This is a genomic window from Nonomuraea polychroma, from assembly GCF_004011505.1.
GTDB classification, from domain to species: Bacteria; Actinomycetota; Actinomycetes; order Streptosporangiales; family Streptosporangiaceae; genus Nonomuraea; species Nonomuraea polychroma.
This window is the reverse complement of sequence record NZ_SAUN01000001.1, coordinates 5228303-5284848: the sequence shown is the minus strand read 5'-3', so window position 1 is coordinate 5284848 and position 56546 is coordinate 5228303. Positions and strand designations below refer to the sequence as shown.

General features: G+C 70.1%; 55 protein-coding genes (1 of these 55 cut by a window edge). 37 read left to right on the top strand and 18 right to left on the bottom strand.

Going from position 1 to position 56546, the window contains the following annotated elements; genetic code table 11:
* Nucleotides 1–129: 129 nt before the first annotated feature.
* Nucleotides 130–1056, bottom strand: coding sequence for an MBL fold metallo-hydrolase (locus tag EDD27_RS24120; RefSeq protein ID WP_127934399.1), 927 nt, complete (start codon nucleotides 1054–1056; stop codon nucleotides 130–132).
* 110 nt (nucleotides 1057–1166) lie between these two features.
* Here EDD27_RS24120 and EDD27_RS24115 point away from each other — a divergent pair, with 110 nt between their 5' ends.
* Nucleotides 1167–1607: a single-stranded DNA-binding protein gene (locus EDD27_RS24115; protein WP_164903769.1), complete on the top strand. Its 441-nt coding sequence runs from the start codon at nucleotides 1167–1169 to the stop codon at nucleotides 1605–1607.
* Nucleotides 1608–1953: 346 nt separating this feature from the next.
* On the opposite strand, the gene EDD27_RS24110 is transcribed toward EDD27_RS24115, so the two are convergent.
* A complete protein-coding gene (locus tag EDD27_RS24110) occupies nucleotides 1954–3468 on the bottom strand; it encodes a DUF1015 family protein (protein ID WP_127934397.1) in 1515 nt (504 codons plus the stop codon).
* A 109-nt stretch (nucleotides 3469–3577) separates the two neighbouring features.
* Here EDD27_RS24110 and EDD27_RS24105 point away from each other — a divergent pair, with 109 nt between their 5' ends.
* Nucleotides 3578–4000, top strand: coding sequence for a tetratricopeptide repeat protein (locus EDD27_RS24105; RefSeq protein ID WP_127934396.1), 423 nt, complete (start codon nucleotides 3578–3580; stop codon nucleotides 3998–4000).
* Nucleotides 4001–4561: 561 nt separating this feature from the next.
* A complete protein-coding gene (locus EDD27_RS24100; protein ID WP_127934395.1) occupies nucleotides 4562–5536 on the top strand; it encodes an HAD-IIA family hydrolase in 975 nt (324 codons plus the stop codon).
* A 296-nt stretch (nucleotides 5537–5832) separates the two neighbouring features.
* Here EDD27_RS24100 and EDD27_RS24095 read toward each other — a convergent pair whose 3' ends face one another.
* The 3 genes from EDD27_RS24095 to EDD27_RS24085 all read right to left on the bottom strand — a co-directional run bounded on the left by EDD27_RS24095 (nucleotide 5833) and on the right by EDD27_RS24085 (nucleotide 8012).
* Entirely contained in the window at nucleotides 5833–6606 is a 774-nt protein-coding gene (locus EDD27_RS24095) for an ABC transporter permease (protein ID WP_127934394.1), read from the bottom strand.
* Nucleotides 6607–6838: 232 nt separating this feature from the next.
* Entirely contained in the window at nucleotides 6839–7591 is a 753-nt protein-coding gene (locus EDD27_RS24090) for an ABC transporter ATP-binding protein (RefSeq protein WP_164903768.1), read from the bottom strand.
* Nucleotides 7592–7664: 73 nt separating this feature from the next.
* Nucleotides 7665–8012 (bottom strand): SCP2 sterol-binding domain-containing protein, encoded by a 348-nt coding sequence (locus EDD27_RS24085; protein WP_127934392.1) that lies wholly within the window; start codon nucleotides 8010–8012, stop codon nucleotides 7665–7667.
* 127 nt (nucleotides 8013–8139) lie between these two features.
* Between EDD27_RS24085 and EDD27_RS24080 the strand changes: the two genes are divergently transcribed.
* The 13 genes from EDD27_RS24080 (at nucleotide 8140) to EDD27_RS24020 (ending at nucleotide 20906) form a co-directional block, all read left to right on the top strand.
* The gene (locus EDD27_RS24080) at nucleotides 8140–8349 is read left to right on the top strand and encodes a hypothetical protein (protein ID WP_127934391.1); all 210 of its coding nucleotides are present in this window, start codon (nucleotides 8140–8142) and stop codon (nucleotides 8347–8349) included.
* Complete coding sequence (locus EDD27_RS24075) at nucleotides 8346–9158, top strand: TlyA family RNA methyltransferase (RefSeq protein ID WP_127934390.1); 813 nt, start codon at nucleotides 8346–8348, stop codon at nucleotides 9156–9158. Before EDD27_RS24080 ends, EDD27_RS24075 begins: the two co-directional genes overlap by 4 nt.
* Entirely contained in the window at nucleotides 9155–10054 is a 900-nt protein-coding gene (locus EDD27_RS24070) for an NAD kinase (RefSeq protein ID WP_127934389.1), read from the top strand. The genes EDD27_RS24075 and EDD27_RS24070 overlap by 4 nt, the downstream gene beginning before the upstream one ends.
* 119 nt (nucleotides 10055–10173) lie before the next feature.
* Complete coding sequence (gene recN, locus EDD27_RS24065) at nucleotides 10174–11883, top strand: DNA repair protein RecN (RefSeq protein ID WP_127934388.1); 1710 nt, start codon at nucleotides 10174–10176, stop codon at nucleotides 11881–11883.
* Between the two features lie 73 nt (nucleotides 11884–11956).
* Nucleotides 11957–13153, top strand: a complete 1197-nt coding sequence (steA, locus tag EDD27_RS24060; protein ID WP_127934387.1) for a putative cytokinetic ring protein SteA — start codon at nucleotides 11957–11959, stop codon at nucleotides 13151–13153.
* On the top strand, nucleotides 13150–14130 hold the full coding sequence (locus EDD27_RS24055; RefSeq protein ID WP_127934386.1) for a copper transporter: 981 nt from the start codon (nucleotides 13150–13152) through the stop codon (nucleotides 14128–14130). The genes steA and EDD27_RS24055 overlap by 4 nt, the downstream gene beginning before the upstream one ends.
* Before the next feature lies 1 nt (nucleotide 14131).
* Nucleotides 14132–14995, top strand: coding sequence for a hypothetical protein (locus tag EDD27_RS24050; protein ID WP_127934385.1), 864 nt, complete (start codon nucleotides 14132–14134; stop codon nucleotides 14993–14995).
* 72 nt (nucleotides 14996–15067) lie between these two features.
* Nucleotides 15068–16744 carry a murein biosynthesis integral membrane protein MurJ gene (gene murJ, locus EDD27_RS24045; RefSeq protein ID WP_127934384.1) on the top strand — a complete coding sequence of 559 codons (1677 nt, stop codon included), beginning with the start codon at nucleotides 15068–15070 and terminating at the stop codon, nucleotides 16742–16744.
* A gap of 3 nt (nucleotides 16745–16747) precedes the next feature.
* A complete protein-coding gene (locus EDD27_RS24040; RefSeq protein WP_127934383.1) occupies nucleotides 16748–17857 on the top strand; it encodes a glycosyltransferase family 4 protein in 1110 nt (369 codons plus the stop codon).
* 183 nt (nucleotides 17858–18040) lie between these two features.
* A complete protein-coding gene (locus tag EDD27_RS24035; protein ID WP_127934382.1) occupies nucleotides 18041–19024 on the top strand; it encodes a TerC family protein in 984 nt (327 codons plus the stop codon).
* Nucleotides 19025–19132: 108 nt separating this feature from the next.
* The gene (locus EDD27_RS24030; RefSeq protein WP_127934381.1) at nucleotides 19133–19783 is read left to right on the top strand and encodes a phosphatidylserine decarboxylase; all 651 of its coding nucleotides are present in this window, start codon (nucleotides 19133–19135) and stop codon (nucleotides 19781–19783) included.
* Complete coding sequence (gene pssA, locus EDD27_RS24025; protein WP_127934380.1) at nucleotides 19770–20594, top strand: CDP-diacylglycerol--serine O-phosphatidyltransferase; 825 nt, start codon at nucleotides 19770–19772, stop codon at nucleotides 20592–20594. The genes EDD27_RS24030 and pssA overlap by 14 nt, the downstream gene beginning before the upstream one ends.
* Before the next feature lie 36 nt (nucleotides 20595–20630).
* Nucleotides 20631–20906, top strand: a complete 276-nt coding sequence (locus EDD27_RS24020; protein WP_127934379.1) for a hypothetical protein — start codon at nucleotides 20631–20633, stop codon at nucleotides 20904–20906.
* A gap of 111 nt (nucleotides 20907–21017) precedes the next feature.
* Here EDD27_RS24020 and EDD27_RS24015 read toward each other — a convergent pair whose 3' ends face one another.
* Both EDD27_RS24015 and EDD27_RS24010 read right to left on the bottom strand, forming a co-directional pair.
* Complete coding sequence (locus tag EDD27_RS24015; protein WP_127934378.1) at nucleotides 21018–21677, bottom strand: MBL fold metallo-hydrolase; 660 nt, start codon at nucleotides 21675–21677, stop codon at nucleotides 21018–21020.
* Nucleotides 21678–21726: 49 nt separating this feature from the next.
* Nucleotides 21727–22545: a maleylpyruvate isomerase family mycothiol-dependent enzyme gene (locus tag EDD27_RS24010; protein ID WP_127934377.1), complete on the bottom strand. Its 819-nt coding sequence runs from the start codon at nucleotides 22543–22545 to the stop codon at nucleotides 21727–21729.
* 216 nt (nucleotides 22546–22761) lie between these two features.
* On the opposite strand from EDD27_RS24010, the gene uvrA reads away from it, so the two are divergent.
* Nucleotides 22762–25602, top strand: a complete 2841-nt coding sequence (uvrA, locus tag EDD27_RS24005; RefSeq protein WP_127934376.1) for an excinuclease ABC subunit UvrA — start codon at nucleotides 22762–22764, stop codon at nucleotides 25600–25602.
* A 24-nt stretch (nucleotides 25603–25626) separates the two neighbouring features.
* Here the strand turns inward: uvrA and EDD27_RS24000 are convergent, their stop codons facing one another.
* The gene (locus EDD27_RS24000) at nucleotides 25627–26355 is read right to left on the bottom strand and encodes a DUF2306 domain-containing protein (RefSeq protein ID WP_127934375.1); all 729 of its coding nucleotides are present in this window, start codon (nucleotides 26353–26355) and stop codon (nucleotides 25627–25629) included.
* A gap of 290 nt (nucleotides 26356–26645) precedes the next feature.
* On the opposite strand from EDD27_RS24000, the gene EDD27_RS23995 reads away from it, so the two are divergent.
* From EDD27_RS23995 to whiA, 7 genes are all read left to right on the top strand, one after another.
* Complete coding sequence (locus tag EDD27_RS23995) at nucleotides 26646–27074, top strand: Rieske (2Fe-2S) protein (RefSeq protein WP_241564219.1); 429 nt, start codon at nucleotides 26646–26648, stop codon at nucleotides 27072–27074.
* Nucleotides 27075–27179: 105 nt separating this feature from the next.
* The gene (locus EDD27_RS23990; RefSeq protein WP_241564218.1) at nucleotides 27180–27647 is read left to right on the top strand and encodes a Rieske (2Fe-2S) protein; all 468 of its coding nucleotides are present in this window, start codon (nucleotides 27180–27182) and stop codon (nucleotides 27645–27647) included.
* A gap of 75 nt (nucleotides 27648–27722) precedes the next feature.
* Nucleotides 27723–28139 (top strand): Rieske (2Fe-2S) protein, encoded by a 417-nt coding sequence (locus EDD27_RS23985; RefSeq protein WP_241564217.1) that lies wholly within the window; start codon nucleotides 27723–27725, stop codon nucleotides 28137–28139.
* A gap of 241 nt (nucleotides 28140–28380) precedes the next feature.
* A complete protein-coding gene (gene uvrC, locus EDD27_RS23980) occupies nucleotides 28381–30309 on the top strand; it encodes an excinuclease ABC subunit UvrC (protein WP_164903767.1) in 1929 nt (642 codons plus the stop codon).
* 378 nt (nucleotides 30310–30687) lie between these two features.
* Nucleotides 30688–31578 (top strand): RNase adapter RapZ, encoded by an 891-nt coding sequence (rapZ, locus tag EDD27_RS23975; RefSeq protein ID WP_206641627.1) that lies wholly within the window; start codon nucleotides 30688–30690, stop codon nucleotides 31576–31578.
* A gap of 173 nt (nucleotides 31579–31751) precedes the next feature.
* Nucleotides 31752–32723, top strand: coding sequence for a gluconeogenesis factor YvcK family protein (locus EDD27_RS23970; RefSeq protein WP_206641626.1), 972 nt, complete (start codon nucleotides 31752–31754; stop codon nucleotides 32721–32723).
* A gap of 73 nt (nucleotides 32724–32796) precedes the next feature.
* Nucleotides 32797–33777, top strand: coding sequence for a DNA-binding protein WhiA (gene whiA / locus EDD27_RS23965; protein WP_026214667.1), 981 nt, complete (start codon nucleotides 32797–32799; stop codon nucleotides 33775–33777).
* Between the two features lie 213 nt (nucleotides 33778–33990).
* Here the strand turns inward: whiA and EDD27_RS23960 are convergent, their stop codons facing one another.
* Entirely contained in the window at nucleotides 33991–34617 is a 627-nt protein-coding gene (locus tag EDD27_RS23960; RefSeq protein WP_127934372.1) for a hypothetical protein, read from the bottom strand.
* Nucleotides 34618–34800: 183 nt separating this feature from the next.
* Here EDD27_RS23960 and gap point away from each other — a divergent pair, with 183 nt between their 5' ends.
* From gap to EDD27_RS23935, 5 genes are all read left to right on the top strand, one after another.
* Nucleotides 34801–35805 (top strand): type I glyceraldehyde-3-phosphate dehydrogenase, encoded by a 1005-nt coding sequence (gene gap / locus EDD27_RS23955; RefSeq protein WP_127934371.1) that lies wholly within the window; start codon nucleotides 34801–34803, stop codon nucleotides 35803–35805.
* A gap of 241 nt (nucleotides 35806–36046) precedes the next feature.
* Complete coding sequence (locus EDD27_RS23950) at nucleotides 36047–37234, top strand: phosphoglycerate kinase (RefSeq protein WP_164904226.1); 1188 nt, start codon at nucleotides 36047–36049, stop codon at nucleotides 37232–37234.
* Between the two features lie 117 nt (nucleotides 37235–37351).
* Nucleotides 37352–38134 carry a triose-phosphate isomerase gene (tpiA, locus tag EDD27_RS23945; RefSeq protein ID WP_127934369.1) on the top strand — a complete coding sequence of 261 codons (783 nt, stop codon included), beginning with the start codon at nucleotides 37352–37354 and terminating at the stop codon, nucleotides 38132–38134.
* A gap of 99 nt (nucleotides 38135–38233) precedes the next feature.
* On the top strand, nucleotides 38234–38464 hold the full coding sequence (secG, locus tag EDD27_RS23940) for a preprotein translocase subunit SecG (protein WP_127934368.1): 231 nt from the start codon (nucleotides 38234–38236) through the stop codon (nucleotides 38462–38464).
* Nucleotides 38465–38538: 74 nt separating this feature from the next.
* Nucleotides 38539–38883 carry an RNA polymerase-binding protein RbpA gene (locus EDD27_RS23935; protein ID WP_127934367.1) on the top strand — a complete coding sequence of 115 codons (345 nt, stop codon included), beginning with the start codon at nucleotides 38539–38541 and terminating at the stop codon, nucleotides 38881–38883.
* Between the two features lie 53 nt (nucleotides 38884–38936).
* On the opposite strand, the gene EDD27_RS23930 is transcribed toward EDD27_RS23935, so the two are convergent.
* Both EDD27_RS23930 and EDD27_RS23925 read right to left on the bottom strand, forming a co-directional pair.
* The gene (locus EDD27_RS23930) at nucleotides 38937–40541 is read right to left on the bottom strand and encodes an amidohydrolase (protein ID WP_127934366.1); all 1605 of its coding nucleotides are present in this window, start codon (nucleotides 40539–40541) and stop codon (nucleotides 38937–38939) included.
* A gap of 20 nt (nucleotides 40542–40561) precedes the next feature.
* Nucleotides 40562–41938 (bottom strand): NAD(P)/FAD-dependent oxidoreductase, encoded by a 1377-nt coding sequence (locus EDD27_RS23925; RefSeq protein WP_127934365.1) that lies wholly within the window; start codon nucleotides 41936–41938, stop codon nucleotides 40562–40564.
* Nucleotides 41939–42180: 242 nt separating this feature from the next.
* Here EDD27_RS23925 and EDD27_RS23920 point away from each other — a divergent pair, with 242 nt between their 5' ends.
* Entirely contained in the window at nucleotides 42181–43203 is a 1023-nt protein-coding gene (locus EDD27_RS23920; protein ID WP_127934364.1) for a GNAT family N-acetyltransferase, read from the top strand.
* Here EDD27_RS23920 and EDD27_RS23915 read toward each other — a convergent pair.
* On the bottom strand, nucleotides 43195–43794 hold the full coding sequence (locus tag EDD27_RS23915) for a Clp protease N-terminal domain-containing protein (protein WP_127934363.1): 600 nt from the start codon (nucleotides 43792–43794) through the stop codon (nucleotides 43195–43197). The genes EDD27_RS23920 and EDD27_RS23915 overlap by 9 nt on opposite strands.
* A gap of 87 nt (nucleotides 43795–43881) precedes the next feature.
* Here EDD27_RS23915 and EDD27_RS23910 point away from each other — a divergent pair, with 87 nt between their 5' ends.
* The 3 genes from EDD27_RS23910 to EDD27_RS23900 are packed head-to-tail and all read left to right on the top strand — an operon-like array spanning nucleotide 43882 to nucleotide 46136.
* Nucleotides 43882–44631, top strand: coding sequence for a hypothetical protein (locus tag EDD27_RS23910; RefSeq protein ID WP_164903766.1), 750 nt, complete (start codon nucleotides 43882–43884; stop codon nucleotides 44629–44631).
* A 47-nt stretch (nucleotides 44632–44678) separates the two neighbouring features.
* Nucleotides 44679–45548, top strand: coding sequence for an oxidoreductase (locus tag EDD27_RS23905; RefSeq protein WP_127934361.1), 870 nt, complete (start codon nucleotides 44679–44681; stop codon nucleotides 45546–45548).
* Between the two features lie 12 nt (nucleotides 45549–45560).
* Nucleotides 45561–46136 carry a TetR/AcrR family transcriptional regulator gene (locus EDD27_RS23900; RefSeq protein WP_127934360.1) on the top strand — a complete coding sequence of 192 codons (576 nt, stop codon included), beginning with the start codon at nucleotides 45561–45563 and terminating at the stop codon, nucleotides 46134–46136.
* A gap of 180 nt (nucleotides 46137–46316) precedes the next feature.
* On the opposite strand, the gene EDD27_RS23895 is transcribed toward EDD27_RS23900, so the two are convergent.
* Nucleotides 46317–47063 carry a class I SAM-dependent methyltransferase gene (locus EDD27_RS23895; protein ID WP_127934359.1) on the bottom strand — a complete coding sequence of 249 codons (747 nt, stop codon included), beginning with the start codon at nucleotides 47061–47063 and terminating at the stop codon, nucleotides 46317–46319.
* A gap of 98 nt (nucleotides 47064–47161) precedes the next feature.
* On the opposite strand from EDD27_RS23895, the gene add reads away from it, so the two are divergent.
* The 4 genes from add (at nucleotide 47162) to EDD27_RS23875 (ending at nucleotide 51370) form a co-directional block, all read left to right on the top strand.
* Nucleotides 47162–48199, top strand: coding sequence for an adenosine deaminase (gene add, locus EDD27_RS23890; protein ID WP_127934358.1), 1038 nt, complete (start codon nucleotides 47162–47164; stop codon nucleotides 48197–48199).
* A 234-nt stretch (nucleotides 48200–48433) separates the two neighbouring features.
* The gene (locus EDD27_RS23885) at nucleotides 48434–48682 is read left to right on the top strand and encodes a hypothetical protein (RefSeq protein ID WP_127934357.1); all 249 of its coding nucleotides are present in this window, start codon (nucleotides 48434–48436) and stop codon (nucleotides 48680–48682) included.
* Nucleotides 48682–50787, top strand: a complete 2106-nt coding sequence (locus EDD27_RS23880; RefSeq protein WP_164903765.1) for a DUF6571 family protein — start codon at nucleotides 48682–48684, stop codon at nucleotides 50785–50787. Before EDD27_RS23885 ends, EDD27_RS23880 begins: the two co-directional genes overlap by 1 nt.
* A gap of 37 nt (nucleotides 50788–50824) precedes the next feature.
* Entirely contained in the window at nucleotides 50825–51370 is a 546-nt protein-coding gene (locus EDD27_RS23875; protein ID WP_127934355.1) for a hypothetical protein, read from the top strand.
* 10 nt (nucleotides 51371–51380) lie between these two features.
* On the opposite strand, the gene pgl is transcribed toward EDD27_RS23875, so the two are convergent.
* The 5 genes in view from pgl to tal are tightly spaced (at most 32 nt apart) and all read right to left on the bottom strand, a layout consistent with a single transcriptional unit that may run on beyond the window.
* Complete coding sequence (pgl, locus tag EDD27_RS23870) at nucleotides 51381–52154, bottom strand: 6-phosphogluconolactonase (protein ID WP_127934354.1); 774 nt, start codon at nucleotides 52152–52154, stop codon at nucleotides 51381–51383.
* A 32-nt stretch (nucleotides 52155–52186) separates the two neighbouring features.
* Nucleotides 52187–53101 (bottom strand): glucose-6-phosphate dehydrogenase assembly protein OpcA, encoded by a 915-nt coding sequence (locus EDD27_RS23865; protein WP_127934353.1) that lies wholly within the window; start codon nucleotides 53099–53101, stop codon nucleotides 52187–52189.
* A complete protein-coding gene (zwf, locus tag EDD27_RS23860) occupies nucleotides 53101–54702 on the bottom strand; it encodes a glucose-6-phosphate dehydrogenase (RefSeq protein WP_127934352.1) in 1602 nt (533 codons plus the stop codon). Before zwf ends, EDD27_RS23865 begins: the two co-directional genes overlap by 1 nt.
* Before the next feature lies 1 nt (nucleotide 54703).
* On the bottom strand, nucleotides 54704–56395 hold the full coding sequence (locus tag EDD27_RS23855) for a glucose-6-phosphate isomerase (protein ID WP_127940907.1): 1692 nt from the start codon (nucleotides 56393–56395) through the stop codon (nucleotides 54704–54706).
* Nucleotides 56395–56546, bottom strand: the 3' end of a protein-coding gene (gene tal / locus EDD27_RS23850) for a transaldolase (protein ID WP_127934351.1). The gene runs 940 nt beyond the window's last position; the window shows 152 of its 1092 coding nt (coding positions 941–1092); its start codon lies off the right edge, out of view; its stop codon occupies nucleotides 56395–56397. Before tal ends, EDD27_RS23855 begins: the two co-directional genes overlap by 1 nt.

The following is a 56546-nucleotide window of genomic DNA, read 5'->3' as shown; positions in this document are numbered from 1 at the left end:
GGGCGAGATCATCGGAGCGGTGAGCGCCGTTGCCGACGGGTGCCGGCCGGCTCCGGGAAATGGCGGCGAGACGCTCCGCGATGTACGGGAGACGCTCCCGGATTCGATGTACGGGAGACGCTCCCGGATTCAGGGGGAGACGCGGTCGAGCCAGTGGAGGATGCCCGCGACGTTCGACGGGGCGCCGCTCAGCAGTTCGAACTGCTCCGCCGTCCCGTCGTCGGACTTCAGCGCGGTGTAGCGCTCCTTCGTGCGGTCCCTGACCATGGCGACCGCGTGGTCGAGATCCATGCCCTCGGAATGGGCCTGCCGGGTGAGATCGACCCAGACGCGAAGCTCTTCGGCGGACCGTTCGAGGGTCTCCTGGACGGCCTCCACCGGGCCGTAGTGGCTGAACAGCAGCCGTTGCGGCCCGAGTGCCCCGAACAGCGCGATCGAGTCGAGCGCCGTCTGCAGGTCGAAGTCCGGCGGGGGTGTCGCCGGACGCAGGTCACCCGTCTGGGGCAGGTACACGCCTGCCGCGTCGCCGACGTACAGGTCGCCTGTGGCGGAGTCGACGAGCCCCACGTGGTGCTTGGCGTGGCCGGGGGAGTAGTGGCTGTTCAGCGTGCGGCCGTTGCCCAGATCGATGGCACCGGTCTCGCCCAGGGCGACGATGCGCTCGGCCTCGGTGGGAGACAGTTCGCCGAAGAGGGTGTCGAGGCGGTCACCCCACACCATGCGGGCGCTCGCCATCAGCCGTGACGGTTCGGCCAGGTGGCGGGCTCCCTTCTCGTGGACCACGACTTGCGCCGACGGGAAGAACCTGGCGATGTCGCCCACGCCGCCGGCATGGTCCAGATGGATGTGGGTCACGACGACGGTGGCCAGATCGTCCGGGCCGACCCCGAGCGACGTGAGCGCGTCGCGCACCACGGGGGCCGAGGTCGAGGTGCCGGTCTCCACCAGGCACGGGCGATCGCTCAGGATCAGATAACCAGCCGTGATGCCCGAGTAGCCGGCCATCTTGGTGTCGATCTCATAGACGTCGCCGCCTAGAGGGGTGATGTTGTCCACAGGCACTCCCGAGCGTGCAGCCGTTGTCCCCAGAACGGCGTTCGAGCCGATCCGGCCTCCCCCTCATCGTAAAGAGTGATCTCCACCAGAGCATCGACAGGAGGACGACAGTGGACCGAAACGAGGTTGTGCTGGTGGGGAGGCTCTCCGCGGCCGTCGAGGAGCACCCGGTGCCGAGCGGCGACACCGCGACCAAATGGCGCACCATCGTGCGCCGGCGGCGGCCGGACCGGCGAGGGGGCGTCGTGACGGACAGCATCCCGTGCGTCACTTTCGACCGTGAGGCGGCCGACGTGGTCCGCGGCCTCAAACCTCGCGACTACATCGAGGTGACGGGCGCGTTCCGGTGCCGCGTCTTCGGCCCTCCCGGCGCCAAGATCTGGAGGCACGAGGTGGAGGTGACCGCCGTCAAAGCGGTCACCGCGGCCGTCCCTCTTCCCTCGCCGGAGGATGCGGTCGTTCCTCTTCCGGCGTCGGAGGGCGAGGATCCGGCTGGGATGCCTGCCGCCCTCGTCCCCAGACAGGTGTCCCACCTGGCCAAGGCAATGTGACCGGCCACGTCCCACCGTTGCGGGACCGCCGGCCCTGCCCGTGACCGCGGGGCCTGGATCATGTGGAGGGCCATTGGCTTGGGCCCGGGTTGGCGAAGAGCTTGGGGCCGGACGGGGCCGCTCATGCCACCCGGCTCTGCCCCTCGGTCACCCATGCATCAGCTCTCCAGCAACGCACGTTCACCAGGCCACCCAGCTCCTCACAGGACCATGGCCCACCCACCGGGCAGCTCCGAAGGGAGCGGAGACCCGGGGCGGTGCGTTGGAGATGGCTGGGACCTGCGCTGCGACGGAGGAGGGGCTGGGCGCTGATGAGTTAAGTAGCGAGGTCTGGGCGTCGGTGAGCTCAGTCGATCGCGAACGTGCGAAGGACCAGGCCTGTTCTGGGTTTGGGGCCGAAGGAGGTGGACTTGCGGGGGACGCGTTCACCGCCGGCGGCGACGGCCAGCACGTCGTCGACCGCCAGTGGCTTGAGCAGCACGGCGGTGCCGCCGGTACGGGTGGCCAGCCGCACTGCGGCATGCGTGTCGTGGTGGACGATCCATACGGTTTGCTCATCGTCGCGCATGCCCCACACCTTGGGCAGGACGAACTCGGTGAGGACGGAGGTGTTGAGGGAGTTCCAGCGTTCTGAGTGGTCGGGCGGCATGGCACCGCCGAGCTGGACGGGGTCGGGATTCGTCAGGAGGTGCGCACCGCTCTCGTCGGCCAGCAGGAACGCCGGCTCCTGAGCGCTCTCCAGCGCGGCCAGTCCCTCGTTCAGGTCGTCAAACTCGTGGACCTGCCATGCGCCCCTGGCCTTGGCGGTCGCCTCGGCCAGCGGGAGGCCGGGGATCACGCGGTGGATGGCCTTGAGGTCGGGCGGGTACGCGGTGGAATCCACGAGCAAGGCCAGACCGAAGTCCCATGGAGCCGCCAGGCCTCCGGCGGGGGCCGGCCCACCTTGCTCGGGGTGCTCAGTGTCGTCGTGCTTCGGGTGGTCGGTTCGCGGAGGTTGATGGGTGTCTTGTTGCTGGTGGTGGCGCCGGGTCGCGCGTTCCTGGCGTTGGAGCACGCGGTACGTCGCATATCGATGATGGCCGTCGGCGATCAATGCCTGCCGATCGTGAAGGTCGGCATTGATCCTGGCGATCTGCGTCTTGTCCGTGATCGCCCATAGACGATGCGTGAGGCCGTCCTCCGTGTGGGCAGTCACGACAGGGTGGCGCTTCGTGGCTACCTCGTCCACCAGGCGGGTCGTCGCCCCGTCACCGCCCTCGTAGAGGAGGAAGATCGGCTCGAGGTTGGCCTGCGTGGTGCTCATGAGCGCGAGCCGGTCGGCGACCGGGCCGGGCATCACGTCCTCGTGGGGCAGGATGATGTGCTGACCCGGGTCAGCCAGGCCCACGTCGCCGATCAGGCCGCGCTGCAGCACGTCCGGGCCGCTCTGCTCGTACACGTAGAGCGCCGGCTCCTCGTCCGGCACCAGGATGCCCGCCTCCAGCCACGCGCGGAGCGTGTCCCTGGCATCGGCGTATCGGGTTTCGAGCGGGACCGCGGCGGGGCCGGCGGCCGCAGCTCCGCGGTCCGTCGTACCGGCGGTGAGGTCCGGCGCTTGCACAGTGGCGTCGGTTGCTTGGGTGGTGGGTTCGGTTGTCCGGGTCGCGGGGGAGGAGTTGGTGGGATGGGAGCACGGAAGGATGAGACGGACGACGTTGTTGGGATGCAGTCGCAGGAGGGCGTCCACGTCCGTGTCAGAGATCAGATCGTAGGGTGGGGAGGTCACCTTGGCGGGATCTTCGACAGCGAAACGCACCCCTCGGAAGGGCCGTAGCACGAGCCCATCAGGCACCGGCAGTTCAGGAATCCCCATACCGGGCATGCTCCCATAAATGCTCGCGCCTTCCGGGAGTCGCCCCTTGGTTGCAGCCGTGCCCGTCCGGCAGCAGGGCAGGGCGGCTGTCGTCCAGCGATGAAGGGAGTCCTCACCCATGGGTCGAGATGGAAACCTCAATGACGGAACCTCGGGCAATCCGCGGGGCAGTGTTTACGATTGGTATCAGCGTGGGGTCAAGCTGCTTCAAGAAGGCAGCCCTGCCGCCGCGGCCGCCTTGCTCGAGCGTGCCAACGCGGCGGAGCCTGAATCGCGCAGCATCCTTGAGGCACTGGCCAGGGCCCAGTTCAATTCCCGGCAATACGCCGAGGCCGCGGCCAGTTTCCGGCAGATCGTTGACGCCAATCCGGCCGAGGATTACGCCTACTTCGGGCTGGGCTTGTCGTTGTGGCGGACCGGGGATGTGGAAGGGGCGCAGGAGCCGCTGGCCATCGCGGTCGCCATGCGTCCCGATGAGCGGCATTACGTGTCGGCGTTGAAGAGCGTCCGCGCTACATTGCGGGCTCGGCGGGAAATGTAGGCGGGGATTGGTTGGTCTTCTTGCCGGCGTTCGTTCCCTCCGACAGGCGGCGCCGGCCGTTGCGGCCGGTCGGCAGCGGGCGCCGGCCTGAGCATGCAGGGCCGGGGACCGGGCGAGGCCGGAGATGACCGCCGAGTCGAGGACGCGTGGCCCGGGACGGCGGTGAGGCTGGGGAGGGACGCCGGGCCGGGAATGCGTGGCCGGAGACCGGCGGCGAGGCCGGAGCGAGCGCCGCGCCGGAGATGCGTGGCTGGAGCCGGGTGGGTGGGGCTCGCGTGGCCGGAGGATGCCTGTGAGGCCAGGGAAAACGCTCCATCGGAGATACACCTGGCCGGGGACGGGCGGCGAGGCCGGGAGTGAATGCGGGGCCGGAGATGCGTGGCTGGAGATGAGCGGCGAGACCAGTGATGGCGGCCGCGGCTGAGGACGCGAGGCCAGGGATGGCGGCCGCGGCTGAGGACGCGGCCGAGGATGCGGGGCCGGCGGTGAGGCCGGGAGCGGCGGCCCGGCCGGGTGGGGATAAAGTTCACGCGGGCTGAGAGTCGAACGGGAAGAGGCGCTGTGCTGATCGACGGGTATGACACCCTGCTGCTCGACCTCGACGGCGTGGTCTATTTGGGCACCCACGCGGTGCCCGGGGCCCCGCAGGCCCTGGAGGAGGCGCTCGGGCGTGGCGTGCGGCTGGCCTACGTCACGAACAACGCCTCCCGTACGCCGGCCGCCATCGCCGCCCATCTACGCGAGCTCGGGGCGCCTGCCGCCGCCGAGGACGTGGTGACCTCGGCGCAGGCCGCCGCACGGCTGATCGCGGAAAGGGTGCCGCCCGGGTCGAACGTGCTCGTGGTCGGTGGGTCGGGGCTGCGGATGGCCGTACGGGATCGGGGGCTTCGACCAGTTTCGACCGCTACCGAGTCGCCTGTCGCCGTGGTGCAGGGGATCGCGCCCGGACTGTCGTACGGGCTGCTGTCCGAAGGTGCGCTGGCGGTGCGGCAGGGGGCGTGGTTCGTGGCGTCCAACCGCGACAGCACCATGCCCACCGGGCGGGGGGAATTGCCGGGGAACGGGGCGATGGTGCGGGTCATCGCCGCGGCCACCGGGGTGGAGCCGGTGTACGCGGGCAAGCCGGATCCGCCGCTGCATCGGGAGTCGGTGATCCGTACGGGGGCGCGGCGGCCGCTCGTCGTGGGGGACCGGCTGGACACCGACATCGAGGGTGCGGCCAATGCCGGGGTGGACAGCCTTCTGGTGCTCACGGGGGTGGCCACGGCGGCCGATGTTTTGACGGCGGAGCCGCATCATCGGCCCACGTACGTCGCGGAGGATCTGGAGGCGTTGCACCTGCCTTATCCCGAGGTACGGGACGGGGTCTGCGGAGGGTGGCGAGCTCGGTGGCAGGACGGGATGCTGCGGCTGGAGGGGGAAGGGAACAGGATCGACGGGCTGCGGGCGGCGTGTGACGCCGCGTGGGCGGCGGCAGGGGACGGGCGGATCGAGGAGGACGCGGTCAAGCCCGTCCTGGATCGCATGGCCGGCTGAGCTGTCCCGGTCGCGTGCGGCCAGGTGAGCAGTCCTTTCCGTGCTGCGGGGCGGGCCGGCACAGGTCGCGTGCCGCCGGGTGAGCGACCCAAAGTTCGGTGCCGCTGAGCGGACCGACGCAGGACGCGTGGCGCAGGTCGGCCGCGCAGCCGCCTCCCGCCGGGTGAGCGACTCCGTTCGGTGCCGCGGGTGGGGTCGCGCAGGTCGCGTGCCGCGGCGTGGGCCGAGCCCTGTCCGCACCGAGACCTACCAGGGCGGCGGTGACGGGGCGGTTCGCCTTCAGCGGGGTGCTGGGGTCAGGCGATTCTTTCGCGGGTCTGGCGTGCGAACTGCCAGACGCCCACGGCCAGCAGCAGCGCCGACGCCACCACCAGCGCGCCCAGTGACAGGGGCACCCCGCCGCTCCAGCCGTCCAGCACCAGCAGCCGCATGGCGTCGATGGCGTACGTGAGCGGGTTCGCCCTGGCCACGGCCTCCATCCATCCCGGCATGGCCGACAGCGGCACGAACGCATTGCTCATGAACAGCAGCGGCAACGACGCGAACCCCGTGATCGCGAAGAACGTCCCGTGTGAGGGCACCGCGCAGGCCAGCGCCATCGCCGCCGCCGTGAGCGCCAGAGTGAGCAGCGCCGTCGCGACCAGGATCGCGAGCACGCCGAGCGGCCCCGACGCGGGGCGGACGCCCAGGACGAGGGCCACCAGCAGGATCACCACCACCTGGGCTGAGTTCATCCCCATCTGGAACACGAAACGCGACACGATCAGCGAGCTTCGCCTGATCGGCATGCTCAGCAGCTTGTCGAGGTAGCCGGTCTCCTTGTCGAACAGCAGCGGCATCGCCGCCGTCACCCCGTTGCCGACCACGGTGAAGGCGATGATCCCCGGCACCGCGAACGCGATGTAGTCGCCCGTGCCGACCGCCCGGGGATCCATCGCGCCGCCCAGCGCGCCGGCGAAGAACACCAGCCACACAGCCGGTTGCAGCACGCTGAACAGCAGGTTCAAGCGCTCCCGCAGCACGATGAGCAGCCAGCGCCTGGACAGGGCCAGGACTTCCTGCGACCACATCAGCTCGCCACCTCCCTGACTCCGCACACCATTCCGTCAGCCCGCTCGTCCGGCGACCCGTCAGCCCGCTCGTCCGGCGACCCGTCGGGCCGTTCGTCGGGGACCGCCTGGGCCCGTCTGTCCGGGGGTGCGTCCGCCTGCCCGTTGGGTGACCTCGCAGGCCCGTCTCTTCGGGACGCGTCGGCCCGGTCGTCAAGCGGCCCCCGTAGGCCCGCGTACTTCGGCGATCCCGTCACTTCGGTTCCTCGCGCAGCGTGTGGCCGGTGCGGCGGAGGAACACCTCGTCGAGCGAGGGCGCCCCGATCGCCTCCTTCAGCTCGGCGGGCGTGCCGGTGACCACCTCGCGGCCGTGATCCATGATCGTCAGGCGGTCGCAGAGCCGGTCGGCCTCGTCCATGTAGTTCGTCGCCAGCAACACGGTCATTCCCTGGTCGCACAGCGCGCGGATGTGATCCCACATCCGGTGGCGCGACGGGACGTCCAGGCCGAGCGTCGGTTCGTCGAGTATCAGCAGCTCCGGCCGATGCAGCAGCCCGCACGCCAGGTCGAGGCGCTTCTGCATGCCTCCGGAGTACTCCTGGACGAGCCTGTCGGCGTCCTGCGACAACCCCACCAGGTCGAGGACCTCGCCGGCCCGGGCCTTCACCTGCCGCCTCGGCACGTGGTAGAGAGCCGCTTCGATCTCGGTCTTCTCGCGGCCGGTCAACATGTAGTAGCCCATGGGGGAGACCTGCTGCATCACGTACCCGATGCGTTCACGTACCTCTCCGGCCGCCCTCACCACGTCGAACCCGCACACCCGGGCGGCGCCGCCGCTCGGCGGGAGCAGCGTGGCCAGCATCCTGATCGTGGTGGTCTTCCCCGCGCCGTTCGGGCCGAGCAGTCCGAAGATCTCGCCTGGCGCGATCGCCAGGGTCAGGCCGTCGACCGCGAGGCGGTCGCCGTAGGAGCGGCTCAGCCGTTCGGTCTCGATGATCACACCCATTTTGTTCACCCATCGCCAAATAATTAACGCTGCCATTAAATAACTTGGCGACGGGACCGGTCAATCGGCCCGCCTAGATCAGCTTTCGCAGGCGCAGCAGGTCGCCGAAACTCGCGTCGATCTTCACGCGGCCGCCGAGCAATGCACGCGCCAGGTCCAGCTCCCCGTCGACCAGCGCGATCAAGTCGTCGCTCGAGATCGTGAGCTTCACGTCGGCGGGCTTGGCGTCCGCCGGCGGGACCTCCGTGAACGGGTCGAGGCCCCCGTGGTGCAGCCGGCCGTAGAAGATCACGTCGAGGTCGGGCACCCGGCAGCTGACCGTGCGTTCCACCACATGCTTGGCCCGGTCCTCCTCGTCGATCTCGTGGAACTGGGCGACGAGCTTGACCAATGCCGCCCGGCACTCCTCGACGCTTGCCATGATGCGCATCCTTTCTTTCTCTTTACGGACCGTAGCGTTCCATATCACCAGCACCCTCGTATGACCTTCAACGTGTGACACGCCTGCCAAGGTCCCGCGCGCTCGCGGGAGGCGTTACGGTCGAATCATGAGTGAGCTGCCGGAGGAGACCGGCGACGAGCGGGTCGACGCCATCGTGGCGGGCCTCGGCCGGCTGGGCGAGCTGCCGGTCGGCGCCCACGTGGCCGTCTTCGACGAGGCGTTTTCCGAGCTCGAGGCCACGCTGGCCGCCGTCGAAGCGGTGGAGGCCACACAAGTCCCAGGAGTCGCGGCCGAGCCGGCGCCAGGTGAGCGGTGACCCGGAGGATCCGCCTCGACAGTGAGCTGGTGCGCCGGGGCCTGGCGAGGTCGCGGGAGCAGGCGGCCCAGCTCATCGACGCCGGCCGGGTCAGCGTCGGCGGCCAGCTCGCCCGTAAGCCCGCCACCCAGGTCGACACCGCCTCACCCATCGTCGTGGCCGCCTCCGAGGAGGGACCCGATTACGTTTCGCGCGGAGCGCACAAGCTGCTCGGCGCGCTGGACACGTTCCGGAGCCTGACCGTGGAGGGCCGCAGGTGCCTCGACGCGGGCGCCTCCACGGGCGGCTTCACCGACGTGCTGCTGCGCCGCGGCGCCGCGCACGTGCTCGCCGTCGACGTCGGCTACGGCCAGCTGGCGTGGTCGTTGCGGACCGACGAGCGGGTGACGGTCATGGAGCGGGTCAACGTCCGCGATCTGACCGCGGACATGGTCGGCGAGCCGCCCACGCTGATCGTGGGCGACCTGTCGTTCATCTCGCTGCGTCTGGTGTTGCCCGCCCTGGCCGCCGTCGCCGCGCCGCAGGCGGACTTCGTGCTGCTCGTCAAGCCGCAGTTCGAGGTGGGCAAGGATCTCGTCGGGGCGGGCGGCGTCGTCCGCGATCCCGAGCTGCGGCGGCAGTCCGTGCGTGACGCCGCCGCCAAGGCGCGGGAGCTGGGGCTGACCGTGCGCGGGGTGACCGCCAGCCCGCTGCCCGGGCCGTCGGGAAATGTGGAATATCTGCTCTGGCTGGGCAAGGGAGAGGGCGAGCCGCCGGTCGCCGGCCTGGAAGCCGAGATTCAGCGTGCCGTCGCGGAAGGGCCGCAATGAAACGGACCGTGCTGGTCGCCGTGCACACCGGGCGGGGCGTCGCCGTCGAGAGCGCCCGCCTGGTCATCAACCGGCTGGTCGACGCCGGGATCACCGTCAGGGTGCTCGAGACCGAGGCCGGCGAGATCGGCTGCGCCGGGGTGGAGGCCGTGCCGAGTGACCCTGGCGCGGTCAAGGACGCCGAGGTCATGATGGTGCTCGGCGGCGACGGCTCGCTGCTGCGCGCCGCCGAGCTGGCCAGGCCCGCCGGCACACCGCTGATGGGGGTCAATCTCGGGCATGTCGGGTTCCTGGCCGAGGCGGAGGTCGACGACCTGGCGGCGGCGGTCGACAGCGTCGTGGCGGGCCGCTATGACGTCGAGGAGCGCATGACGATCGACGTGATCGCCCGGCTGAACGGCCGCGTGCTCGCCGACACGTGGGCGCTCAACGAGGCCACCGTCGAGAAGCAGGAACGCATGCTCGAGGTGGTCACCGAGATCGACGGCCGGCCCCTGTCGCGCTGGGGCTGCGACGGCGTGATCTGCGCCACACCGACGGGCTCGACCGCCTATGCCTTCTCGGCGGGCGGACCCGTGGTGTGGCCGGAGGTCGAGGCGCTGCTCATGCTGCCCATCAGCGCCCATGCGTTGTTCGCCAGGCCGCTGGTGGTCTCGCCGCGCTCCACGCTGGCCGTGGAGATCCTGCCGGCCACGCCGGGCGGTGTCCTGTGGTGCGACGGGCGGCGCCGCTTCGAGCTGCCGTCCGGTTCGCGGGTGGAGGTGCGCAGAGGCGCCGAGCCCGTACGCCTGGCGCGGCTGCACGGCGTGGAGAGCACCGGCGCGCCCTTCACCGACAGGTTGGTCGCAAAGTTCGAGCTTCCTGTTCAGGGCTGGCGCGGAAGGGTGCGACCCTGAGTGAATGGAAGGCGGAGCGCGTAGGATCACGTGGGCACACGTGTTCGGAGACGATCCGTGCGACCATCGGTGAGACGATCCGTGTGACCGACGGACCACGGCAGTGACGGGAGTGGGCAGTGCGACCAAGGGTCGAGGAGGTCCGCATCCAGGGGCTCGGCGTCATCGACGAGGCCGTGCTCGAGCTTTCGCCGGGATTCAACGTGGTCACCGGCGAGACGGGCGCGGGCAAGACGATGGTCGTCACCGGGCTCGGGCTGCTGTTCGGCGGCCGGGCCGACCCCTCGCGCATCCGCCCGGGGGCCGATCGGGCGAGCGTGGAGGGCACGCTGGTCATCGAGTCGGGCGGGCGGGTCGCCCAGCAGGTCGAGGACATCGGTGGCGAGGTCGAGGACGGCACACTGATCATCTCGCGCCAGGTGTCGGCCGAGGGGCGGTCCCGGGCCTGGCTCGGCGGCCGCACGGTGCCCGTCGGCACCCTGACCTACCTGGCCGACGACCTGGTGGCGGTGCACGGGCAGATGGACCAGCAGCGGCTGCTCCAGCCCGCCAGGCAGCGCGCCGCGCTCGACCGCTACGCCGGCGACGAGCTCGTCAAGCCGCTGCGTGCCTACACGCAGGCGTACAAGCGGCACAAGCAGGTCGCCGCGCTGCTGGAGGAGCTGACCACCAGGGCCAGGGAGCGGGCGCAGGAAGCCGACAGGCTGCGCTTCGGCCTGGAGGAGATCGAGAAGGTCGACCCCAAGCCGGGCGAGGACGTCGACCTGCGCTCGGAGGAGGAGCGGCTCTCGCACGCCGACGCCCTGCGCAGCGCCGCGACCACGGCGCACACCGCGCTGCTCGGCGACCCCATGGAGGCGGCCGGCAGCCCTCATGACGTGATCTCGCTGCTCGGTGAGGCGCGCGCGGCCGTGGAGGCGGTGCGTGACTTCGACACCCAGCTCGCCGGGGTGGCCGACCGGCTGGCCGAGGCCGGATACCTGATCTCCGACGTGGCCACCGACCTGGCGGCGTACGCAGAGTCGATCGAAGCGGATCCGGCGCGGCTGGCGGCCGTGCAGGAACGCCGGTCCGTGTTGTCCGGACTTATCAGGAAATATGCCGAGGACAGCGCTGGGGTCCTGGCATGGGCGCAGCAGGCCGCGGCGCGCCTGGGCGAGCTCGAAGGCGACGACGAGCGCATCGACGAGCTGACCCGCGAGCATGACGAGCTGACCGACAAGCTCACCGACCTGGCCGCCGAGCTGACCAGGGTGCGCGAGGCCGCCGCCGAGCAGTTCGGCCAGGCGGTCACCGAGGAGCTGACGGCGCTGGCCATGCCGCACGCCAGAGTCGTCGTGCAGCTCACCCAGAGCGCGGAGTTCGGCCCCGAGGGGGTCGACGAGGTGGAGCTGCGGATGGCCGCTCACCCCGCCGCGCCACCGCTGCCGCTCAACAAGGGCGCCTCCGGCGGTGAGCTGAGCCGGGTGATGCTCGCGATCGAAGTGGTGTTCGCCGGCGCGGATCCGGTGCCGACGTTCGTGTTCGACGAGGTCGACGCGGGTGTCGGCGGCAAGGCGGCGGTGGAGATCGGGCGCCGGCTCGCCCGGCTGGCCCGCACCGCGCAGGTGATCGTCGTCACCCACCTGCCGCAGGTGGCCGCGTTCGCCGACCAGCATCTCGTCGTCGAGAAGGCGAGCGACGGCAGCGTCGTGCGCAGCGGTGTCACCGCGCTCGACCACGAGGGCCGGGTGCGTGAGCTGTCCCGCATGCTGGCCGGCCTGGAGGACTCCGAGCTCGGCCGCGCGCACGCCGAGGAACTGCTGGGGCTCGCCGCATCCGACCGGTGACCCAGGGTGACATAGCGGACACGCCGCGTAATGCGTGGCCCCTGCGCTGTTTCGCTCTGGCAGGATGGTCGTGATGAAGGTTCCGGGGAGCAAGATGCCGGGCCTCCGCGGCAGGAAGGTCGGTGACCTTCCCGGCATAACGGCAGTGGCGAGAATCGACCGGCGTACCAAGAGGCTCACCAAGCGCCTCCAGCCCGGGGAAATTGCGATTATCGACCATGTTGACGTGGACCGGGTCAGCGCGGAGGCACTTGTCGCATGCGGGGCTGCGGCCGTGATCAACGTCGCGTCCGGCATCAGCGGCCGCTATCCCAATCTAGGGCCCCAGATCCTGCTCGACGCGGGCGTGCCGTTCATCGACAACGCCAACACGGAGCTGTTCGAGCGGGTCAAGGACGGCGACGTCGTCAGGATCTGCGACGGGGTCGTCTACCTCGACGAGGACGTGGTCGGCAAGGGCGAGCAGCAGACCCCCGAGGCGGTCGAGGCCGCCATGGCCGAAGCGCGGGCCGGGCTGGCCGTGCAGATCGAGGCGTTCGCCGTCAACACGATGGAGTACGTCCGCGGCGAGGGCAAGCTGCTCATCGACGGGGTCGGCGTACCCGAGATCCGGACGAACATGGAGGGCAGGCACGTCCTCATCGTGGTCCGCGGCTACCACTACAAAGAGGACATCGCCACCCTCCGCCCGTACATCCGCGAATACCGGCCCATCCTCGTCGGCGTCGACGGCGGGGCCGACGCGCTGATGGAGGCCGGCTACCTGCCCGACGTGATCGTGGGCGACTTCGACTCCGTCTCCACCAAGGCCCTGACCTGCGGCGCGGAGCTCGTCGTGCACGCCTACCGCGACGGCCGGGCCCCAGGCCTGGAGCGGGTGCACCAGCTCGGCCGCGAAGCGGTGATCTTCCCCGCCACCGGCACCAGTGAGGACATCGCGATGATCCTGGCCGACGACAAGGGCGCCGAGCTGATCGTCGCCGTCGGCACCCACGGAACGCTGGAGGAGTTCCTCGACAAGGGGCGCTCCGGCATGGCCAGCACCTTCCTCACCCGGTTGATCATCGGCAGCAAGCTCATCGACGCCAAGGGCGTGAGCAGGCTCTACCGGAGCCGCATCTCCACCCCGCAGCTGCTGCTCCTCGTGATCACCGCGTTGATCACGATCGTCGTCGCACTCGTCTCCGCGCCGATCGGCCGCACCTGGCTGAACGGCCTGCAAGACGCCTGGAACGCGTTCATCTTCTGGCTGGTCGGACTCTTCTCGTGATCGATTTCCGCTATCACCTCGTCTCCATCGTCGCGATCTTCCTTGCGCTGGCGGTGGGCATCGTCCTGGGCACCACGCTGCTCCAGGACCCCGCGATCGACCTGGCCAAGAGGACCAGCGACGAGCTGACCAACACCAACAACGGGCTGCGGGCCGACCTCGACGTCCTGCGCGGCCGGGAGGCCGGCAACGACGCCTTCATCACCGCGCAGACGCCGGAGATGGTGGCCAGCGCCCTGGTCGGCCAGCGGGTGCTGCTCATCGAGTCGCCCGGCTCGAGCACCGCCATGCGTGAGGCCGCCCAGCAGGCGATCGGCCAGGCGGGAGCGGAGATCTCCGGGCGTCTCACGCTGACCGAGAAGTTCCTCGACCCGGCCGGCAAGGGCGTGCTCGACGGCCTGGTCAATCAGCTCAAACCGGCGAACATGGTCTTCCCGGCCACCGCCACCAGCTGGGACCGGGCCGCCTCGCTGCTCGCCGCGTCCCTCATGACCAACGATCCCGCCCAGGCCAACACGCCGAACGCCGCCACCGGCGAGGTCCTCGGCGCCTTCGAGACCGGCGGACTGGTCAGCACTGACGGCGACCCCGCCAAGCGGGCCACGCTCGCCGTGATGTTGGCGCCGGAGAAGCCGTACGAGGGTGAGACCGCCGAGGTGCTGGCCGACGCGCTGGTCTCGGTGGCCGAGGGGTTCGACGCGGCGAGCAAGGGCACGGTGCTGGCCGGCGCCGTCCCGCCCGCCGGCACCGCCACGGGCGACGCGATCAGCGCCGCACGCGACGACAGCGAGGTCTCCAGGCGCGTCTCCACCGTCGACACCGCCGATATGCCCGCGGGCCGTGTGGTGATCGTCTATGCTCTCCGGGAGCAACTGACCGGGCGCGCCGGCCAATACGGCATCGGCAAGGGGGCCTCGGGGATGCTGCCCCCGGTGACGTCCGCCAGCCCGACACCCACCACCCAGTCAGGGAGCTGACATGCCTGCCAGCCGATCCCGAGGCCTGCTCTACGCCCTCGCCGGCGCCGCGATCGGCGCCGCGGCCGCCCGCGTCGCCTACAGGGCGTTCACCGGCAACCGGCCGGCCGACCTGTCGGGCCGCTGGACGCGTAAGAACCACCGCGGCGAGCCCATCACCCTGCTCGAGGGCCCCTCGTTCGTGGCCGGCGCCGGCGCGGCGGCCGCGCTCACGCCCGGCCTTCCCGGCCGGCTGCGCCTGGCGGCCCTGGTCGCGGGCGTCGGCAGCGGCACGCTCGGCGCGTACGACGACCTCTACGGCACGACGTCGTCCAAGGGCTTCAAGGGACACCTCACCGCGCTCGCCCGCGGCGAGGTCACCAGCGGCGCCGTCAAAATCCTCGGCATCGGCGCCACCGGGCTGGGCGCGGCCGCCCTCGTCTCCGACGGGCCCGCCGACACGCTGGTCAACGGCGCCGCCATCGCCGGCGCGGCGAACCTCGCCAACCTCTTCGACCTGCGGCCCGGCCGCGCCATCAAGGTCGGTCTGCTGACCGGCGGACCGCTGCTCGCCGCCTCGCTCTTCCGCGACACCCCAGCCGCCGCGGCCCTGGCTGCCGTGCCGCTGGGGGCCGCCGCGGCGCTGCTGCCCGAGGACCTGGGCGAGCGCGCCATGCTCGGCGACGCGGGCGCCAACGCCCTCGGCGCGCTGCTCGGGCTCGCCGCGGTCACCAAGCTGAGCAGACGGGGCCGGTACGCGCTGCTGGGCACCGTCGCGGCGCTGACGGCCGCCTCCGAGAAGGTCAGCTTCACCAAGGTCATCGCCGGAAACTCGGTGCTCAACCGCATCGACATGCTCGGCCGCCGGCCCGTCGACCCCGTGTGACGCGATTGTCGGTGCGACCTGCCAGGATGATGTCCGCGTGATCGGGTGGTCGACGCGGACCGAGGAGGCCGGGTGGGTGTCGTGACGGCTCGGGGGGTCGCCGGTGGGGCGGTGCTCATCGGGGCGATCACCGTGCTGGCGCGCATCACCGGCTTCGCCAAGCAATACGCGTTCGCGCAGACCGTCGGCACCAACTGCCTGGCCACGGCTTACATGACGGCCAACCAGATCCCCAACATCGTGTTCGAGGTGGTCGTCGGCGGGGCGCTGGCGGGGATGGTGGTCCCGGTGCTCGCCGGAGCGGCGGCCAGGCGGGCACCGGGCGGCCCTGCGGAGGCCGGTCAGGGCGAGCTCTCCGGCGCGTCCGCGGATGCGGATGGTCAGGCCGCCGCGCGGGTGAGCTGGATCAGCTCGGCATTGCTCACCTGGGTGATCGTGGTGCTCGTCCCGCTCGGCGTGCTCACCGCGCTGTTCGCCGGGCCGATCATCGGGTTGTTCTTCGGCTCGGCGATCGACGGGTGCGCCGACGCCGGCGCGGTGACCGCGGCCGCCGCGCGCATGCTGGTCGTCTTCGCCCCCCAGATCCCCCTGTACGGGATCGCCGTGGTGCTCTACGGCGTGCTGCAGTCGCACAAACAGTTCGCCGGGCCCGCGGTCGCGCCCCTGGTGTCCAGCATCGTGGTCATCGTGGCCTACCTGCTGTTCGTGCCCCTCAGCGGCGGCAGCAGCGACCCCGCCGCGCTGCCCGGACCGGCCGAGCTCGCGTTGTCGGCGGGCACCAGCCTGGGGGTGCTGTCCCTGGTGCTGACCGTGCTCGGGCCCACCGCCCGGCTGGGACTGCGGTGGCGGCCGGTCCTGCGGTTTCCCGACGGAGTGGCGGTGCAGGTGCGCAGGCTGGCCCTGGCGGGCATCGCCGCGCTGCTCGCGCAGCAGGCCGCCATGATCGTGGTGCTGGTGCTGTCCAACAACGCCATCGGAAACGGCGCCATCGCCGTCTACAACTACGCGTGGGCGATCTACCTGGTGCCGTACGCGGTCCTGGCCGTCCCCATCGCCACCAGCGCGTTTCCCCGGTTGTCCGCACAGGCCGGGGACCCGGCGGGGTTCTCGGCGCTCGCGGCGCGGACCACGCGGGCCGTGGTGCTGGTGTCCGGGCTGGCCGCCGGGGTGCTGGCCGCCGCGTCGGGGCCGGGGGCGGTGGTGTTCCTGGGCGTCAAGAGCGACGTGCCCGCCCCCGAGCTGGCGCGGGCCATCGCGCTGTTCGCGCCCGGGCTCATCGGCTACGGGCTCATCGCGCATCTGAGCAGGGTGCTCTACGCAGCCGGGCGTGGCCGGGCGGCCGCCACCGGGACCGTCGCGGGCTGGATGGTCGTGATGGTCGCACAGGTCCTCTTCGCGGTGGCCCTGCCCGAGGGCTGGCAGATCGGCGGGATGGCGCTGGGGATGAGCGTGGGCATGAGCGTGGGCGGGGCACTGCTGCTCGGCTCCGTCGTGCGAGCCCGTGGGGGCGGGGCCGCGGCCGGGCTGCCGAGGGCGTTGGCCGCGGCGGTCGGCGGAGGGGCGCTGGGATATCTGGCGGGTGACGCCGTGGTGAGCCGGCTCGGGGCGCAGGGTGTGTGGCCCAACGTGGGCGCCGCCGCGCTGGCCGCGGCCGTGGCGCTGGTGGTGGGCGGCACGGTGGTGGCCGTGGTGGACCGGGCCGACGCGGGTGCGGTGGCCGGGTTGCTCAGGCGGAGCGGAAGGGGCTGAGCCGTGCGGGTGGCATTCGTGCTGGGCACCACGTCAGGCGGCACCGGACGGCACGTCCGGATGCTGACCGAAGGGCTCGTGCGGCGCGGGCACCAGGTGCTCGTCGTGGGGCCGCGCGGCGTCGAGGAGCAGTTCTCGTTCGCCGGGGCCGGGGCCCGCTTCGTGGACGTGGCCGTGTCGGACCGGCCCCATCCCGGCAACGACCTGCGTGCGGTGCTCGCGATCAGGCGGCTGACCCGGGACGCCGACGTCGTGCACGCGCACGGGCTGAGGGCGGGGGCGCTGGCGGCGCTCGGGGCGGGCCGTCGCCGGGGGAGGCTGGTCGTCACCCTGCACAACGCGCTCACGGCGGGAGGATTCGTCGGCGTCGTGTACGGGCTGCTGGAGCGCATCGTCGCGCGCAGGGCCGATCGGGTGCTGGTCGTGTCGCCGGATCTCGGGGAGCGCATGACCCGGCTCGGAGCCCGGGACGTCCGTGCCGCCGTGGTCCCCGCGCCTGCGCTGCGGCTGGCCAAGCGCACGCCTGAGGAGGTCAGGGACGAGTTGGGAGCCGGGAAACGGCCCGTCCTGCTCACGATCGCCCGGCTCGCCCAGCAGAAGGGACTCGAAACCCTCCTCGACGTCGCCGCCGGGCCCTGGGGGGAGCGGCCCGGCGCGCCGGAGGGCCCGGCCGTGGCGCCGCTGTTCCTCGTGGCCGGCGAAGGGCCGCTGCGGGCCGAGCTGGAGGACAGGATCCGGCGTGAGGCGCTGCCGGTGCGGCTGCTGGGAAACCGGGACGACATCCCCGATCTGCTCGGCGCGGCCACCGCCGTGGTCACCGCCGCCCGCTGGGAGGGGCAGCCGCTCAGCATCAGGGAGGCGCTCATGGCCGGGAAGCCGGTGATCGCCACTGCCGTGGGAGGGATTCCGGAGATGGTGGGGGACGCCGGGATCCTCGTTCCGTATGGGGACGTCCAAGGGTTGCGCGGTGCCGTACGGACGCTGCTGGAGGAGCCCCGAGCTGCGGAAACGCTCGCGGCGGCGGCCACGCGGCGGGGGCGCGAGATGCCCGGCGGCGACGACGCCGTGGAGAGCGTGCTGGCCGTGTACGGCCCTCAAGATCCCCCGGGATGATTAGGTGGGGATAAAGCGTTCTCGTATACTGCCTGGGTTAGGGAGGGGAGTATTCCTTCGCGACAGCCTCGTCATCACGGTGCAGCCCCGCTCCACGGGGCCCCCGGGGCTGCCGGTCCGCGCGTATCGCGGGCGGGAGAGACCTCCGGCACTGAGTCCTGCATTGCCGGAGGGTTTTGAGACGTGATCGTACCCACATGGGCCTGGATCGCCGTGATCGGCGGTCTTCTTGTTGTCCTCGCCATTGATTTGTGGATCGTCGACCGCGGAGAAGCACGTGAGTTCTCCATGCGGCAGGCCGGTTACTGGGTGACGTTCTACGTCGTCCTCGCCGCGGCGTTCGGAGTGGTCATGTGGACCACGTTCGGGGCCGACAAGGCAGGTGAGTTCTTCGCCGGCTACATCACCGAATACAGCCTGAGCGTCGACAATCTTTTCGTCTTCTTCATCATCATGAGCAGGTTCGCCGTGCCGCGGGCCTACCAGCACAAGGTCCTGCTCGTCGGCATCCTGCTCGCGCTGGTCATGCGCGGCATCTTCATCGCGCTCGGCGCCGCGGCGCTCGAGCGGTTCAGCTGGCTGTTCTACGTGTTCGGCGCCTTCCTCGTCTACACCGCGATCAACATCGTCCGCCAGCACCTCAAGGGCGACGAAGAGGAGTTCAACGAGAACGTGCTGCTGCGGTGGGTGCGCAAGGCCTTCCCCACCACCGAGGGGTACGTCGGCTCCAAGGTCACCGTCAAGATCGACGGCAAGCGCCTCGTCACGCCCATGCTCATCGTCATGGTGGCCATCGGCACCACGGACCTGCTGTTCGCGCTCGACTCGATTCCCGCCATCTTCGGGCTCACCAAGGACCCCTTCATCGTCTTCACGGCCAACGCGTTCGCCCTGATGGGACTGCGTCAGCTCTACTTCCTCCTGGGCGGCCTGCTGCAGCGGCTCGTCTACATCAGCTATGGTTTGGCGTTCATTCTCGGTTTCATCGGGGTTAAGCTGGTTCTGGAGGCCTTGCACGCCAGCCATGTCTCCTGGGCGCCCCAAATTCCCATCTGGGTCTCGCTCTCCATCATCGGCGCCACCATGGTCATCACCACCGTGGCCAGTTTGGTGAAGGCCCGCATCGACACACGCAAGGGCGAGGAACCACACCCGGAGCAGGTCTAGCGAAATGGGCTTCGAGGCGCTTTGCTTGTGTAGTTGGGCCGTGTCACAGTCGCTGGTTCTGTAACATCACGGCAAAGCGCCCAGTCCAGTCACCACCAAAGGTTGTACGTGTCCGACGATTCTGCTAAGCCCAGCCGCACGAGCTCTGTCAGGCTCGCGCGCGGCGTGTCCCCCTGGCTCCTTCCGACGGCGGCCGCGGCGGCCGCCACCGCGCTGCTGACGCGCAAGGACCGTCGATGGGCGCTGGCGGCGCTGCCGCTGAGCGCGCTCACCGGGGGCATGCTCTGGTTCTTCCGCGACCCAGACCGGACTCCGGGAGACGGCCGCGTCCTGTCGCCCGCCGACGGCGTGGTGCAGAGCATCGACCCGTGGCCCGACGGCCGCACCAGGGTCGCGATCTTCATGAGCCCGCTGAACGTCCACGTCAATCGGGCCCCTCTTGCGGGAAATGTCACCTCCGTGCAGCATGTGGCAGGTGGGTTCCTGCCGGCGTTCAACAAGGACAGCGACCAGAACGAACGCGTGGTGTGGCATTTCGAGACCACGCTGGGCGACATCGAGATGGTGCAGATCGCGGGCGCGGTGGCGCGCAGGATCGTGCCGTACCTGAGCGCGGGCGCGAAAGTCGTGCAGGGCGAGCGGATCGGGCTCATCCGGTTCGGCTCGCGGGTCGACATCTACCTTCCCGAAGGGATCTCTCCCGCGGTGTCCGTGGGGGAGAAGACGGTTGCGGGGGTGACCAGAATTGACCGCGGCTGACGCCGGCAGTTGGCAGGCGGAAGAGGAAGAGCCTCGAGGTCCCGTCGGCAAGGCGTTCCGCCTCTCCGCTGCCGACTCCCTCTCGCTGGGCAACGCGGTCTGCGGGTTCCTCGCGGTGTGCGTCCTGGCGTACTCCGCGATCCAGCAGCTCCAGGTCGAGGGCGGTCGTTTCACCCCCAACCCCAGCTACTTCGCCACCGCCATCGTGCTGCTGCTCATCGGGGCGACGTGCGACCTGTTCGACGGCCTCGTGGCTCGGCGCTTCCGCGCCTCGGCGATGGGGGCCGAGCTCGACAACCTCGCCGACGTCATCAGCTTCGGGTTCGCGCCCGCGTTCATGATCGTGATCTGGGGCGGGTTCACCGATCAGGTGCCGTTCGCCGCGGTGCTGGTGGCGGCGGCGTCCGTGCTGGTCGCCGGGGTCGTCAGGCTGGCCAGGTTCGCCTGCGTCAAGACCAAGAGCGGCGACTTCATGGGGCTGCCCATCCCGATGGGCGCCATGACGGTGATCTCCATTGTGCTGCTGTTCCAGCCGAGCATCTGGGCATTGATCGCCGTGCTCGGCGTGGCGTGGCTGATGGTGAGCCGGATCGAGTACCCGAAGCCGAAGGGACAGCTCGCGGCGGTCGTTCTCGGGTGGATCATGGTGAACGTGGCGTTCCTCACGTTCTGGGTGGCCTGGCCGGAAGGCGGCGACCTGCCGATCAAGATCGGCGCCTCCATGCAGATCGCGCTCGTGGCGGCCATCCCGTTGCGGGTGTTGTTCTACAAGCGTGAGCAGCGCCGGGAAGCCGAGCGCATCAAGTACTGACGAGATTTTTCGTCATACTTCGGCTTTGATGGAGCCATGCCGGCCACGCCGCGCGAGCACACGCGCACCTACTATCTGGGCAAACTCGCCACGGAGCTGGAGCAGCGCGGGCTGACGGCGACACTACGGCCGTACCCGCCCGCGTTGCGCGTCAGCGATCCCGACACCGTCATGCTCGTCGAGACGGTGGACTGCGTGCCGATGCCGGACGGGTGGTTCTACCGGTGGTCGTGGGGCGAGCTCGTCGGGCTCGCCGACGATCCCGCCCTCGCGGCCGACCACATCGTCCGTGTCCTGGCCGCCCGTCAGTGACCCTTGGTCACCACGGGGCTGTCTGAGGCCGTGTGGTGTACGGAACGGGCCCGCGACACGCGCACGTTCTGTGAAGGGCGCGTGAGCATGCGGCCGACGGGTGCGGGTCGCCTACCAGCCGCGGGCCTTCCACTCCGGGAGGGACGGGCGTTCGGCGCCGAGCGTCGTGTCCTTGCCATGGCCCGGGTAGACCCAGGTCTCGTCCGGGAGGCGGTTGAAGACACGCTCCACCACGTCGTTGTAGAGCTGGTTGAAGCGCTCCGGGTCCTTCCAGGTGTTGCCGACGCCGCCCGGGAACAGCGAGTCGCCCGTGAACAGGTGCGTGCCCGCCTCCTCGCCCCCGTCGTACAGGAGCGCGATCGAGCCCGGCGTGTGGCCGCGCAGGTGGATGACCTCCAGAGTGACGTCGCCGACGGCGATCGTGTCGCCGTGCTCCACCGTGCGGTTCACCGGCAGCGGCAGGGCGGGCGCGTCCAGCGGGTGGGCGATCAGCTGGGCTCCCGTGACCTTGGTCACCTGCTCCAGCGCCTGCCAGTGGTCGCCGTGCTGGTGCGTCGTGACGATCGCGCCGATCGGCTCGTCGGCGATCAGGGCGAGCAGGCGATCGGAGTCGGCCGCCGCGTCGATGAGCAGGCCCTCGCCGGTCTGTTTGGAGCGCAGCAGATAGGCGTTGTTGTCGTACGGGCCGACGGCGAGCTTGCAGATCGTCAGCGCGGGCAGCTCACGCACGTCGGCGGGACCGCCGACCTGGACGTCACCTGTGTACGTCATCAGTAGTCCTTCGGGGGCGTCGCGGGCAGATCAGCGGGGGCCGGCATCGTCAGCCACGGCGGCGGCTCTGGAAGGCCTGTCCCCCGGGGCCTGGCATGAGCGACTGCCCCGCAGGCACCAGCGTAACGCCCCGGCCGTCAGACCTGCCGGTCAGCCAAGCAAGCATGTCGCGAGGAGTGCCCTGGACGACGGGGCCGCTGCCGAGGTCGCGCCATCGGGTGACGGCGCCGGCCGCCTGCGCAAAAGCCGGGTCGAGGCCGGTCGAGCGCTCAACGGCTGCGTCGGAGCCGGGCGAATGTTCAACGGCCGGGTCGATGAGGCGGATCTCGCTCACCGTGCTCTTCGTGCATGGCCAGGTGGCCAGGCAGTCGCGGAGCTCGCGGTTGACGAACGGCTCGGGCCAGTCGGCGGGACCGTACCCCGCGTCGAGGTCCACGTGGTGGAAGCCGACCTCGCGCAGCCGGCGTACGAGGAGATACCAGGCGGGGTGGGGCGGCGGGCGCATGCCCTCCACCTGGGCGGACCACGCCTGCTCGGGGAGGTCGCGGACGGCGGCGGCCAGACGGGCGGCCCCGTCCTGGACGTCGGCCACGAGCTGGGCGGCGGGCCGGGTGGCGGCGGCCTCGATCCGGGCGGCCCTGGCCGCGTAAGAGGCGTACTGCGGGGTTCGCACGCCGGTCTTCGCCCAGGTCAGGAGATTGAGGTGGGAGTCGGCGTTCTGGGCGAGGTGGGCGAGCACATGGCCCCTGGTCCATCCCGGCAGGAGGGAAGGGGCGGTGAGGTCCGCGTCGGAGAGCGACGCGGCCGTGGCCAGCAGGCGGTCGGTGGCGGCGGCCAGCTCCGCCTGCAGCGCGGGCAGGACGGTCATATCTTGATATTTCAACATTTTGTGGCCTCTCGCCTGCGCAGGGCATAAAGCCGCAGGTCAGATCGTTAGATTCGGAAGGCCTCCTGCCGAGGTGGCCAATGGCCGTAACCTGTGAGGGACGGATTTTCGGGGGCCGGGACGTGGCCACCGAAATTGTCGGAGCTCCCGTCTACCATCCCCCGTGGACCTATCCGCCTTTCGACTTCCGGGATCGCCGTGGCAGACCGCCTGATCGTGCGTGGTGCACGAGAACACAACCTCAAGGACGTCTCGCTGGACCTGCCGCGAGACTCGCTGATCGTCTTCACCGGCCTATCCGGCTCGGGCAAGTCGAGCCTGGCCTTCGACACGATCTTCGCTGAGGGTCAGCGGCGCTACGTCGAGTCGCTGTCTGCGTACGCTCGCCAGTTCCTCGGCCAGATGGACAAGCCCGACGTCGACTTCATCGAGGGCCTGTCGCCGGCGGTGTCGATCGACCAGAAGGCCACCAGCAAAAACCCCCGCTCGACCGTCGGCACGATCACCGAGGTCTACGACTATCTGAGGCTGCTGTGGGCCAGGATCGGCAAGCCGCACTGCCCGGTGTGCGCGCGCCCGATCGCCAGGCAGACGCCGGAGCAGATCGTCGACCGGGTGATGGACCTGGAAGAGGGCACCAGGTTCCAGGTGCTCGCCCCGGTCGTCCGCGGCCGCAAGGGCGAATACGCGGAGTTGTTCCGCGAGTTGCAGACCAAGGGCTTCGCCAGGGCCAGGGTGGACGGCACCGTCGTGCGGCTGGAGGAGCCGCCGACGCTGAAGAAGTACGAGAAGCACGACATCGAGGTCATCGTCGACCGCCTGTCGGTCAAGGAGTCGGCGCGGCGCCGGCTCAACGACTCGGTGGAGACGGCGCTGCTGCTGTCCGGCGGCACGATCACGCTCGAGTTCGTCGACCTGCCCGATGACGACCCCGGCCGCGAGCGGTTCTACTCCGAGCACCTCTACTGTCCCTACGATGACCTGTCGTTCGAGGAGCTGGAGCCCCGCTCGTTCTCGTTCAACTCGCCCTTCGGCGCCTGCCCCGAGTGCACGGGCCTGGGCACGAAGATGGAGGTGGACCCCGACCTGGTGGTTCCCGACCCGGAGCGCACGCTCCGCGAGGGCGCGTTGCACCCCTGGTCGGGCGGCCACACCAGTGAATACTTCGTCAGGCTGATCGAGGCGCTGGGCAACACCGTCGGGTTCACGCTCGACACCCCGTGGGAGCGGTTGCCGAAGAAGGCGCAGAAGTCGCTGCTCTTCGGCCACGACGAGCAGGTGCACGTCCGCTACAGCAACCGTTACGGCAGGCAGCGCTCCTACTACACCACCTACGACGGCGTCATCCCGTGGGTGCAGCGCAGGCACGCCGAGGCGGAGAGCGACTCGAGCCGCGAGCGGTTCGAGGGCTACATGCGCGAGATCCCCTGCCCGGCCTGCAAGGGCGCCAGGCTCAAGCCGGTGACCCTGGCGGTGACGGTCGCCGACAAGTCGATCGCCGAGGTCGCGGCCATGTCGATCGGCGAGTGCGCGAAATTCCTGGCCGCGCTCAAGCTGTCCGACCGCGACATGCACATCGCCGAGCGGGTCGTCAAGGAGATCAACGCCCGGCTGGGCTTCCTCCTCGACGTCGGCCTCGACTACCTGACCATGGACCGGGCGGCGGCCACCCTCGCCGGCGGCGAGGCACAGCGCATCAGGCTGGCCACGCAGATCGGCTCCGGCCTGGTCGGCGTCCTCTACGTGCTGGACGAGCCCTCCATCGGCCTGCACCAGCGCGACAACATGCGCCTGCTCGACACGCTGATCAGGCTGCGTGACATGGGCAACACGCTGATCGTGGTCGAGCACGACGAGGACACGATCGCGGCCGCCGACTGGGTGGTCGACATCGGTCCCGGCGCCGGCGAGCACGGCGGCCAGGTCGTGGTGTCCGGCACCGTGCAGGAGCTCCTCGCCAGCGAGTCGTCCCTGACCGGGCAATACCTGTCCGGGCGCAGGAGCATCCCGATCCCCGCCATCCGCCGCCCGCGCAACAAGAAGCGGCAGATCACGGTCAAGGGGGCCCGCGAGCACAACCTCCAGGGCGTGGACATCGAGTTCCCGCTGGGGCTGTTCACGGCCGTGACCGGTGTGTCGGGGTCGGGCAAGTCGACGCTGGTCAACGACATCCTCTACAACGCGCTGGCCAAGGAGCTCAACGGGGCGCGCACGGTGCCGGGGCGGCACTCACGGATCAACGGCATGGACCTCGTGGACAAGGTGGTCCACGTCGACCAGTCGCCGATCGGCCGCACGCCGCGCTCCAACCCGGCCACCTACACCGGCGTCTTCGACCACGTCCGCAAGCTCTTCGCGGCCACGACCGAGGCGAAGGTGCGCGGCTACCAGCCCGGGCGCTTCAGCTTCAACGTCAAGGGCGGGCGCTGCGAGGCGTGCGCGGGCGACGGCACCATCAAGATCGAGATGAACTTCCTGCCGGACGTCTACGTCCCCTGCGAGGTCTGCCACGGCGCCCGCTACAACCGGGAGACGCTGGAGGTCCACTACAAGGGCAAGACGATCTCCGAGGTGCTCGACATGCCGATCGAGGAGGCCTTGGGCTTCTTCGACGCGATCCCCGCGATCAAGCGTCACCTGCAGACGCTCAACGACGTGGGGCTCGGCTACGTGCGGCTCGGGCAGCCGGCCACCACGCTGTCCGGCGGCGAGGCGCAGCGCGTCAAGCTGGCCTCCGAGCTGCAGCGGCGGCAGACCGGGCGGACCATCTACGTGCTGGACGAGCCGACCACCGGTCTGCATTTCGAGGACATCCGCAGGCTGCTTGGCGTGCTCGGGCGGCTGGTCGACGGCGGCAACACGGTGATCGTCATCGAGCACAACCTCGACGTGATCAAGACCGCCGACTGGGTCATCGACATGGGCCCCGAAGGCGGCTCGCGTGGCGGGACCCTCGTCGCCAGCGGCACGCCCGAGGAGGTCGCGCTGGTGGAGGAGAGCCACACCGGACGCTTCCTGCGGAAGATCCTTTCCGTCTGAGGCCGTGCGGCCCGGGGGTGTGGATCACGCGGCCTGACGGACGCGGCGGCGGCGCTTGGCGGCGTCGCCGCGCTCCAGCCACCACTCGGCGAACAGCAGCGGCAGCACCCAGCCGAGCCAGGCGCTCAGCCCCGCGATCGTGCTCACCATCATGTCCTCGTCGCCGTGGAAGGTCGTCTCCAACTGCGGCCACAGCGTGATGACGAACACCACGCTCCATAGGCGGTTCGTGATGATGGACATGGTCAGGGCGAAGCTGCGGATCATCCACCGGCGGTGGTCGGCGAACCGGCGCTGCCTGGCCATGCGCCAGCCCGCCAGCGTGCAGCCCAGCCAGAGCAGGGCGAGCACGACACTGCTGGCGGCCGAGACCGGGCCGAACGGGTTCGCCACGGCGACGACCAACGCCAGCAGGCCGCCGGGGAGGCAGCCGGCGAAGACGTACACGCGGCCGGTGATCCGGTGCGCACGCGGGTAGCGGGCGCGGAACCACGGCCAGATCTGCAGGCAGCAGGTGATCATCGCGATCGAGCCGAAGACGACGTGCAGCGACAGGACCGCGAAGTGCGCTGGGAAGAAGTCCGGTGCGGGGACGCGCGACCGGCTCGGGTCCAGGGACAGGTACGGGGGCAGCGAGAAGGCGACGAACGCGATCGCCACCACCGCCAGCGGCGCCACCCAGGGGCGTTGCCACCATCGGGGGCGGGAGTGCCGCACAGGGGAGGCGGACGGGTGTTCTACCGAAAGCGTCATGGCCGTAAGGGTCGGGGCGGTCGCTGACCGCGCGCCTACCAGCCGCTGACGCTCGGCTTGGGCGTCTGGTCAGGGTCTCGGGCCGCGTGGTGCGCAGCGGGGATCCGGCCGGGTGGATCTTTTCGAGGGAACGGGGCCGGGGTGCCGTCGGGTGGGTGGTGGCGGCCGGGGCCGGCCAGGGGTGCAACGACCCGATCGGAGGACCGGCAGGTCACGGCAATAGAGTTTGTTCTGGGGCAAGGATCTGACCTGCAGGGGGTCAGCGGCTACGCGGAGGGGTCAGCGGGGACATGAGGGTTTCGGAGCGGGGCGCAGCCGTGCCTGGAAACTGCCTCGGGCGGCGCGAGATGCTGGGGGCGGCCGGTGTCGCAGCGTGCGGGCTTGCGCTCGCCGGATGCGACTCGGACACCAAGGCCCAGGAGAGCATCAAGGGCAAGGTCATCGCCAAGGCGGCCGACGTGCCGGTGGGCGGCGGCAAGCTGATCCAGGACCTGAAGGTCGTGGTGACGCAGCCGACGCAGGGCGTCTACAAGGCATACAGCGCGATCTGCCCCCACAAGGGCTGCGAAGTGGGCACCCCCAGGGACAACGTCATCAAGTGCGCCTGCCACGGCAGCGAGTTCGCCGCCGACAGCGGCAACGCGACCAAGGGCCCCGCCACCGCTCCGCTGGTCGCGTTCCCGGTCAAAGTCGAGGGCGACGGCATCGTGGTCGTCTGAACTGGTAATTGTGCGTAGTTACCGGGATTGGTCCTCGGGCACGCTGAACCGGCGCCATGGCGCTGGCCGTACCTGAAGTGAGGACAATCCTGGGAGGAACGCACAATGACGGAAACGACGCGCCGGACAATGATGCTCGGCGCCGGTGGCGCGGGGCTGGCGGCGGTTCTGACGGGGTGCGCGAGCTACGGTTCGCCGACGACGGAAGCGACCGCGGAGCCTCCGGCCGAAGAGCCGGCCGAGGAGGCGTCGTCCGCGGCACCCAAGAAGAAATCGGCATCGAAGGGCAAGGCTCTGGCCGCCACCAGCGACATCCCGGAGGGCGGCGGGAAGGTCTTCAAGGGGCAGAAGATCGTGGTCACGCAGCCGACCGCGGGCGAGTTCAAGGCGTTCACGGCGGTGTGCACCCACGCGGGCTGCACCGTGGACGACGTGTCCGACAACACGATCAACTGCCCCTGCCACGGCAGCAAGTTCAGCATTGAGGACGGCTCCGTCGCCGACGGGCCCGCGGGCGGACCGCTCGCGGAGAAGAAGATCACGGTGGACGGAGACCAGATCAGGCTGGCGTAGGGCGCGTCTCATGAATTTCTCACCTGGTTGCGTTTGGGTGAGCGCATGGGAGAAGACCTTCGTAGCCGCAGGGCGGTGATCGCGGGCGTGGGGGCTGGTGGCCTCGCGCTGGCGATCACCGCTTGCAGCGGCGGTACCGATACCGCGACGACCGCCGGCGGCACCGCGTCGAGCGCGCCTGAGTCCAGCGCCGCACCGCAAGCCGGGGGCGCACTGACCACGACCGCCGACATCCCCGTCGGCGGCGGCACGATCTTCAAGGAGCAGAAGATCGTCATCACGCAGCCCACGTCGGGCGAGTTCAAAGCGTTCAGCGCCGTCTGCACGCACAGTGGCTGCACCGTCGGCAGCGTCGCGGACGGGCAGATCGTATGTCCGTGCCACAACAGCAAGTTCAACATCACCGATGGGGCCGTGACGGCGGGGCCGGCCGACAAGCCGCTGCCCGCGCAGCAGATCAAGGTCGACGGCGACCAGATCACGCTCGCGTAGCGTTCGGTTCGTGAACGGTCTGGAGCACCTCCGTTCGTCCGCCTGGCTCAGACTCGTTCGTCCGACTGGTGTGGGATGGTTCGTTCGGTGATGGGTGCCCGGCCCGGCTGGTCCTGACCTGTGCCGGGCCGTGGCAGGTGAGCCCGTCGTGCCGGATGACGGCGCGGCGGGCGTATGGGTGGGCCTGCGGCGGGATGCGACGAGGGTCACCTTGTCGGTACGGGCTACTAGGCTTTTGGTCGTGGCGAGATCAGCGGGCAGTCCTTTGAGTTTCCGGCCCAAGCCGGGTTCGATCCCCGATTCTCCTGGGGTCTACCGGTTCAGGGACGCACGCGGCCGGGTGATCTACGTAGGCAAGGCCAAGAGCCTGCGGCAGCGGCTCAACTCGTACTTCGCGGATTTCTCCGCGCTGCACCCGCGCACGCAGACGATGCTGACCACGGCCGCCGACGTCGACTGGACCGTCGTCGGCACCGAGGTCGAGGCGCTGCAGCTCGAATACTCCTGGATCAAGGAGTTCGACCCCCGCTTCAACGTCAAATACCGCGACGACAAGTCCTACCCCTACCTCGCGGTCACCCTGGGGGAGGACTTCCCGCGCGTGCAGGTCATGCGTGGGGCCAAGCGCAAGGGCACCCGGTATTTCGGGCCTTACTCGCACGCCTGGGCCATCAGGGAGACGGTCGACCTGCTGCTGCGGGTCTTCCCGGTGCGCACGTGCAGCGCGGGGGTGTTCAAGCGGGCCGGCCAGATCGGCCGCCCCTGCCTGCTGGGTTACATCGACAAGTGCTCGGCGCCCTGCGTCGGCCGGGTCACCCCGGAGGAGCACCGCGCGCTGGCCGAGGACTTCTGCGACTTCATGGCCGGCAACACCAGCCGCTTCATCAAGCGGCTGGAGAAGGAGATGCGCGACGCCGCGTCCGAGCAGGAATACGAGCGTGCCGCCCGGCTCAGGGACGACATCCAGGCGTTGCAGCGGGCACTGGAGAAGCAGGCGGTGGTGCTCGGCGAGGGGACGGACGCCGACGTGATCGCGCTGGCCGAGGACCCGCTCGAGGCCGCCGTCCAGGTCTTCTACGTGCGCGGCGGCCGCATCCGTGGCCAGCGTGGGTGGGTGGTCGACAAGGTCGAGGAGAGCACGCCCGGCGAGCTGGTGGAGCAGTTCCTGCTGCAGATGTACGCCGAGGCCGCCCCCGAGTCGATGCCCCGCGAGGTGCTCGTGCCCGCCATGCCGCCCGACAGCGAGGCCGTCGCCGAGCTGCTGGGTGAGCAGCGCCGGGCTCGCGTCGACGTGCGCGTGCCGCAGCGCGGCGACAAGCGGGCGCTCATGGAGACCGTCGAGCGCAACGCCAAGGAGTCGCTGGCGCAGCACAAGATCCGGCGCGCCAGCGACCTGACCACGCGCAGCAAGGCGCTGCAGGAGATCGCCGACGCGCTCGACCTCGACCAGGCGCCGCTGCGCATCGAGTGCTACGACGTCTCCCACCTGCAGGGTGAGAACGTCGTGGCCTCGATGGTGGTGTTCGAGGACGGGCTGGCGCGCAAGAGCGAATACCGGCGCTTCGCGATCAAGACCAACGAAGGCGACGTCGCCTCGATCTACGAGGTGATCATGCGGCGGTTCCGCCGCTACCTGGAGGAACGTTCCGCCACCGGCGAGCTGGCCCCCGACGACCAGGACGTCCACGGCCCCATCGACCCCGAGACGGGCAAACCGCGCAAGTTCGCTTACCCGCCCAACCTGGTCGTGGTCGACGGCGCGGGCCCTCAGGCCGCCGCCGCCCAGCGAGCGCTCGACGAGCTCGGGATCGACGACGTGTCCGTGTGCGGGCTCGCCAAGCGGCTGGAGGAGGTGTGGCTGCCCGGCGACGACCAGCCGGTGATCATGCCGCGCTCCAGCGAAGGTCTCTACCTGCTGCAACGTGTTCGTGACGAGGCGCACCGGTTCGCCATCACCTACCATCGCTCCAAGAGGTCGAAGACGGTGAAGGAGAGCGCGCTCGATGGCGTGCCCGGCCTCGGCCCGGCGCGGCGGCAGGCTCTCCTCAAGCACTTCGGCTCCGTGAAGAAGCTGCGTGAGGCCACCGCACCCGAGATCTGCGAGGTCCCGGGCATCGGCCCGTCGCTCGCCGAGGTCATCGTCTCGACGCTGAAGGGAGACTCGCCGTGATACCGCCACGGTCGTCCAGAGCGGCGAGCTTGGGGCGGAGAGCGGTGGCTTGCGTGACCAGCGGAGCCCGGTGCGAGCGCGACCATATACGCAGCGCGACATGGCGAAGGCGCGTTCCCGCATTCGCTAGGGTGAAAGGGCATGCCGCGATGACTGGACCGGGCGTGCCGGGCGGCCGCCGCGCGGTGAGCGACCGGGCCGCTGGGCCGGCGGACCACGCCGGCCGGGGAGGGCGTTGACATGGACACCGGTGAGGCGAAGCCGGAGGGGCGGAATACCCGGGAGGCTGTGCCCGACGGGCGGAGCACTGGTGAGGCTGCGTCGGACGGGCGGAGCGCTGGTAAAGCCGTGCCCGACGGGCGGAGCGCTGGTAAAGCCGTGCCCGACGGGCGGAGTGAGGCGGCGAGCACCGAGCCGGCGTTCGTCATCGTGACCGGCATGTCCGGGGCGGGTCGCAGCACCGCCGCCAAGGCGCTCGAGGACCTGGGCTGGTTCGTCATCGACAACCTGCCGCCGGGGCTGCTGTTCGCGATGGCCGAGGAGGCGGGCAAGGTCAAGCTGGCCGCCGACAAGGTGGCCGCCGTCGTGGACGTGCGCAGCCTGGCCTTCACCACCGACCTCAACGCCGCCATCGAGGAGCTCGAAGGGCGCGGAGTGCGGGTGCGCGTCGTGTTCCTGGAGGCCAGCGACGAGGAGCTGGTGCGGCGGTTCGAAAACGTCCGCAGGCCCCACCCGTTGCAGGGTGAGGGGCGGCTGGTCGACGGCATCACGCGGGAGCGGGGGATCCTGCGGGAGGTGCGCGCCAACGCCGACCTGGTGATCGACACGTCCTCGCACAACGTGCACGAGCTGAGAAACAAGATCGTTGCGTACTTCGGTGGCGAGGACCGGCCGGGGCTGCGGCTCAACGTGGTGTCCTTCGGGTTCAAGTACGGCCTGCCGGTCGACGCCGACCTCGTCGTGGACTGCCGGTTCCTGCCCAACCCGCACTGGGTTCCCGACCTGCGGCCCATGAACGGGCTGGAGGCGCCGGTCCGCGACTACGTGCTGGGCCAGCCGGGGGCCAAGGAGTTCCTGGACGCGTACGAGGAGGTCCTGCGGGTGGTCGCCGCCGGGTACGCGCGTGAGGGCAAGAGCTACGCGACGCTGGCGGTGGGTTGCACGGGTGGCAAGCACCGCAGCGTGGCCATGGCCGAGCAGGTGGCCGCCCGCCTGCGCGACCGCGGGATGGAGGTCCAGGTGAGCCACCGGGATGTGGGGCGGGAGTGACCGATGAGGGTTTTGAAGCAGCGGCTTCGCCGGATCAGGCAGGCGGCGGCCCGACTCCTGTAGAAGGTCCCCGCCCAGGCGGCGCTCCCTTGGACGGGCGACCGGCCGGTACGGGGGACGACGTGCCGGTGGGGCCTGGTGCGGGGGGTGGCGGTGTTCCTTCCGGTGAGGAGATGCGGTTCGATGGGGCGTACCCGCCTGGGCGGCACGGGGAGTGCGGGCCCAGCGTGGTCGCGCTCGGTGGCGGGCACGGGCTGTTCGCGTCCCTGTCGGCATTACGGATGGTCACCGACAGGCTGACCGCGGTGGTGACCGTCGCCGACGACGGCGGTTCCAGCGGGCGGCTGCGCCGTGAGCTCGGCGTGCTGCCGCCCGGCGACCTGCGGATGGCGCTGGCCGCGCTGTGCGGCGACGACGAGTGGGGCAGCACCTGGAGCGAGGTCGTGCAGCACCGCTTCCGCAGCGAGGGCGAGCTGCACGGGCACGCCGTCGGCAACCTGTTGATCGTGGCGCTGTGGGAGCTGCTCGGCGACCCCGTGGCCGGGCTCGACTGGGTCGGGCGGCTGCTGGGCGCGCACGGGCGGGTGCTGCCGATGGCGTCGGTGCCGCTGGACATCGTGGCCGAGGTGGAGCTCGACGGCGTCACCTCGACCGTACGCGGGCAGGTGGCGTGCGCCCTGACGCCCGGCCGCGTCCAGGCCATCTCGCTGGTGCCCGAGGATCCGCCGGCGCGGCCCGAAGCCGTCGCGGCGGTGCTGGAGGCCGACTGGGTCGTGTTCGGGCCGGGGTCGTGGTTCACCAGCGTGCTGCCGCACCTCAAGGTGCCCGAGCTGGCCAGGGCCCTGCACGAGACCAGGGCCAAGCGGCTTGTCACCCTCAACCTGGCCCCGCAGGCCGGCGAGACCGACGACTTCTCCCCTCAGCAGCATCTGGAGGTGCTCAGGCAGCACGCTCCTGATCTGTCGATCGACGTCGTGCTCGCCGACACCGGAGTGGTCGACGACCCCGACGCTCTGGACAAGGCCGCCGCCGCGCTCGGCGCGCGGCTCGTCATGGCGGACGTGGCCGCCGCCGACGGCTCGCCGAGGCACGACCCACGACGTCTTGCCTCCGTCCTGGACGAGATTTTCCTCCAGAAGCGTTGATCCTGGTCGGCGTGGCGCAAAGGTGCGAGAGACTGACGAGAGCCGGTCTGAATGGGGGAGAGGACTAACGCTTATGGCGATGACAGGTGTGGTGAAAGACGAACTGAGCCGCCTGCCGGTGCTGAAGCCCTGCTGCCGGAAGGCGGAGGTGTCCACGCTGCTGCGGTTCGCCAGCGGCCTGCATCTGGTGGGCGGGCGGATCGTGATCGAGGCGGAGCTCGACACCAACGCCACCGCGCGGCGCCTCATCAAGGACATCGGCGAGGTGTTCGGCCACAAGGCGGAGGTGCTCGTCCTCGCGCCCGCCGGGCTGCGCAAGGGCTCGCGCTACGTCGTGCGCGTCTACCGCGACGGTGAGGCGCTCGCGCGCCAGACGGGCCTGATCGACAACCACGGCCGCCCCGTGCGCGGCCTGCCCCGCCAGGTGGTGGCGGGGGCGGCGTGCGACGCCGAGGCCGCCTGGCGCGGCGCCTTCCTGGCGCACGGCTCGCTCACCGAGCCCGGCCGATCCATGTCGCTCGAGGTCACCTGCCCGGGGCCGGAGGCGGCGCTCGCGCTGGTGGGCTCGGCGCGGCGGCTGAAGATCCACGCCAAGGCGCGGGAGGTGCGCGGCGTGGACCGCGTCGTGGTGCGCGACGGCGACGCGATCAGCGCCCTGCTCACCCGCCTGGGTGCGCACGACAGCGTGCTGGCCTGGGAGGAACGGCGGATGCGCCGCGAGGTGCGGGCCACCGCCAACCGGCTGGCCAACTTCGACGACGCCAACCTGCGGCGCTCGGCCCGGGCGGCGGTGGCGGCCGGGGCGCGGGTGCAGCGGGCGCTGGAGATCCTCGGGGACGAGGCGCCGGAGCACCTCGTGGTGGCCGGGCGGCTGCGGGTGGAGCACAAGCAGGCATCCCTGGAGGAGCTGGGGCAGATCGCCGATCCGCCGCTGACCAAGGACGCGATCGCGGGGCGGATCCGGCGGCTGCTCGCCATGGCCGACAAACGCGCCTCCGACCTCGGCATCCCCAACACGGAGGCCAACCTCACCGTCGACATGCTCGCCCCGTGATGGGCTTTTAGGGCCATTTTTTTACGGCAAGCCACCTGGGCCGCACGCGCCGACGTCGGTTTCCTTCTGTCATGGCCGGTCGTGAAGGCTCACGGGTTGCTCGCCGTGACGGAGCGCATGCTTGACCGGCTTCCGTGGTCGGGTGACCCGGGGCGGGGCCGTTCGTGCGTGTCCCGTTCCTGGGCGAGCCGGGCGGCGTCAGCCCGGACCGCGTCAGTCGCCGGCCGGTCTGCGGGGTGCGAACAGGTCGCCCACCGGCTCCTTGGCCGGGGACTGGGCGGGCTCGAACGGGGCTCGGTACTCGGGCTCCTCCTGCTCCTCGGTCGCCGCCTCGGGGAGCTCGGCGCGGCGGACGCGTGACACGCGCAGGGCCAGCAGCAGAAGGGCGGCCAGGGCGGCCACGGCGATGTACAGCCAGACCGGCCAGGTCTCCGTCAGCGGGCCCCTGTAGAGGGACAAGGTGTAGGAGAGGCCTTCGGAGGCGTTGGTCACGGTGATGTCGGACAGCTCCGCGGGGGTGTCGCGGCCGCGCATGGCGGCGCCGGCCATGATCGACGAGCCGGCGATCTGGCCGGCGACCACGGCCCCGCCCGCGTACAGCGCCCCGACGGCGATCAGGGCCCGGCTGCGCGGGCGTACCGCGCCGATCGCCAGGGCGACCAGCAGCGCGATCAGCAGGGACAGCGCGACGGACAGGGGATGGCCGTTGCCGAACGCCGTGACCTCGGTGGGAAAGCGGGTCTGGAACAGGATGGCCGCCCCCAGGCCGGCCGCGCAGACCAGCGCCGCAACGAGTCCTACGGCTAGCCCGGGGAGCAGCCCCGACCGCTTATGTGACATCTCAGCCCCCAGAGAATGCACGAATTTACTCCGATGAGTCGGGCACTTTACTCGAAGGCCTCAAAACTTGTGTGTGGAACGGTCATTCAGACTGCGGGGGTGGCAGTGGTCTAAACCAATTTGGGTCCGATAAGGTTCGTGGTTGAGGTTCAGCCCGCCATCTGTTCGAGGAGTTCGGTTCCCGTGAGCATCCGCGTAGGCGTCAACGGCTTCGGCCGCATCGGTCGCAACTTCTGGCGCGCTGTCGCCGCCAGCGGCAAGGACATCGAGATCGTCGCGGTCAACGACCTGACCGACAACGCGACGCTCGCTCACTTGCTGAAGTACGACAGCATTCTGGGCCGCCTGCCCTATGAGGTGAAGGCCTCCAGCGATGAGATCACCGTGGACGGCAAGGCCATCAAGGTCTTCGAGGAGCGTGACCCGGCCAAGCTGCCGTGGGGCGACCTCGGCGTGGACGTGGTCGTGGAGTCCACCGGTCTGTTCACCGACGCCACCAAGGCCAAGGTGCACGCCGACAACGGCGCGAAGAAGGTCATCATCTCCGCCCCGGCGAAGAACGAGGACTTCACGGTCGTCATGGGCGTCAACGACAGCGCCTACGACCCGGCCAAGCACACGATCATCTCCAACGCCTCCTGCACCACCAACTGCCTGGCCCCGATGGCCAAGGTCCTCCACGACTCCTTCACCATCGAGAAGGGTCTGATGACCACCATCCACGCCTACACGCAGGACCAGAACCTGCAGGACGGCCCGCACAAGGACCTGCGCCGCGCCCGCGCCGCCGCGCTCAACGTGGTGCCCACCTCCACCGGCGCCGCCAAGGCCATCGGCCTGGTCCTGCCCGAGCTCAAGGGCAAGCTCGACGGCTTCGCCATGCGGGTGCCGATCCCCACGGGCTCGGCCACCGACCTCACCGTCGACGTCAGCCGCGACGTCACGGTCGAGGAGGTCAACGCCGCGGTCAAGGCCGCCGCCGAGGGTCCGCTCAAGGGCATCCTCAGCTACACCGAGGACGAGATCGTCTCCTCCGACATCGTCACCGACCCGGCCTCCTGCATCTTCGACGCCGGCCTCACCAAGGTCATCGGCAACCAGGTCAAGGTCGTCGGCTGGTACGACAACGAGTGGGGCTACTCCAACCGCCTCGCCGACCTGATCGAACTGGTCGGCCGCGGCCTCTGACGACGGATCCCGCGAGACGGCGCCGCCTGCCTGGGGTCGTTCTCCGCGCCGCCCTCTCGCCGCACCGTGCGATGGCCCGGTCGGCGGGACACGACCTCTATGTGGACGTCGCACCCGCTCGGCGGCGGATCGCAGGCGAGCCCGGACCGATGTGGTCCGGAGGAGCGCGGGGAAGGCGGCGGCATGTGGCGGACGAGCGCGTCTCACGGAGTGAAGCCATGAAGACTGAGGGAGCATGAGCATGCGCACGCTCGACGATCTCGACGTGAAGGGGCGGCGCGTGCTCGTGCGCGCCGACCTCAACGTCCCCCTCGACGGGGAGACGATCACCGACGACGGCCGCATCCGCGCGTCGGTGCCGACGATCAAGGCCCTGCTGGACGGGGGGGCCAGGGTCGTCGTCTGCGCCCACCTGGGCCGGCCCAAGGGCCAGGTCGATCCGAAATACTCGCTCAAGCCCGTGGCCAGGCGCCTGGGCGAGCTGCTCGGCCAGGACGTGGACTTCGCCGCCGACGTGGTGGGCGACAGCGCGCGAAGCACCGTTGAATCGCTCCAGGACGGCCAGGTGGCCCTGCTGGAGAACCTGCGGTACGAGCCGGGCGAGGAGTCCAAGGACGACGCCGTGCGCGGCGCGTTCGCCGAGCAACTGGCCGGGCTGGCCGAGCTCTACGTCGGCGACGGGTTCGGCGCGGTGCACCGCAAGCACGCCAGCGTCTACGACGTGCCCAAGCTGCTGCCGCACGCGGCGGGCGGGCTGGTCGTGGCCGAGGTCCAGGTGCTGAAGAAGCTCACCGAGGACCCCCAGCGGCCGTATGTGGTGGTGCTGGGCGGCGCCAAGGTCTCCGACAAGCTCGGCGTCATCGCCAACCTGCTGACGAAGGTCGACAGGCTGCTGATCGGCGGCGGCATGGCGTACACCTTCCTCAAGGCCCAGGGCTACGAGGTCGGCAAGTCGCTGCTCCAGGAGGACCAGCTCGACCAGGTGCGCGGCTTCCTCGACGAGGCGGCCAAGCGCGGTGTCGAGCTCGTGCTGCCCGTGGACGTGCTGGCGGCGACCACGTTCGCGGCCGACGCCGAGCACGAGGCGGTCGAGGCCACCGCGATCCCGGCCGACCGTGAAGGGCTCGACATCGGGCCCAGGACGCGGGAGCTGTTCGCCGCCAAGCTCGCCGACGCCAGGACCGTCTTCTGGAACGGGCCCATGGGCGTGTTCGAGTTCGACGCGTTCTCGGGCGGCACGCGGGCGGTGGCCGAGGCGCTGATCGCCTCCGGCGCCTTCACCGTGGTGGGCGGCGGCGACTCCGCGGCCGCCGTACGCAAGCTGGAACTTCCCGAGGACGGTTTCTCGCACATCTCCACCGGTGGCGGGGCCAGCCTCGAATACCTTGAGGGAAAGACCCTCCCTGGACTCTCCGCTCTGGAGGAGTGAGTTGACCACGAAGCGAACCCGACGCAGTGAGTGGAGTGGAGGCCCGACACGTGCTGATGGCGCGCCTCCGGCACGACCTGGGACTCCGCGGAGCGAAAGAGGAGTGGTGAGCGACCAATGAGCACGCGCAAGCCCCTCATCGCCGGCAACTGGAAGATGAACCTCAACCACCTCGAGGCCATCGCGCTGGTCCAGAAGCTGGCCTTCGCACTCAATGACAAGGACTTCGACAAGGTCGATGTCGCCGTCCTGCCGCCGTTCACCGACCTGCGCAGCGTCCAGACCCTCGTGGACGGCGACAAGCTCAGGATCGTGTACGGCGCCCAGGACCTCTCCCAGCACGACGGCGGCGCCTACACCGGCGAGATCTCCGGCGTCATGCTGGCCAAGCTGGGCTGCACCTTCGTCGTGATCGGCCACTCGGAGCGGCGGCAATACCAAGGCGAAGACGACGACCTCGTCAACGCCAAGGTCCAGGCCGCCTACCGGCACTCGCTGACGCCGATCCTGTGCGTCGGAGAAGGGCTGGCGGTGCGCCAAGAGGGTGGCCACATCGCGCACAGTCTCGGCCAACTCGACGGAGCGCTGCGCAAGATCTCGGCCGAGCAGGCAAAATCGATAGTGGTGGCCTACGAACCGGTGTGGGCGATCGGCACCGGCGAGGTGGCCACCCCCGAGGACGCCCAGGAGGTCTGCGGAGCATTGCGAATCAGACTCGCTGAGCTCTACGACGCCGAAGTGGCCTCGGCGGTACGTATCCTTTACGGAGGTTCGGTCAAGTCAGGCAATATCGCAGGGATCATGGCACAGGCGGATGTCGACGGCGCGCTGGTGGGCGGCGCCAGCATCGATGCAGGTGAGTTCGCCAAGATCTGCCGATTCTCCGAAATGCCAGGCTAACTGAGCCGTTCTGGAGGTGCGACTTGACAACAGGCCGTACCCTCTAGAGGCAAGTTTGAATCGTCACGCGTAACAGAGCATTGAAGGAACAGGCATACCGTGGAAATCGGAATCTCCATCGCCCTCATCCTGGCGAGCCTTCTCATGATCCTGCTCGTCCTGCTCCACAAGGGCAAGGGTGGTGGCCTGTCTGACATGTTCGGCGGAGGCTTCTCCTCGAACTTCGGTGGTTCCTCGGTGGTGGAGCGCAACCTCGACCGGCTGACCGTCATCACGGGCGTGGTCTGGTTCGTCTGCATCATCGCTCTCGGCCTGCTTTTGAGGCCCTGAGCAACAAAGTTAACGCGTGACAGTGATTCTCCCCCCGTGTTCCTGCGCGGGGCGATCGAGCGAGGAGTTCATCCGTGGGTAGTGGCAACGCGATCCGTGGCAGCCGAGTCGGCGCCGGCCCTATGGGGGAGGCCGAGCGTGGCGAGGCGGCTCCGCGAGTGCGGGTCTCGTTCTGGTGCGCCAACATGCACGAGACGCGCCCCAGTTTCGCCAGTGACGCGGCGGTCCCCGAGCTGTGGGACTGCCCACGTTGCGGCCTCCCAGCCGGACAGGACGAGGAGGCCCCGCCTGCCCCGCCGAAGAACGAGCCGTACAAGACGCACCTTGCGTACGTGAAGGAGCGCAGGAGCGACAAGGACGGCAAGGCGATCCTCGAGGAGGCACTGGAGCGCCTGCGCGCCAACAAGTCCCCCTGGTAGTCGGGTAACGGCGAAGGGCCCCGGGAGAGTGTCCCGGGGCCCTTCGCCGTTTCTCATCGGTCGAAGACCGGCTCGCCGTCCACGAACGTCATGCGCACCCGCGTCGTCCAGATCTCCCGTGGCGGCAGCGCGAACGGGTCGCGGTCCAGGACCACCAGGTCAGCCGGGCGGCCGCGCTCGATCGCACCGGCGGGGGAGCGGTTGATCCAGGCGGAGCCGGAGGTGTAGGCGGCCATGGCGGTGGCCAGGTCGATGCGCTGTCCGGGCAGGAACGGCGTCTGCGCCGTCGGGTAGCCGGCGTGGAGCGAGCCGCCCGGCTCGGTGCGGTTCACGGCCACGTGCATGCCCTGCAGGGGGTCGGCGTCCGAGACCGGCCAGTCGCTGCCGGCGCAGAAGCGCGTGCCGTGGTCGAGCAGGTCCTTGAACGGGTACTGCCACGACGAGCGCGGCTCACCCAGGTACGGCAGCGTCAGCTCGTCCATCTGGGCGTGGTGGGTGGCCCACAGGGGCTGCAGGTTGGCCGTGACGCCCAGGGCGGCGAAGCGCGGCACGTCCGAGGGCTCGATGATCTGCAGGTGGGCGATGTGGTGCCGGTTGGCGGGGTTCGTGCCCTCGAAGCTGTCCAGGGCCTCGCGCACGGCCCTCTCGCCGATGGCGTGGAAGTGCACCTGGAAGCCGCGCCTGTCCAGCTCGGCGACATACTCCTTGAGCTTGTACGGGTCCACGTACGACAGGCCCGTGCCCCCGCACAGGCAGTACGGCTCCAGCGTGGCGGCCGTGAAGTTCTCCGTGATGCCGTCCTGCATGATCTTGACCGAGGTGGCCCGGAAACGGTCGAGGCCCTCGGCGGCGGCCCGGCGCTCGACCAGGTCGCCGATCTGGTCCAGGCCCCGCGTCCTGTCCCACCACAGAGCGCCCACCACACGCGCCCTGAGCAGCCCTGAGCGGGCCGCGGACAGGTAGGTGGGCAGTTGGTCGCCGGAGCCCGCGTACGAGCCCACGATGGCGTCCTGCCAGCCTGTGATGCCCAGCGAGAACAGATGCCGCTGCGCGTCCGCCAGCGCGTCCTGCAGGTCCTGGGGGGCCGGGCGCGGGGTGAGCAGGCCGACCAGGTCCATCGCGCCCTCGTGGAGCACGCCGGTGGGCGTGCCGTCGGGGTCGCGCTCGATGCGGCCGTCCGCCGGGTCGGGGGTGTCCTTCGTGATCCCGGCCAGGTCGAGGGCGCGGGTGTTGACCCAGGCGGCGTGGTGGTCACGCTGGATCAGGTAGGCCGGGCGGTCGAGGAAATCGAGGTGGTCGCGGTGGGGAAGGCCGTTCGGGAACGCCGACATGTCCCAGCCGCCGCCATCAATCCACGCCTTATCAGGATTTTTGGCGGCATAGTCAGCGATCTTGGCTATGTATGCGTCTAGGCCGAAAATCTCGGACAAATCGCACTTCGCCCGTTCCAGGCCCGCCTGCACCGGGTGCAGGTGCGCGTCCGTGAAGCCCGGCGTCAGCAGGCCGCCGGCCAGATCCACCGTCTCATGGGACGGCGCCTGGCGGGCCAGCTCGCCCTCGGGCCCCACGGCGGCGATCACTCCGCCGCTCACCAGCACGGCCGCCTCCAGGACGCCTTCCGGCGTGAAGACGCGGCCTCCTCGGAAGAGGATGTCCATCAAGATCTCCTTTTAGCGGATCAGTGACCGGTGATGAGGTCGGCGAAACGGGCCAGGGCCGAGGTGCGGGGCATGGCGCGCTCGCGGTGGTCCGCCACCCGGTACAGGCGGTACATCGTGTGCACGCCGAGCCAGCGCAGCGGCTCCGGCTCCCACGGGCGCACCTTCCTGCCCACCCACGGCAGCGACGTCAGCTCCGTCTCCTCGCCCAGGATCAGGTCGCGCAGCGTGCGGCCGGCCAGGTTCGTCGTGGTGACGCCGTGGCCGGTGTAGCCGCCCGCCCAGCCCAGGCCCGTGGCGGGGTCCACGTGGACGGTCGAGCACCAGTCGCGCGGCACGCCGAGCACGCCCGACCAGGCGTGCGCGATCGACGAGGACCGGGCGGCGGGGAAGAACTCGGTGAGCAGCTGCCAGAGCGCCTCAACGGTCCATTCGTGGGTGCGGCCGCGGGTGTCGATGCGGGAGCCGTACAGGTAGGGCCGGCCGCGGCCGCCGAAGGCGATGCGGTCGTCGGCGGTGCGCTGGGCGTACATGTAGTAGTGCGCCATGTCACCGAGCAGCTCGGCGCCGCGCCAGCCGACCTCGTCCCAGAACGACGGCGGCAGGGGCTCGGTGACGATCATGGAGCTGTTCATGGGCAGCCACTGGCGGCGCAGGCCGCGCAGGCGGGCGGTGAAGCCCTCCGTGGCGCGGATGACGTGCCCGGCCGTCACGGTGCCGTACGGGGTGACCGCCCGGTGCGGGGCGATCTCCGTGACCGGGGTGCGCTCGTAGACGGGCACGCCGAGGTCGCGTACGACCCTGGCCAGGCCCTGGGCCAGCTTGGCGGGCTGGATCCGGGCGCAGTGGGGGCTCCAGGAGGCGGCCAGCGCCCCGGCCACCCGTACGTGCTCCTCCGGGCCCGTCAGCCGCAGGTCCGCCTCCTCGATGCCCCACGCGCGGGCCGCCTCGACCACCTCACGCAGCCTGGCGGCCTGGGCGGGGGTGCGGGCGACGTTCACCACGCCGCCCTTGACGAGGTCGCAGTCGATGGACTCCGTCTCGCAGACCGCGATGACCTCGTCGATCGAGGCGTACATCTCGCGCTGCAGGCGCCGCGCGCCCGTGCCGTAGCGCTCGTGCGATCCGGCCAGGTCGCCGGTCAGCCAGCCGCCGTTGCGGCCGGAGGCGCCGAATCCGGCGAACTCCTGCTCCAGCAGGACGACACGCAGGGACGGGCGGGCGCGTTTGAGGTAGTACGCGGTCCACAGGCCCGTGTAGCCGGCGCCGACGATCGCCACGTCGGCCTCCAGGTCGCCGTTGAGCCGGGGGCCAGGGGCCGGCACGCCGTCGGACCGGTACCAGAAGGACACGTCGCCGTTGACGAACTCTGGCGACAAGGGAACACGCACGCTCATGCCCCCGTATCCTGCTATATCCGGACACAGCAGCGCATCTCACAACGAAATTCGTGATCGATGCGGTACGGGGCGCGCAGTCGCGGAGGCGCGGCAGCCGCCGTGCTCGGCCGCATGCGCGCTCCGGGCCCCGTTCGCTCGGCGCGTCGGCCTCCGCCGGGCAATATCCGGATATACAGGTTCATTCCCAATGAAACACGTCGTTAGCGGAGGCGTAACAGCTCCCCGGCATGCTGATGGACATGGGATTCTTGCGCATCCGCACCACGGTGGACGAACGGCCCGGGCGGCTGGCCTCCCTCGCCTCGGCCCTGGCCGAGAGGGGCGGCAACATCCTCGGCTTGAGCGTGCAGTCCGACACCGACGGAACCGTTGACGAGTTCGTCGCCGACATCCCCGCCACCCCGGAGACCGTGCGTGAGGCCCTGGAGGCGGCCGGCGGCCGCCGCGTCCAGGTGGTGCCCGCCACCGCCCACGAACTGACCGACGAGCCCACCCGGGCCCTGCTGCTGGCCTCCCGGCTGCGCTCGATGCCGTGGCGGCTGCCCGAGCTGCTGGCCGAGCTGCTGCGCGCGGACGACGCCCGGTGGATCTATGGTGAAGCGGTGAGTGATCTCCCCGACCCGACCCAGCTCGTCGTGCCCGTGGCCGCCCGGCGTGCGGTCCGCCTGCGCCGCGCCGACCTGCCGTTCACGCTGACCGAGGCCGCCAGGGCCGCCGCCTTCGCCAGGCTGGCCCAGCCGGCCGTCGAGCAGAGCGGCGCCGAGCGCGCGGTCAAGCTCGGCGACGGCGCCGAGGTCACGGTCCGCCCGCTCACCTCGATCTACCGTGAGGCCGTGCGCGACCTGCACGACAGGTGCTCGCCGGAGTCGCGCAGGTTCCGCTACTTCACCTCGATGCCCGCGCTGCCGGCCCGCATGTTCGACCGGCTGTGCGACAAGAGCAGGGGATATTCGCTCGTCGCCGGGCACGACGGCCAGGTCGTGGCGATGGCCAATCTGATGTTCACGCCGGACCCGGGCATCGCCGAGATGGCGTTCCTGGTCGAGGACCGCTGGCAGGGGCTCGGCCTGGGCACGGCCATGGCCAGGATGCTCGTGCGGGCCGCGCGCGATCTCGGGTACGCCGAGGTCAGGGCGACCATGTTGTCCGACAACGCCAGGATGCGCAGGCTGCTGATCTCCCTGGGCGCCACCCTCGGCTACACCGAGGACCCCGGCGTGGTGGAGGCCAGGCTGCCGGTCGGCGCGATGGCCTCAGCCTAGGCCCTCCTCCCGCCCGTCCTCGGGCTCCTTCGCCTTCGCGGGCGGCTGGATGCCCAGATGGCGCTCGATGCGCTCCAGGCTCTCCTCGATCCGCGTGAGCCGCTCGCTCAGCATGGATCCGCCGGCCAAGAACATCTCGCTCGGGCGTTCCTTGGAGCCGCGGCCGGCGCGGTCGAGCAGGCGCTGCCGTACGTCGGCCAGGTCCGCGCCGGCGTCCGCGAGCGCCTGCGCGGCCAGCCCCTCGCCCTCCCTGATCAGCCCGAGCAGGATGTGCTCGGTGCCGATGTAGTTGTGGCGCAGCTGGAGCGCCTCGCGCAGCGACAGCTCCAGGACCTTCTTGGCCCGGGGCGTGAACGGGATGTGCCCGCTCGGCGGCTTGCCGTCGTGGCCGGTCTCGCGCTCGACGAAGGCGCGTACGTGCTCCAGCTCCACACCGCAGCCGTCGAGCACCAGGGCGGCCAGCCCCTCGCCCTCGTGGATGAGGCCGAGCAGGATGTGTTCCGTGCCGATGTATCCGTGGTTCATCATCCGCGCCTCCTCCTGAGCGAGGACGACGACCCTGCGCGCGCGGTCGGTGAAACGTTCGAACACGGGGGCCTCCATTCGACTGGGGCTGTCTCCACTATGCGCTACAAACCCGGCCATGTGGGGTACTTGTCCTGTGTGGATCTTGACGAGGTGGCCGACCGCCTTTACGCGCTCCCGCCGCCGGAGTTCACCGCCGCCCGCGAGGCCGAGGCCCGCGCGGCCAAGGACGCGGGTGACGTACGGCTCTCGCGCGACATCGCGAAACTCCGCAAGCCCACGGTGTCCGCCTGGGCCGTGAACAGGGCCGCCCGCGAGCACCCGGAGGAGCTGGCCGAGCTGCTCGAGGTGGGGGAGCGGCTGCGCGCGGCCTGGCAGGAGCAGGACGCCGACGCCCTCGCCGAGCTGACCCAGCGCCGCAACGCGGTCACCGGCAGGCTGAGCAGGCTCATCAGGCAGGACGGCGACCTCTCGGCGGCGGCGGCCACGGAGGTCGACCAGACCCTGGACGCCGCCGTCGTCGACGCCGGCGCGGCCGATCAGGTGCGCCGCGGCCGGCTGGCCAAGCCGCTCAGCTACAGCGGCTTCGCGCCCGCCCCCATCCTTCGCCGGCAGCCCGCCAGGAGGAAGAAGCCCACTCCCGAGGAGGAGGCGGACCAGGCCAGGGAGCGTGCCGAGGCGGAGGCCAGGAAGGCCAGGGAGCGGCAGGAGGCCGAGGCGGCGCACCGGGAGTGGCAGGCCGCGCTGGAGGCCGCGACCAGGGAGTACGACGAGCGTGCCGAGAAGGTGGCCACCCTGGAGCGGATGCTGGCCGAGGCACGCAAAGAGCTCGACGACAGCAGGAAGCGGCTCGAGGTGACGCGGCGCGAGGAGCGGCACGCGCGGCAGCGGATCGATCGTTAGGCTATGGTGTACGAAACGGTTTCGTACATCTCTGAATCGGAGTGGCGATGACTTCGTGGACCCCTGCCTCCATCCCGGACCTGACCGGCAAGAGCGCCGTCGTGACCGGCGCCAACAGCGGCATCGGCCTGCCCACCGCGCTCGAGCTGGCCCGGCACGGCGCACGTGTCGTCGTGGCCGCACGCTCGGCCGAGAAGGGCGGCGCCGCGGTCGAGACCATCCGGCGGGAGGTGCCCAGTGCGCAGGTCGAATACGCCCGCCTCGACCTGGCGGACCTGGCCTCCGTCCGGGAGTTCGCCGCCGGCGTCGGCGACGTCGACCTGCTGATCAACAACGCGGGCATCGGCATGATCTCGAGGCAGGAGACGAAGGACGGCTTCGAGATGCAGTTCGGCACCAACCACCTGGGGCATTTCGCCCTCACGGGGTTGCTGTTGCCGAAGCTGCTCGTCCGGCCGGGCGCGCGGGTGGTCACCGTCTCCAGCGACGCGCACGTCGTCGGCAGGCTCGACTTTGACAACCTGGACCTGGAGCGCGGATACGGCCGCCTCAGCGCGTACGCGCGGTCCAAGCTGGCCAACCTGCTCTTCACCCTGGAGCTGCAGAGACGGGCCGAGAAGGCCGGAGCTGGCCTGATCTCCGCCGCCAGCCACCCGGGCACCACCGCCACGAACATCGTCAAGCTAGGGCCACTACAGCCCCTCTTCGGTCTGTTGTTCAAGTCGCCCGAGAAGGGCGCGCACCCCTCGCTGTACGCCGCCACCTCGCCCGCCATCCGCGGCGGCGAGTTCGTCGGCCCCAAGCTCAAGATCCTCACGCCGTCCGAGAGCGCCAGGTCAGAGGAGCTCGCCAGGCGGCTGTGGGACGTGTCCACCGAGCTGACGGGCGTACGATTCAAGGAGATCGCCTACAGCTAGAAGGACGTGTACGTGGCTCCACTCGACCCCGAGCGTGACAGGGCCATCCTCGACGCCACGATGGAGCTGCTGTCGGAGGTCGGCTACGACCGCATGACGGTCGACCAGATCGCCAAGCGGGCCAAGGCCAGCAAGGCCACCATCTACCGGCGCTGGGCGGGCAAGCCCGAGCTGGTCGTGGACGTCATCTGCCGGCGCTTCGACATGGAGGTGCCGCTCGGGCAGGACACCGGCTCGCTCCGCGGCGATCTGGCCGCCATCTTCCGCAGCCTGTGCCAGGCGGTGGAGCGCAAGCACACGCTGGTCATCGGGCTGTCCTCGACGCTGGTGTCCAACCAGGAGCTGGCGCGCACGCTGCGTACGCACATGCAGGCCAAGGACCTCGGCGACGTCAAGGCGCTGCTCGATCAGGCGGTCGAGAGGGGAGAGCTGGCGGGGGCCGTCGATCCCGCGCGGCTGTTCGCGATCGCGGAGGCGCTGGTGTGGCATCGCATGATCTTCAACGGCCCGCCGCTCGGCGACTCTTTCGTCGCGGAGTCCGTCGACGGGGTGCTGCTGCCGGTGGTGACCGCCTGGGCGGCTGGGTAACGGGAGCGGTGCTGACGCGGTCGGCTGGCGAGTGCGGTGGTGACCGCGGTGGGCTGCCGAGTGCGGTGGTGCTGACCGCTCGGCCGCGGGCTGGACGGGAGCCGGCTGGGGTCGGCCACGCGCTGGACGGGAGTTGGCTGGGAATCGGACGGACGGCTGGGAGCCGGTTGTGAGCCGGCCCTAGCCGGGGCTGCGCGTGGCGTGGGCCAGGTAAGCGCACACCGGGAAGCCGTCGCGCTCGTACGGGGCCGCCAGGCGCGTGTAATGCGCCTTGATGCGCGAGACGATCTCCGGCGGCTGGCTGGAGATCACCGCGAACCGCGGCCCGCCCGCCTCCACGATGTCCGTCCACCATGCCCCGAGATCCACCTGGTGCCGCCATCGGACGGCCTCCACGGCCCCCTCCCCGAACCCCGCGGTGGCGAGCAGGGCGGCGAAGCGGTCCGGACTGTCGTTGGCGGTGAACGGGCGGGGCGGCGGCGCGTAGGACACCCCGGCCGCCTCGATGGCCTCGGCGAAGACGTTCGTGGCCGTCATCTCGTCGGCCTTCCACCACGTCAGGGCGATCGTCCCGCCCGGGCGCAGCACCCGGTGCAGCTCCCTGAGCGCCTCATTCGTGTCCGGCACGTGGTTGATGACGAAATTTCCCGCCACGGCGTCGAATTCCCCATCCTCGAACGGCAGATCGGGCAGCGCCGCCTGCCGGATCGTGGCGTAGGGGTGCCGGCGCGCGGTCAGCTCCAGCATGCGTGGATCGGCGTCCACGGCGGTGACCTCAGCCCCCAGCGCGAGCGCCGCGGCGGTCACCACGCCGGTGCCGCAGCCGACGTCGAGCAGGCGGGCGGCGTGCGCCCGCTCGAGCAGAGGGCCGACGGTGTGGGAGCTCAGCTGGGCGAAGCCGCGGTCGTACGCTTCGGCGTTGATCACAGACCTAGCGTAACCTAGATGCGAAACCTTACATCTTCATGTGAAATTTCGGCCTTCGGTCTATGAAAACGGCAAATGTCCAACCTAAGGTCGTCGCCATGACGACCGCCATCGACGCTTCCACCGTCGCCTTCATCGACGCGCTCCCCAAGGTCGAGCTCCACGTCCACCTGGTCGGCTCCGCCTCCATCGCCACCGTCCTGGAGCTGTCCCGCCGCCACCCCGGCAGCGGCGTCCCCACCACGGAGGAGGAACTGCGCAGCTTCTACACCTTCCGCGACTTCCCGCACTTCGCCCGGGTGTACCGGGCCGTCAACCAGCTGGTGCGCGAGCCGGAGGACGTGGCGACCCTGGTGCTCGGCCTGGCCCGCGACCTCGCGCCCCAGGGCGCCCGCTATGTGGAGCTGCAGGTCACGCCGTACGCCCACCATGTCGTCGGCATGCCCATGCGCGAGGTCACCGAGGCCCTCGACCTGGCCGCTCGCCGTTCGCTGGCCGAGCACGGCGTCGAAATGGCGTACATCTTCGACATCCCCGGCGAGTACGGCGAGGAAGCCGCCAAGATCACCGTCGAGCACGCCCTCCAAGAACCTCCCGCCGCACTGGTAGGTTTCGGCATCGGGGGCATCGAACAAGAACGCCCGAAATATCGCGACGCCTACCGCTCCGCGTTCTCCGCCGCCCGCGCCGCCGGCCTGCACAGCGTCCCGCACGGTGGCGAGATGTCCGGCCCCGAGACGATCTGGGAGGTCATCGAGGGCTACGGGGCCGAGCGCATCGGCCACGGCATCAACTGCCTGGCCGACCCTCGCCTGGTCGCCCACCTGCGCGACACCCAGCTCCCGCTGGACGTCTGCCCCACCTCCAACGTGTGCACGGGCCAGATCGCCCACATCGAGGACCACCCGTTGCCCCGGATGCTGGAAGAGGGCCTGTACGTCACGCTCAACAGCGACGACCCGCCCATGTTCGCCACCACGCTGGCCGACGAATACCGGGTCGCGGCGGAAGTCTTCCGCTTCGGCAAGAGCGAACTTGCCCAGCTCGCCCGCAACGGTGTGCGCGCCTCATATATGGCAGAAGACCGTAAGCGATCCATGCTCACCGAAATCGATGGACTGCTGGCGGGGGCGTGAGCTCGTTAACCCCTTCCGGGCTGACCAGGCACTCCAGGCTGGTCAGCGGTTCCGCCGCGGTCTGCGGCACGCGCATGTAACGTCGCCTCGTCGAGCGGGGCGGCGTCCCCGCCTGGCGGAATACCGGCTTCGTTCGACGGCATGACGGAGAAACGGCTGGCGTGGCACAGTGAATCGATACGAATTTGAGCCTCAGCAGGCGCGACTTGCGTACCACCTCGGTGGGAGGTCTCTATGCCTACACGGGCCGAATTGGTGAACGCGCTGCGCCGTGCGCAGGAGTTGTCGGACCAGCACTGGCATTGCCTGGACAAACCGGTGCTGCAAATGTCGAGCGGGCGGACGTGGACGGGGCCGGCCGCCGACGCGTTCGCCGGTGATCTGACCCGCCAGCGCCTGGAGATGTGGCGGGCGCTGCGCGGTGTCATCGATCATTTGCAGGAAACGATCAGGAATCAGACCGTGATGGGGCCGAGGGACTGATGGCGTTCTCCTCGATCGACCCCAAGGAAATGCATCAGCTGGGATACGGCGTGCAAAATGCCGGAAAGGGCCTGGCCGATTGCGCAGGGCGGCTGCGGGCCATCCTGAACGAGGTCGAGACCACGCATCCCGGAGTGGCGGCCATCGACCGGGTGGCCCAGTGGCTGACCGCGCAGGCGCCCGACATCTACCGGCGGCGCGATCTCGCGTACGAGGCCGGGAACGTCGACGTGGACGTGTTCGGCAACCCGGTCGCCGGCGCGGTCCTGCCGTCCGGGATGACGCGGATCAACGAATCGCGCATGATTCCGGCCGAGGTGCGCACCGAGGCGGAGCAGGCCGCTCCACTGTTCGAGGCCGCGGCCCGCGGGGACGCCGGCGCGGCTGAAAAGCTCGCCGCCTACAAGGGGCGGATGTCCGACCCTCAGTTCGCCACCGCCCTGATGGAAAGACTCGGCCCACAGGCCCTCGCCACACTGCCCCTCGTCATGGGAGCGCGGGTGCGCAAGCAGCTCGACGCCGGGCGCGATTCGACGCAGGCCCTACGGCAGCGCAATCGCGACGTGCTGTCCATGCTCAGCACGGCGCTCGCCGCGGCGACCGACCCGGCCAAGAACGCGCATGTCAACCGGCGATTCATCGAGGAACTGAAGAAGCAGGGGCGCAAGGAGATCCCGGCTCCGGACATGGGCGGGCTGGCGAACCCCGGATATTGGTCACTCGGTCAGATCCTGGCGTCCGCGCCGAAGGCGGCTTACAGCGAGTGGTTCATGAGCACGATCGGCCAGGACATGATCCGGTGGGATCGCGAGTACATGAAGGAGCGCCGGAATCGCGTGTGGACACTGCCGCGTGACACCGACCTCTACGACCTGCCCGCTCCCATCGACACCCGGCCGTTCCAAGGCTCTTCGGAGATCGGCACGGCCGACCCGATCGCCGCGCTGATGTCCCTCGCCGGCACGTCGAGAGAACGCGCCCAAGCGCTGATCGGCAACCGTGACCTACTGACATACCTGATGCGCGACCGGCGTCCGCAGTGGGCCATGGGCGATCGTGGCGAATCGCTCGGCGAGGCCATGGAGGCCGCGATGAAGGGTGCCGACGCCGATTCCAAACGGCTGGCCGTCATGGCCACGCACATAGTCTCTGACATTGTGCGGCCGCATCTGTCGATGTCCGACGGCAACAACGACATCGAATTGAAGGACCCCTCGAAGCTCGATGAGCTCTCCGGCATCCGCGACAACATGGGACGCATTCTCGGCGAGCACTCCGACGACATCGTGTCGACCTTCTACAAAAATCATCAGCGGCGAGCGGACGACCAGCTCGTGGCCATTGTCGATGGACAGCCCGTCGCTCGCTTCACCAGAGCCGACCTCGATTTCGTCATGCTCGACGTGGCCGCCGACGAAAAAGGGTACCAAGCCATGCTCCTCGGGCAGATCGCGCACATGCGAGGCAAGATCGACGAAGCGCTTGCGACCGGCAACAAGGGCATGCTGGGGAACGTGATCGCGAATGACTCCAAGGTGCTGGGGCATTTGGTGGAGGCCCATCGGCAGGCGCTCGTCGCCCGTGGCAAGGAGGCGGACGCGGCCGACGAGGCGTTGCGGAAACTGGTCCAGGAAGGTATCGGACTCGTCCCCATTCCCTTCGCCCAGCAGGTGGGCAAGGTGGGCCTCAAAGCAGCCGACAGCATTTATGAGAACTTCGTCAGGGGTGGCTACGCAAAGGCGGGAGACTGGCTTGTGCGGCAGAGCGGGCACGCCGGCGGGAAAACCGCCAAGGCTTTCAGCGAAGCCGCCTCGAACAAGATAGCCGTCGAAGAAATGATGAAGCAAATGATCGAGTCGTCCGCCGTGGCTCATGGGGCATATCGGCGCAATGATCTGAAAGAGTCCTTCGTGATCGGCGATCCGCCGAAGGTCAAGCCTCCACATCAGATGAACATTGATGAGTACGACGACTTCGCCCATTGGATCGTCGAGAACACCACGGTGCCGACCAGATATGCGGACGCGCAGCAGGGTGTTGGCACTGGAATTGATGATTTCGTCACCAACATGCGTGCCCAGAGCAAAGAAAATGAGAAGAAGTAGGCGCCCGATCGCGTGGCTCTGCGCGGCGGCCACGCTCATGTCGATCGCCGCGTGCACGCCGGGCAAGTCCCCCGCTGTTCCGACGTCGCCCAGTCCCGTGGCTGTGCGGCGCTCCGTCGCCGACGGCGCTCCCTACCTGTGCCATTTCATCCCGCAGGCCGCGGTTGCCGATCTGACGGGTTACATCGGTCCGTACAAAGCGGGTTCCGGCGAACGTGATCCTGAGGGACGTGGCTGTGTCATATCGAATGACGAGCAGAGTCTCTTTATCACGCGCTATTACGAATCGGCGCCTCGGCAAGTCATCGAGAACCTCATCGAATTCGGCGAGAATCGCAATCCCGTCAAACTCCCCGAGGAGCTGGGCAAGGGAGAAATAAGCGACTTCCAGAGCCGGTTCTATCAGTATCGGAAGGCGGGCGCCTGGTTCCGCTGTGGATCCAACAACTCGCTCATCACCATCACCGTCAAGCGCAACCCCGCCCGGGACCAGGACCACGACCTTGTCCAGCTGATGAAAATAGCCGAGCGGCGGTTCGCCGAGATGTTCAAATGCAAACTCGGCGGCCCGCCGCCCGGCTGAGGTCAGATGATCAAGGCGACGACAGCCGCCCCAACCCCGGCGGGATCTTCCCCGCCGCGGCCCGGTCCAGCAGGAACAACGTCCGCCCGCGTCCGCGCGCGCCGGCGGCGGGCACCTGGACAGGACCCGAATGGGACAGGGCCAGGCGGACGGCGCCGGACTTCTCCTCGCCGGCCGCCACCACCCACACCTCGCGTGCCGCTTGGATGGCGGGCAGCGTCAGGGAGATGCGGGTGGGCGGCGGTTTGGGGGAGCCGTGGACGGCCACCACCGGGCGGGTGTCGTACAGGGCCGGCATGCCGGGGAACAGCGAGGCCACGTGGGCGTCGGGGCCCATGCCGAGCAGCATCACGTCGAAGTTCGGCACCGGGCCGTGGTCCTCGGGACGGGCGGCGGCCCGGAGTTCGGCGGCGTAGGCGTCGGCGGACTCCTCGGCCGTCATGCCCGAGTCGGGGCCGCGCATGACGTGCACCCGCTCCGGGTCCACGTCCACGTGGTCGAGCAGGGCGTCGCGGGCCCCGGTCTCGTTGCGCTCCTTGTCGCCGGCGGGCACGAACCGCTCGTCGCCCCACCAGATGTCCAGGCGCCGCCAGTCGACGGCGTCGCGTGCCGGTGTGGCGGCGATGGCCGCCAGCGTGGCGATGCCGACCGTGCCGCCGGTCAGCACGATCGAGGCCGACCCCTTGGCCGACTGCACGTCGACCAGGCGGGTGATGATCCGGGCGGCCACCGCGTTGGCCAGGACGTCGGCGTTGCGGTGGACGACGATGGTGGGGACGCTCACAGATGCTACTTTCTCAGCCACGGTCGTCCGAGTCACCCCTTGTAGGTACGGGCGAACCGCTTGACCGCCGCCTCGTAGATCTCGTCACTGTCGAGCCTGCGCAGTTCCTCGGCCATCAGCTCCGAGGTGTGCCGCCTGGCCAGGGCCACGTTCCGGTCCGGCTGGCCGGGCCGCGACAGCGTGGCCAGCCGGGCGTCGGTCCTGACCACGGCCAGCTCGCCCTCGCCCAGCTGCAGGCGTACGGCGGTGAGACCGGGGCCGGCCGAGTCGGCGACCTTGATGGGCGCGCCGAGCCGCTCCGACAGCCAGGAGGCGAGCAACGGCGCGCTCGGATTGCCCGTCGAGGCCTCCACGACGCCCTTGCGGACCTTGCCCATCGGCTGGTCGAACGCGGCCGCCAGCAGGCTGCGCCACGGCGTCAGGCGGGCCCACGCCAGGTCGGTGTCGCCGCGGGCGTACCCCTTGGCCCTGGTCACCAGCGACGTGACGCCGCCGTCGGCGAAGCCCCTGGCGTCGGTGATCCGGCGCTGCGCCAGCGCGCCGATCGCGTCCTTGGAGGGCGCGTCCGGGGCCTTGCCCGGCCACCACACCACGACCGGCGTGTCGGGCAGCAGCAGCGGGCTGACCACCGAGTCGGCGTGCTGGGTCAGCTCGCCGTACAGGCGCAGCACCACGACCTCGCCCGGCGTGGACTCGCCGATGCGCAGCTCGGCGTCGAGCCTGATGGGCTCGTCGACCTCACGGTTGATCACCACGAGGATGCGCGAGGGGTGCTCGCGGGCCGCCTCGGTGGCGGCGCGGAGCGCGTCGTACTGGTCGCGCTCCTCGCAGACCACCACGAGCGTCAGCACCATGCCGATGGCGGGCGCGCCCATCTGGTGGCGCAGGTGCATGAGCTGCGCCGAGATCTTCCCCGCCGTCGTGTCCGACAGCATAAAGGTCGTCACTAGAGTCTCCTCCACACGCGGCCGTCACGCGCCATCATCGCGTCCGCCGACGGCGGGCCCCACGAGCCCGATTCGTAGGGCTCGGGCTGGCCCTGGCTGGCCCAGAACTCCTCGATCGGGTCGAGGATCGTCCAGGACAGCTCCACCTCCCGCTGGTGCGGGAACAACGGCGGGTCGCCGATCATCACGTCCAGCAGGAGCCGCTCGTACGCCTCCGGCGACGACTCCAGGAACGACTCGCCGTAGGCGAAGTCCATGGAGACGTCGCGCACTTCCATGGCCGTTCCTGGCACCTTCGAGCCGAAACGCACCGTGATGCCCTCGTCCGGCTGGACGCGGACCACGAGCGCGTTCTGGCCGAGGATCTCGGTGTCGTCCTTGCTGAAGGGCAGGTGCGGCGCGCGCTGGAACACCACCGCGACCTCCGTCACCCGGCGGCCCAGCCGTTTGCCGGTACGCAGGTAGAACGGCACCCCCGCCCACCGCCGGTTGGCGATCTCCAGCTTGATGGCGGCGTACGTCTCGGTGGTGGACTCGGCCGAGATGCCCTCCTCCTGCAGGTAGCCGACGACCTTCTCGCCGCCCTGCCAGCCCGCCGAGTATTGCCCGCGCGCCGTGTTGAGCCCCAGGTTGGAGGGCAGGCGCACGGCCTTGAGCACCTTCTCCTTCTCCCGGCGCAGCGCCTGGGCCTCGAACGAGGTCGGGTCCTCCATTGCGACCAGAGCGAGGAGCTGGAGCAGGTGGTTCTGGATCACGTCGCGGGCCGCGCCGATGCCGTCGTAGTAGCCGGCCCGCCCGCCGATGCCGATGTCCTCGGCCATCGTGATCTGCACGTGGTCGACGAAGCTGCGGTTCCAGATCGGCTCATAGAGGTTGTTGGCGAACCTCAGCGCCATGATGTTCTGGACGGTCTCCTTGCCCAGGTAGTGGTCGATCCGGAAGATCGAGCTCTCCGGGAAGGCCGACGTGGTGATCTCGTTGAGCTCGTGGGCCGACTGCAGGTTGTGCCCGAACGGCTTCTCGATGACCACCCGCCGCCACGATCCCTCGGGCGCGTCGGCGAGGCCGGTCCGCTTGAGCTGCTCCACCACCAACGGGAAGAACTTCGGCGGCACCGACAGGTAGAACGCGTAGTTTCCGCCCGTGCCGCGCGTCTGGTCGATCTCCGCCAATGCCATGGCCAGCGCGTCGAACGCTCCGTCGTCGGAGAACTCGCCCGGCACGAAATGGATGCCTTCGAGCAGCTGCTTCCAGACCTCCTCACGGAACGGCGTCCTGGCGTGCGCCTTGACCGCGTCGTGCGTCAGCTGGGCGAAATCCTGGTCCTTCCAATCCCGGCGGGCGAAACCGACCAGCGAGAACCCCGGCGGCAGCAGCCCGCGGTTCCCCAGGTCGTAGATGGCCGGCAGCAGCTTGCGCTTGGCCAGGTCACCGGTCACGCCGAACAACACCATCACGCAGGGTCCCGCCACCCGGGGCAGGCGCTTGTCGCGCGGGTCCCGCAGCGGGTTGGCGGCGACCACATCCTCCGTCGTGGCGGTGCCCGCGACGGCGGCCGCCGCGGTGACGGCTTCCTCCGCGGGTGCTCCAGGCTCTGTCATCTCAAACCTCCTGTGCTGCTGCGAGCAGGTGCGCGACTCCTGCCGCGCGGTCGGTCAAATGCAGGCGTACGGCGGGCCGTCCGCGCGTTTCGAGCGACTCCAGGTCGCCGAGCGCCTGGGCGAGCTGGAGACGCCCCAGCGTGTAAGGCTTGCCCGGGACCGTGACGTCCTCCGCCACCGCCCCGGTGATCTGCAGGAACACCCCGTTCTGGGGCCCGCCCTTGTGGTATTGCCCGGTCGCGTGCCACGATCGCGGCCCCCACCCGAACGTCACCGGCCTGTCGGTACGCAGCGCCAGCAACGCCCGCAGCGTGGCCGGGTCGGCCATCATCCAGGCGTCGGTCATCTGCTCGAAGTCGGCGCCGTCCGGCACCGGCGCGTCGAAGGCCGCCAGCCTGTCCAGGTAGGCGGTCACCGCCAGGTAGCCGTCGGCCGGTATCGCGTGCAGCAGCTCGATGAACACCCCGGGGAGGTCCTTGGCCGTCACCGGCCCGTACACCTCGACCGGGCCGTCCACCAGCGCGGGCGCGCCGGCAGGCAGCTCGGGCAGGGCCAGCAGGGCGGCTGCGTTGTCCGCGGGCTCGGTCACGTCGGGCCGGTCGGCCGGGTCGACGTCCAGCAGCAGCGCGGCGGTGGCGGCGGCGTACTCCCAGACCAGGAACTGCGCGCCCAGCGGCCCCTCCACGCGCACGTCGCCGACGTCGGACTCGATGGCGATGACCAGCTCGTCGTGGGAGCGGTTGGGGTCGGCGCCGACGACAGGCAGGATCCCCTTGCCGTGCTTGCCGGTGGACTCGGCCACGAGCGCCTCGATCCAGTCAGGCAGCCCGGCGATGGCGGAGAGCTGGTCCTCCAGCAGCAGCTTGTCGCGGCCGCCGAGTGCCGCGCCGCCGAGCGCCGCCCCGAGCGCGAGCCCGGGGTTGCCGCTGTCCCGCGACAACAGCGGCAGCACCTCCTCGGCGTCGTCGAGCAGCCGCGCCACATCGGCGCCCGCCAGCGCACTGGGCACCAGCGCCGCGGCCGACAGCGCCGCACCGAGGCCGCGCGCCCGCAGCCCCGCGAGGCCCTGCCCGTCCGCCGGCTGCCCGGCGCCGCCCTGGACGTCCCCCGGCAGTGCCGGTCCGGGACCGCCGACCGGCGATGCCGCGTCGGGGCCGGTCGGCGGCACCAGGCGGTAGCCGCGCTCCAGGGCCCGCTGTCCCAGCGGTGAGCGGGGATCGGCGACGGCCACGATGCGCTCCGCGGCCTCGATGCCCGCCTGCGCGAACAGCTCTTCGTAAATGAGCAGGCAGCACTCGGTCTCCACGGCACTGCCCGCCGCCACCACGATCGTGGACTCCAGCGGATCGGCCAGCGCCCGCCGCAGCTGTCCGGGGTCGGAGGTGTCGAGCACGGTGAGCGGCACGTCGGCGGTGTCGCAGATCACCTCAGCCGCCAGTGCCGCGGCGCCCGTCGCGGCCAGCACCACGTTCGTCAGGCCCGCGGCACGAGCCTGCTCCGCGAGCCTGCCCATGTCGGGCAGCAGCTCGCGAGAGGCGCGGAGCGGCGGTCCGGCCGCCCCCGCCTCGGCGTCCTCACCCCACACCGTGGGGTCGCCGGCGGCGAGCCGCGCGGGCGCGCCGTCGGCGACGAGGCGCCCCGCGACGGAGGAGGCGGCCGAGGCCACCTTCTCGTCGCGGTAGAGCACGTCCATCACGGAACCAGGTTCTTGCTGACGCTCTCGAGCAGCTCGTTCCAGGACGCCTCGAACTTCTGCACGCCCTCCTCCTCCAGCACCTTCACCACGTCGTCGTAGTCGACGCCGGCCTCCTTGAGAGCGGCCATGGTGTTCCAGGCGTCCTCGT

Coding starts and splice junctions, on each gene's coding strand:
- EDD27_RS24110 (WP_127934397.1), bottom strand. CDS start 3,468: ATGCCCGGTATGGGGATTCCTGAACTGCCGGTGCCTGATGGGCTCGTG.
- EDD27_RS24105 (WP_127934396.1), top strand. CDS start 3,578: ATGGGTCGAGATGGAAACCTCAATGACGGAACCTCGGGCAATCCGCGG.
- EDD27_RS24095 (WP_127934394.1), bottom strand. CDS start 6,606: ATGTGGTCGCAGGAAGTCCTGGCCCTGTCCAGGCGCTGGCTGCTCATC.
- EDD27_RS24090 (WP_164903768.1), bottom strand. CDS start 7,591: ATGGGTGTGATCATCGAGACCGAACGGCTGAGCCGCTCCTACGGCGAC.
- EDD27_RS24085 (WP_127934392.1), bottom strand. CDS start 8,012: ATGGCAAGCGTCGAGGAGTGCCGGGCGGCATTGGTCAAGCTCGTCGCC.
- EDD27_RS24080 (WP_127934391.1), top strand. CDS start 8,140: ATGAGTGAGCTGCCGGAGGAGACCGGCGACGAGCGGGTCGACGCCATC.
- EDD27_RS24070 (WP_127934389.1), top strand. CDS start 9,155: ATGAAACGGACCGTGCTGGTCGCCGTGCACACCGGGCGGGGCGTCGCC.
- steA (WP_127934387.1), top strand. CDS start 11,957: ATGAAGGTTCCGGGGAGCAAGATGCCGGGCCTCCGCGGCAGGAAGGTC.
- EDD27_RS24050 (WP_127934385.1), top strand. CDS start 14,132: ATGCCTGCCAGCCGATCCCGAGGCCTGCTCTACGCCCTCGCCGGCGCC.
- EDD27_RS24020 (WP_127934379.1), top strand. CDS start 20,631: ATGCCGGCCACGCCGCGCGAGCACACGCGCACCTACTATCTGGGCAAA.
- EDD27_RS24015 (WP_127934378.1), bottom strand. CDS start 21,677: ATGACGTACACAGGTGACGTCCAGGTCGGCGGTCCCGCCGACGTGCGT.
- EDD27_RS24010 (WP_127934377.1), bottom strand. CDS start 22,545: ATGACCGTCCTGCCCGCGCTGCAGGCGGAGCTGGCCGCCGCCACCGAC.
- EDD27_RS24000 (WP_127934375.1), bottom strand. CDS start 26,355: ATGACGCTTTCGGTAGAACACCCGTCCGCCTCCCCTGTGCGGCACTCC.
- EDD27_RS23995 (WP_241564219.1), top strand. CDS start 26,646: ATGAGGGTTTCGGAGCGGGGCGCAGCCGTGCCTGGAAACTGCCTCGGG.
- EDD27_RS23990 (WP_241564218.1), top strand. CDS start 27,180: ATGACGGAAACGACGCGCCGGACAATGATGCTCGGCGCCGGTGGCGCG.
- EDD27_RS23970 (WP_206641626.1), top strand. CDS start 31,752: ATGCGGTTCGATGGGGCGTACCCGCCTGGGCGGCACGGGGAGTGCGGG.
- whiA (WP_026214667.1), top strand. CDS start 32,797: ATGGCGATGACAGGTGTGGTGAAAGACGAACTGAGCCGCCTGCCGGTG.
- EDD27_RS23960 (WP_127934372.1), bottom strand. CDS start 34,617: ATGTCACATAAGCGGTCGGGGCTGCTCCCCGGGCTAGCCGTAGGACTC.
- EDD27_RS23950 (WP_164904226.1), top strand. CDS start 36,047: ATGCGCACGCTCGACGATCTCGACGTGAAGGGGCGGCGCGTGCTCGTG.
- tpiA (WP_127934369.1), top strand. CDS start 37,352: ATGAGCACGCGCAAGCCCCTCATCGCCGGCAACTGGAAGATGAACCTC.
- EDD27_RS23930 (WP_127934366.1), bottom strand. CDS start 40,541: ATGGACATCCTCTTCCGAGGAGGCCGCGTCTTCACGCCGGAAGGCGTC.
- EDD27_RS23925 (WP_127934365.1), bottom strand. CDS start 41,938: ATGAGCGTGCGTGTTCCCTTGTCGCCAGAGTTCGTCAACGGCGACGTG.
- EDD27_RS23920 (WP_127934364.1), top strand. CDS start 42,181: ATGGGATTCTTGCGCATCCGCACCACGGTGGACGAACGGCCCGGGCGG.
- EDD27_RS23905 (WP_127934361.1), top strand. CDS start 44,679: ATGACTTCGTGGACCCCTGCCTCCATCCCGGACCTGACCGGCAAGAGC.
- add (WP_127934358.1), top strand. CDS start 47,162: ATGACGACCGCCATCGACGCTTCCACCGTCGCCTTCATCGACGCGCTC.
- EDD27_RS23885 (WP_127934357.1), top strand. CDS start 48,434: ATGCCTACACGGGCCGAATTGGTGAACGCGCTGCGCCGTGCGCAGGAG.
- EDD27_RS23880 (WP_164903765.1), top strand. CDS start 48,682: ATGGCGTTCTCCTCGATCGACCCCAAGGAAATGCATCAGCTGGGATAC.
- EDD27_RS23875 (WP_127934355.1), top strand. CDS start 50,825: ATGTCGATCGCCGCGTGCACGCCGGGCAAGTCCCCCGCTGTTCCGACG.
- zwf (WP_127934352.1), bottom strand. CDS start 54,702: ATGACAGAGCCTGGAGCACCCGCGGAGGAAGCCGTCACCGCGGCGGCC.
- EDD27_RS23855 (WP_127940907.1), bottom strand. CDS start 56,395: ATGGACGTGCTCTACCGCGACGAGAAGGTGGCCTCGGCCGCCTCCTCC.